Source organism: Belliella calami (assembly GCF_022549695.1).
GTDB lineage: Bacteria > Bacteroidota > Bacteroidia > Cytophagales > Cyclobacteriaceae > Belliella > Belliella calami.
Genome location: NZ_JAKZGS010000002.1, coordinates 496932 through 554602 on the forward strand (window position 1 = coordinate 496932; position 57671 = coordinate 554602).

General features: G+C 37.8%; 50 protein-coding genes (1 of these 50 only partly in view). 16 read left to right on the forward strand and 34 right to left on the reverse strand.

The features are described 5' to 3' along the window. A protein-coding gene (locus tag MM236_RS04420; RefSeq protein WP_241273719.1) for a RecQ family ATP-dependent DNA helicase crosses the window boundary here: on the forward strand, nucleotides 1-107 show its 3' portion. 1990 nt of this gene lie to the left of the window's left edge; only the last 107 of its 2097 coding nucleotides appear in the window; the start codon falls outside the window, past its left edge; the stop codon is at nucleotides 105-107. A 1-nt stretch (nucleotide 108) separates the two neighbouring features. Further along, on the forward strand, nucleotides 109-1368 hold the full coding sequence (locus MM236_RS04425) for a DNA-processing protein DprA (RefSeq protein WP_241273720.1): 1260 nt from the start codon (nucleotides 109-111) through the stop codon (nucleotides 1366-1368). A gap of 189 nt (nucleotides 1369-1557) precedes the next feature. Here the strand turns inward: MM236_RS04425 and MM236_RS04430 are convergent, their stop codons facing one another. From MM236_RS04430 to MM236_RS04440, 3 genes are all read right to left on the reverse strand, one after another. Continuing rightward, nucleotides 1558-2541 carry a GSCFA domain-containing protein gene (locus tag MM236_RS04430; protein ID WP_241273721.1) on the reverse strand — a complete coding sequence of 328 codons (984 nt, stop codon included), beginning with the start codon at nucleotides 2539-2541 and terminating at the stop codon, nucleotides 1558-1560. A 982-nt stretch (nucleotides 2542-3523) separates the two neighbouring features. After that, nucleotides 3524-7207: a phosphoribosylformylglycinamidine synthase gene (gene purL / locus MM236_RS04435; RefSeq protein WP_241273722.1), complete on the reverse strand. Its 3684-nt coding sequence runs from the start codon at nucleotides 7205-7207 to the stop codon at nucleotides 3524-3526. Between the two features lie 386 nt (nucleotides 7208-7593). Beyond that, nucleotides 7594-10011, reverse strand: coding sequence for an alpha-ketoacid dehydrogenase subunit alpha/beta (locus MM236_RS04440; protein WP_241273723.1), 2418 nt, complete (start codon nucleotides 10009-10011; stop codon nucleotides 7594-7596). Between the two features lie 441 nt (nucleotides 10012-10452). On the opposite strand from MM236_RS04440, the gene ald reads away from it, so the two are divergent. Then, nucleotides 10453-11571 carry an alanine dehydrogenase gene (gene ald, locus MM236_RS04445; protein WP_241273724.1) on the forward strand — a complete coding sequence of 373 codons (1119 nt, stop codon included), beginning with the start codon at nucleotides 10453-10455 and terminating at the stop codon, nucleotides 11569-11571. 524 nt (nucleotides 11572-12095) lie between these two features. On the opposite strand, the gene MM236_RS04450 is transcribed toward ald, so the two are convergent. From MM236_RS04450 to MM236_RS04460, 3 genes are read right to left on the reverse strand one after another with little or no spacing between them, the layout of a single operon-like run. Further along, nucleotides 12096-12704 (reverse strand): DUF6992 family protein, encoded by a 609-nt coding sequence (locus tag MM236_RS04450; protein ID WP_241273725.1) that lies wholly within the window; start codon nucleotides 12702-12704, stop codon nucleotides 12096-12098. Between the two features lie 44 nt (nucleotides 12705-12748). Further along, complete coding sequence (locus tag MM236_RS04455; RefSeq protein WP_241273726.1) at nucleotides 12749-13393, reverse strand: LysE family translocator; 645 nt, start codon at nucleotides 13391-13393, stop codon at nucleotides 12749-12751. Continuing rightward, the gene (locus MM236_RS04460) at nucleotides 13390-14940 is read right to left on the reverse strand and encodes a GH3 family acyl-acid amido synthetase (protein WP_241273727.1); all 1551 of its coding nucleotides are present in this window, start codon (nucleotides 14938-14940) and stop codon (nucleotides 13390-13392) included. Before MM236_RS04460 ends, MM236_RS04455 begins: the two co-directional genes overlap by 4 nt. A 103-nt stretch (nucleotides 14941-15043) precedes the next feature. On the opposite strand from MM236_RS04460, the gene MM236_RS04465 reads away from it, so the two are divergent. The 5 genes from MM236_RS04465 (at nucleotide 15044) to MM236_RS04485 (ending at nucleotide 19794) form a co-directional block, all read left to right on the forward strand. Continuing rightward, nucleotides 15044-15712, forward strand: a complete 669-nt coding sequence (locus tag MM236_RS04465) for a YggS family pyridoxal phosphate-dependent enzyme (protein WP_241273728.1) — start codon at nucleotides 15044-15046, stop codon at nucleotides 15710-15712. 568 nt (nucleotides 15713-16280) lie between these two features. Beyond that, nucleotides 16281-16664 carry a DUF423 domain-containing protein gene (locus MM236_RS04470; protein ID WP_241273729.1) on the forward strand — a complete coding sequence of 128 codons (384 nt, stop codon included), beginning with the start codon at nucleotides 16281-16283 and terminating at the stop codon, nucleotides 16662-16664. Between the two features lie 6 nt (nucleotides 16665-16670). Continuing rightward, the gene (locus MM236_RS04475; protein ID WP_241273730.1) at nucleotides 16671-17984 is read left to right on the forward strand and encodes a D-alanyl-D-alanine carboxypeptidase/D-alanyl-D-alanine-endopeptidase; all 1314 of its coding nucleotides are present in this window, start codon (nucleotides 16671-16673) and stop codon (nucleotides 17982-17984) included. A gap of 57 nt (nucleotides 17985-18041) precedes the next feature. Then, nucleotides 18042-19085, forward strand: a complete 1044-nt coding sequence (locus tag MM236_RS04480; protein ID WP_241273731.1) for a S66 peptidase family protein — start codon at nucleotides 18042-18044, stop codon at nucleotides 19083-19085. Between the two features lies 1 nt (nucleotide 19086). Continuing rightward, nucleotides 19087-19794 (forward strand): SGNH/GDSL hydrolase family protein, encoded by a 708-nt coding sequence (locus MM236_RS04485; RefSeq protein WP_241273732.1) that lies wholly within the window; start codon nucleotides 19087-19089, stop codon nucleotides 19792-19794. Between the two features lie 33 nt (nucleotides 19795-19827). On the opposite strand, the gene MM236_RS04490 is transcribed toward MM236_RS04485, so the two are convergent. From MM236_RS04490 to MM236_RS04510, 5 genes are all read right to left on the reverse strand, one after another. After that, nucleotides 19828-20340, reverse strand: a complete 513-nt coding sequence (locus MM236_RS04490) for a hypothetical protein (RefSeq protein ID WP_241273733.1) — start codon at nucleotides 20338-20340, stop codon at nucleotides 19828-19830. Between the two features lie 441 nt (nucleotides 20341-20781). After that, entirely contained in the window at nucleotides 20782-21204 is a 423-nt protein-coding gene (locus MM236_RS04495; protein WP_241273734.1) for a type II toxin-antitoxin system VapC family toxin, read from the reverse strand. After that, nucleotides 21204-21458 (reverse strand): DUF6364 family protein, encoded by a 255-nt coding sequence (locus tag MM236_RS04500; RefSeq protein ID WP_241273735.1) that lies wholly within the window; start codon nucleotides 21456-21458, stop codon nucleotides 21204-21206. The genes MM236_RS04495 and MM236_RS04500 overlap by 1 nt, the downstream gene beginning before the upstream one ends. 151 nt (nucleotides 21459-21609) lie before the next feature. After that, on the reverse strand, nucleotides 21610-22002 hold the full coding sequence (locus MM236_RS04505) for a DUF1573 domain-containing protein (protein WP_241273736.1): 393 nt from the start codon (nucleotides 22000-22002) through the stop codon (nucleotides 21610-21612). A gap of 169 nt (nucleotides 22003-22171) precedes the next feature. Then, nucleotides 22172-23620, reverse strand: coding sequence for an ATP-dependent DNA helicase (locus MM236_RS04510; RefSeq protein WP_241273737.1), 1449 nt, complete (start codon nucleotides 23618-23620; stop codon nucleotides 22172-22174). A 22-nt stretch (nucleotides 23621-23642) separates the two neighbouring features. On the opposite strand from MM236_RS04510, the gene MM236_RS04515 reads away from it, so the two are divergent. The 4 genes from MM236_RS04515 to coaD are packed head-to-tail and all read left to right on the forward strand — an operon-like array spanning nucleotide 23643 to nucleotide 26085. After that, nucleotides 23643-24146, forward strand: coding sequence for an NUDIX domain-containing protein (locus MM236_RS04515; RefSeq protein ID WP_241273738.1), 504 nt, complete (start codon nucleotides 23643-23645; stop codon nucleotides 24144-24146). A gap of 56 nt (nucleotides 24147-24202) precedes the next feature. Then, a complete protein-coding gene (locus MM236_RS04520; RefSeq protein ID WP_241273739.1) occupies nucleotides 24203-24784 on the forward strand; it encodes a hypothetical protein in 582 nt (193 codons plus the stop codon). A 2-nt stretch (nucleotides 24785-24786) separates the two neighbouring features. After that, on the forward strand, nucleotides 24787-25614 hold the full coding sequence (locus tag MM236_RS04525; protein ID WP_241273740.1) for a DUF3822 family protein: 828 nt from the start codon (nucleotides 24787-24789) through the stop codon (nucleotides 25612-25614). Between the two features lie 15 nt (nucleotides 25615-25629). Beyond that, a complete protein-coding gene (gene coaD / locus MM236_RS04530) occupies nucleotides 25630-26085 on the forward strand; it encodes a pantetheine-phosphate adenylyltransferase (RefSeq protein ID WP_241273741.1) in 456 nt (151 codons plus the stop codon). Here coaD and MM236_RS04535 read toward each other — a convergent pair. After that, nucleotides 26073-26759 (reverse strand): NUDIX hydrolase, encoded by a 687-nt coding sequence (locus tag MM236_RS04535; RefSeq protein WP_241273742.1) that lies wholly within the window; start codon nucleotides 26757-26759, stop codon nucleotides 26073-26075. The genes coaD and MM236_RS04535 overlap by 13 nt on opposite strands. Nucleotides 26760-26864: 105 nt before the next feature. Here MM236_RS04535 and pyrE point away from each other — a divergent pair, with 105 nt between their 5' ends. Further along, entirely contained in the window at nucleotides 26865-27512 is a 648-nt protein-coding gene (gene pyrE / locus MM236_RS04540; protein ID WP_241273743.1) for an orotate phosphoribosyltransferase, read from the forward strand. An 851-nt stretch (nucleotides 27513-28363) separates the two neighbouring features. On the opposite strand, the gene MM236_RS04545 is transcribed toward pyrE, so the two are convergent. The 12 genes from MM236_RS04545 to MM236_RS04600 all read right to left on the reverse strand — a co-directional run bounded on the left by MM236_RS04545 (nucleotide 28364) and on the right by MM236_RS04600 (nucleotide 46309). After that, complete coding sequence (locus tag MM236_RS04545) at nucleotides 28364-29161, reverse strand: endonuclease/exonuclease/phosphatase family protein (RefSeq protein ID WP_241273744.1); 798 nt, start codon at nucleotides 29159-29161, stop codon at nucleotides 28364-28366. Nucleotides 29162-29220: 59 nt separating this feature from the next. Beyond that, on the reverse strand, nucleotides 29221-30513 hold the full coding sequence (locus MM236_RS04550; RefSeq protein ID WP_241273745.1) for a glycoside hydrolase family 88 protein: 1293 nt from the start codon (nucleotides 30511-30513) through the stop codon (nucleotides 29221-29223). A 36-nt stretch (nucleotides 30514-30549) separates the two neighbouring features. After that, entirely contained in the window at nucleotides 30550-32517 is a 1968-nt protein-coding gene (locus MM236_RS04555) for a ligand-binding sensor domain-containing protein (protein ID WP_241273746.1), read from the reverse strand. 4 nt (nucleotides 32518-32521) lie between these two features. Next, entirely contained in the window at nucleotides 32522-33586 is a 1065-nt protein-coding gene (locus MM236_RS04560) for a dihydrodipicolinate synthase family protein (RefSeq protein WP_241273747.1), read from the reverse strand. Continuing rightward, a complete protein-coding gene (locus MM236_RS04565; protein WP_241273748.1) occupies nucleotides 33586-34602 on the reverse strand; it encodes an NAD-dependent epimerase/dehydratase family protein in 1017 nt (338 codons plus the stop codon). Before MM236_RS04565 ends, MM236_RS04560 begins: the two co-directional genes overlap by 1 nt. 35 nt (nucleotides 34603-34637) lie before the next feature. Next, on the reverse strand, nucleotides 34638-35849 hold the full coding sequence (locus tag MM236_RS04570; protein ID WP_241273749.1) for an Nramp family divalent metal transporter: 1212 nt from the start codon (nucleotides 35847-35849) through the stop codon (nucleotides 34638-34640). 2 nt (nucleotides 35850-35851) lie between these two features. Next, on the reverse strand, nucleotides 35852-37339 hold the full coding sequence (locus MM236_RS04575; protein ID WP_241273750.1) for a PQQ-dependent sugar dehydrogenase: 1488 nt from the start codon (nucleotides 37337-37339) through the stop codon (nucleotides 35852-35854). Between the two features lie 127 nt (nucleotides 37340-37466). Continuing rightward, nucleotides 37467-38936, reverse strand: a complete 1470-nt coding sequence (locus tag MM236_RS04580) for a BNR-4 repeat-containing protein (RefSeq protein WP_241273751.1) — start codon at nucleotides 38934-38936, stop codon at nucleotides 37467-37469. A 297-nt stretch (nucleotides 38937-39233) separates the two neighbouring features. Beyond that, nucleotides 39234-40697 carry a RagB/SusD family nutrient uptake outer membrane protein gene (locus tag MM236_RS04585; RefSeq protein WP_241273752.1) on the reverse strand — a complete coding sequence of 488 codons (1464 nt, stop codon included), beginning with the start codon at nucleotides 40695-40697 and terminating at the stop codon, nucleotides 39234-39236. Nucleotides 40698-40709: 12 nt separating this feature from the next. Continuing rightward, nucleotides 40710-44201 carry a SusC/RagA family TonB-linked outer membrane protein gene (locus MM236_RS04590; RefSeq protein ID WP_241273753.1) on the reverse strand — a complete coding sequence of 1164 codons (3492 nt, stop codon included), beginning with the start codon at nucleotides 44199-44201 and terminating at the stop codon, nucleotides 40710-40712. 152 nt (nucleotides 44202-44353) lie between these two features. Beyond that, nucleotides 44354-45373: a FecR family protein gene (locus tag MM236_RS04595; protein WP_241273754.1), complete on the reverse strand. Its 1020-nt coding sequence runs from the start codon at nucleotides 45371-45373 to the stop codon at nucleotides 44354-44356. Nucleotides 45374-45706: 333 nt separating this feature from the next. Continuing rightward, entirely contained in the window at nucleotides 45707-46309 is a 603-nt protein-coding gene (locus tag MM236_RS04600) for an RNA polymerase sigma factor (RefSeq protein WP_241273755.1), read from the reverse strand. A gap of 186 nt (nucleotides 46310-46495) precedes the next feature. On the opposite strand from MM236_RS04600, the gene MM236_RS04605 reads away from it, so the two are divergent. Next, nucleotides 46496-47695 carry a DUF6807 domain-containing protein gene (locus MM236_RS04605; RefSeq protein WP_241273756.1) on the forward strand — a complete coding sequence of 400 codons (1200 nt, stop codon included), beginning with the start codon at nucleotides 46496-46498 and terminating at the stop codon, nucleotides 47693-47695. 468 nt (nucleotides 47696-48163) lie between these two features. Here MM236_RS04605 and MM236_RS04610 read toward each other — a convergent pair whose 3' ends face one another. Beyond that, nucleotides 48164-48880 carry an SIMPL domain-containing protein gene (locus tag MM236_RS04610; RefSeq protein WP_241273757.1) on the reverse strand — a complete coding sequence of 239 codons (717 nt, stop codon included), beginning with the start codon at nucleotides 48878-48880 and terminating at the stop codon, nucleotides 48164-48166. A 355-nt stretch (nucleotides 48881-49235) separates the two neighbouring features. Here MM236_RS04610 and MM236_RS04615 point away from each other — a divergent pair, with 355 nt between their 5' ends. Together MM236_RS04615 and MM236_RS04620 are read left to right on the forward strand one after the other, a co-directional pair. After that, nucleotides 49236-49511, forward strand: a complete 276-nt coding sequence (locus MM236_RS04615) for a hypothetical protein (protein WP_241273758.1) — start codon at nucleotides 49236-49238, stop codon at nucleotides 49509-49511. 75 nt (nucleotides 49512-49586) lie between these two features. Beyond that, nucleotides 49587-49817: a hypothetical protein gene (locus tag MM236_RS04620; protein ID WP_241273759.1), complete on the forward strand. Its 231-nt coding sequence runs from the start codon at nucleotides 49587-49589 to the stop codon at nucleotides 49815-49817. A gap of 142 nt (nucleotides 49818-49959) precedes the next feature. On the opposite strand, the gene MM236_RS04625 is transcribed toward MM236_RS04620, so the two are convergent. The 9 genes from MM236_RS04625 to MM236_RS04665 all read right to left on the reverse strand — a co-directional run bounded on the left by MM236_RS04625 (nucleotide 49960) and on the right by MM236_RS04665 (nucleotide 57630). Beyond that, nucleotides 49960-50808 carry a prephenate dehydrogenase gene (locus MM236_RS04625; protein ID WP_241273760.1) on the reverse strand — a complete coding sequence of 283 codons (849 nt, stop codon included), beginning with the start codon at nucleotides 50806-50808 and terminating at the stop codon, nucleotides 49960-49962. A 10-nt stretch (nucleotides 50809-50818) separates the two neighbouring features. Continuing rightward, entirely contained in the window at nucleotides 50819-51964 is a 1146-nt protein-coding gene (locus tag MM236_RS04630; protein ID WP_241273761.1) for a pyridoxal phosphate-dependent aminotransferase, read from the reverse strand. Further along, nucleotides 51964-52791, reverse strand: a complete 828-nt coding sequence (locus MM236_RS04635; RefSeq protein WP_241273762.1) for a prephenate dehydratase — start codon at nucleotides 52789-52791, stop codon at nucleotides 51964-51966. Before MM236_RS04635 ends, MM236_RS04630 begins: the two co-directional genes overlap by 1 nt. Then, entirely contained in the window at nucleotides 52784-53188 is a 405-nt protein-coding gene (locus MM236_RS04640; protein WP_241273763.1) for a type II toxin-antitoxin system VapC family toxin, read from the reverse strand. Before MM236_RS04640 ends, MM236_RS04635 begins: the two co-directional genes overlap by 8 nt. After that, the gene (locus MM236_RS04645) at nucleotides 53173-53412 is read right to left on the reverse strand and encodes a hypothetical protein (RefSeq protein WP_241273764.1); all 240 of its coding nucleotides are present in this window, start codon (nucleotides 53410-53412) and stop codon (nucleotides 53173-53175) included. The genes MM236_RS04640 and MM236_RS04645 overlap by 16 nt, the downstream gene beginning before the upstream one ends. 17 nt (nucleotides 53413-53429) lie before the next feature. Further along, nucleotides 53430-53798, reverse strand: a complete 369-nt coding sequence (locus MM236_RS04650) for a DMT family protein (protein WP_241273765.1) — start codon at nucleotides 53796-53798, stop codon at nucleotides 53430-53432. A 251-nt stretch (nucleotides 53799-54049) separates the two neighbouring features. Next, nucleotides 54050-55264, reverse strand: coding sequence for a 3-phosphoshikimate 1-carboxyvinyltransferase (locus MM236_RS04655; protein ID WP_241273766.1), 1215 nt, complete (start codon nucleotides 55262-55264; stop codon nucleotides 54050-54052). 42 nt (nucleotides 55265-55306) lie between these two features. After that, nucleotides 55307-56344, reverse strand: coding sequence for a 3-dehydroquinate synthase (aroB, locus tag MM236_RS04660; RefSeq protein WP_241273767.1), 1038 nt, complete (start codon nucleotides 56342-56344; stop codon nucleotides 55307-55309). Between the two features lie 188 nt (nucleotides 56345-56532). Beyond that, a complete protein-coding gene (locus tag MM236_RS04665) occupies nucleotides 56533-57630 on the reverse strand; it encodes a chorismate mutase (protein WP_241273768.1) in 1098 nt (365 codons plus the stop codon). Nucleotides 57631-57671 lie beyond the last annotated feature (41 nt).

A 57671-nucleotide genomic window follows, 5' to 3' on the forward strand; every position in this document is an offset into this window, starting at 1 on the left:
CAGTAGATTCACGGTGGACTTTTACCATTGCTGCTGCTTTACTTAAAGAGAATGGGTCCGGACCAGTTTATCCAGTAGCACTCGCCTCCACATCAGTAAACGATTAAGATGATTTCCGAAAGAACAAAAGCCATATTACTACTCACCTCTTATCTATCAAAAGACCTAGATAAGGACACTAAACCTTTGACCATAACCGAATGGAATGAAGTGGTAAGGTGGTTAAGAAATGAGAAATTAGCACCAGAAGATTTACTTAGAGGAGATGTAGAGTCAGTTCTCAGTTCTTGGGTTGAGCATAAAGTTTCAAAACAGCGAATCGTAGATCTCTTGGACCGTAAAATGGCCTTGGCGCTAAAATTAGAAAAATGGACAAAAGCAGGAATATGGATAATCAATAGAGGTGATGCTGAATACCCTGAATCGATTAAAAACACTTTGAAAGATAAAATACCACCCATACTTTTTGGAATAGGCAATAAAGACTTGTTATCAAAAAATTATATAGGAATAGTTGGTTCTAGGAATATTGCAGATGAAGATATCCAGACTACAAAAACCATCGTCAGTCAACTGAATGAGCAAGGCTACGGGGTTATTTCTGGAGGAGCAAGAGGAATAGATGAACATTCCATGACAGGGATCCTCCAACTCAATGGATATGTTTTAGGAGTTCTCGCTGATAGTCTAATGAAAAAATCTTCTGACAACATATACAGAAAGTACATTATAGACAACAAACTGGTTTTATTGTCACCATACAATCCAGAAGCGGGCTTTAATGTTGGGAATGCTATGGGACGAAATAAATTGATATATATTCTTTCTAAAGCTACCATTGTAGTGAAATCTGAAACAAAGGGTGGCACATGGGAAGGAGCCAATGAAAACCTCAAGAACAAATGGGTACCATTATGGATTTCTGAGCCTGCTGATTTAAAAACTGTTAAAGGAAATTCAGAACTCGTAAAAAAAGGTGGGAGGTGGTTGCCAAAAAAATTCAACATTTCTACAATTATTCAAGCCCCAACAAGCTCCAGAGACAATCAAGGATCTTTATTTAGCAGTTATGAAAATAGCAAAAACCAAACTCACCATCAGGTAAACGAACCAAGTATTTCATTAGAAATGAGGAAAAAAAATAACTTATCTAATCAAAAAGAAAACCAAAATGAGTTATTTTTCAACTTTTTCATTGATCAAATTTCAAAAGTATTTGTTGATGAAGAGTTTCAAAAGGATGATATTTCTAAAGCTTTTGACTTAAATTCCAAGCAGTTAGATGAATGGTTAAAATTGGCAGTTGAGAGAGAATTGGTTGTTAAGAAATTGAAGCCGGTAAGATATAGGTTAAAGAATCAGTTTTAAACACTAAAATTTTTTGATACCTAAATTCACTCCAATTTCTCCATTGAATTTTTTTTGAAATTGTGTTTTTAACTTTCACTGAATTTGAAAGGAAGAATATTTTATTTACTGAAAATGCTGTACTTATATCGCCTGAATCAATTTAGGAAAAGTTAAATGCAAATTACAGCTCAATTTTTTAAGCCCCTCCTACTTCCTATGATCCACCTGTTTTCTTAACTGATCCATTTCTTTGGAAAAGTCGAAGGATCGGCTGAGGCGTTCGAGTTTCTTTTGGAGGTTTTCGAGGAACTTCATGTGGGCTGGGCTGTCGGGATTGAAAGGTCTGTGGGCGAGTTCCCTTCGGATGTTTTCTACTTCCACAATGGTCGGGTAGGTTTTGGAGTCTATCCATGAGTTCTTGAAACGCTCCCAGATATAATCCTCAGCCTGCTCTGTGGGGTGAATCATATCGGATTTGTAAAAACGATAATCTCGCAGTTCATCCATCATGATCTCGTAGCTCGGAAAATAATGTACAAAATCAAAAGATTCCGCTATGTCATTGCAAGCCAATCTCAAGAGGCTTTTGCTTAACTGATTTTCCGGAATACCATCTTTGGAATGGCGCACTGGACTGACTGTCAAGATGATGTTGACATTTGGATTAAACTCACGGTACATGTTGATGAAACCAATATACGTTTTGTGGATTTCGTCTAAGTTGAGGAGTCTTTTTTCAAACAGTCCCGAAGGTTGCTTATGGCAGTTGGCGACAATCTGACCGGAAGAACCATATTCATAAACCCAAGCTGTTCCAAAAGTGATGATCAAGTGACTGGCTTTTTCCAGTTGTGTTTTTGTCAGTTGCTGCTTTTTGTGGATCATTCTTTCGAGAGAGTCCTGACTATATCCCGAAATATCGGAGTGCATTCCAAAATGAAGGTACACGCCATCACGAACCAATACCATATCTGTATTGACCGGCATTTCGAGCAATGCATCTTCCAAAATCTGCGTGATGGAAATAGGATTGAAAATCGTCCCAAAAGGATTGTTTAGCACATTGAACTTTCTTTCATGGAGTTTTTCACCAATCATGGTAGAGAAACAAGAACCTACAGCAAACAACGAAGATTGGTGATCGATCTTCGGCTGGGCTTCGGGGATATCAAAAGTAGTAGTCCATTGCATGTCCTAAAATTAAGGAGAATCATTTGATATAGACAATTGTTGAGGAAAATTTATAGAGTAAGGTTGATTGAGGTTTGAAGTTGGAAGGTTTTGAAGTTGGAATGTTGAGGTTTATTTAGGGTTTGAACTTAATTGTACAAACACCGACCACAAAGTGGTCAAAATTCTAAATACTGTGGCCTTCGTGGTGAAGTCGAAGGTGAAACCTGTGGAAAATTATATTCCGAACTGGTGGTAAAAGATGATTAAACTCCTTTCGGAGTTGGTTGGGGCGACTCATTTGATTCTTTTTTCCCCGCATGGCAATGCGGGGCTAATCGAGGTTTAACTTCCCGTACCGATAGTCATCGACACGGGACAGGCTCTTCGGAGTTGACACTACACATGGGATTCTAAATTTTGATCTTCATATAGCAATATGGGGCTAATCAAGATTCATTTTACCGCAATCCTGCGGTAAAGGATCTTTCGAAAATGGTTTACTATCCTTCTTCTCAATATTGACAATCAACAATATAATACTTTACTTTCAACAGTTCCCGAACGGGAACAAATCTCGATTAGCCCCGAGTCGCCACTCGGGGTTAAAAAGATCAAATAACACACCCTAACAACTCCAGAAGGAGTTGAATTTAGACCATGATTAGCCAAGATTTGTACCCTTACATTATGCCTCCATAGACTGACCTTGGAAGTTGGGAGTAGAAAATAAAAGGTCTGTGAGGACACAAACCTAGGGAGTAGAGCAGGTCTGTGAGGACACAAACCTTGGATGTATAATCTAACCGTGGACTGTGTCCTCACAGTCCACACATTTAATGAAATACTTCAAGAAAAAAACAAAGGTCTGTGAGGACACAGACCTTGGGGATGAATTCTAATAACTATTTCACTTAATTTTCAATCAACTAATCAACCAATTAACTGATCACTTAATTCTCAATCAAACATCAACTGATCACTTAATCAACCAATTAACTAATCAACCATTCTCTTGCACCCAGTTAAATGCATTGACAAATGACTCTACCCATGGGGTGATTTCGTCGTCCATTCTTTCTGTAGCATAGTGTGGCCAGTTCCATGGCTTAAGGGAACGTTCGATATGTGGCATAATGGCTAAGTGCCTTCCGTCAGCAGATGCTATTCCTGCTACTGAATGGTCTGATCCGTTTGGATTTCCTGGATAAGCGTCATACGAATATTCCATACCAATATGATAAGCCGACTTTTCTTTCGGCAATGAGAATTTACCTTCTCCATGTGCTACCCAAACACCCAGTCTTTGGCCTGCCAAACTTTTGAACATCACCGTTTCGTTTTGCGGAATAGTCACATTCACGAATGACGACTCAAATTTATGGGATTCATTGTGAAGCATTTTTGGCTTGACATCATGCTCTGGCGTCACCAGACCCAACTCAACCATCAGCTGGCAACCGTTACAAACACCCAAACTCAATGTATCTTTTCTAGCATAGAATTTATCCAATGCCTGCTTTGCTTTTTCATTGTATAGGAATGCTCCTGCCCAACCTTTTGCAGAACCTAACACATCGGAGTTGGAGAATCCACCTACAAAGACAATCATCTGCACATCTTCCAAGGTCTCTCTTCCTGAGATCAAATCTGTCATGTGAACATCTTTGACATCAAAGCCTGCCAACCAAAGCGAATATGCCATTTCTCTGTCACCATTCACTCCTTTTTCACGAATGATTGCAGCTGTTTTTCCAGACTTTTCTTTTCTATATGGATTTAAGCTGAATGAGTCAAATGTCCCCTCCCATTCGGAATCAAATGTATAAGAAAGAGTCTGTGATTTATAATTTTCAAACCTCGCCAAAGCAAGCTTATCTCCTGACTGCTTTTTGTCCAACAAATAGGAAGACTTAAACCAGGTATCTCGCATTTCTGCAACATCCAACTCCATATCCAAGCCTGTCAATTCAACTTTTCCTGTCATATTCACAGAAGCCAAAGCCACGTAATCTATGCCATGATTCGCCAAGACTGCTCTTGCTCTCTCTGGATTCGCAACTTGAATCAGGACTCCAGGATTTTCTGCAAACAATGATTTCACAATATCATTTCCAGCCAACCTGTCGGTTTTCACCGTTAGCCCGACTTTTGAAGATGGGAAAGTCATTTCCAAAAGGGCAGTAATCAAACCGCCCGAAGAAATATCATGACCTGCTAAGACCTCCCCTTTTTCTATCAACTTCTGCAAAGTCATAAAGGCTTGACCAAAATAATGATTGTCAACGACATCAGGAGTTTCCGAACCTACTTTATTGAGGATTTGATGAAAACTGGAACCTCCAAGTTTTGGAGTATCTTTTGAAAAATCTATGTAAAACACCTTACTGCCATCGATTGGCTTCAAGTCTGGTGATACTGTTTTGTTGATATCAGAGCATTCTCCAATAGAAGAAATAATAACCGTCCCTGGAGAATAAACAACTTTCCCATCAGGGTATTTCTGTGTCATCGAAAGGGAATCTTTTCCTGTAGGAATATTCACTCCCAAATCTATCGCAAACTCACTGACAGCCTCCACTGCTCTGTAAAGTCTGTCATTTTCACCTTTGTTTTTGGCTGGCCACATCCAGTTGGCACTTAGGGAAATCCCCGCCAAACCATCTTCTATCGGCGCCCAAACCAAATTGGTCAATGCCTCAGCAATTGCCAATCTAGATCCTGCCTCTGGATTTGCCAAAGCAGCTACTGGTGCATGACCGATAGATGTTGCGATGCCTTTGTTGCCTGTGAAGTCAATTGCCATGACGGCGACATTGTTCAAAGGAACTTGAATCTCCCCTACTGTCTGCTGCTTGGCAACTCTACCTGTCACAGAGCGATCGACTTTATTTGTCAACCAATCTTTACAAGCCACAGCTTCGAGTTGAAGTACTTCGGAAATATATTGTTTTAGATTCTGAACTTCATATTCTGATTCAGCAAAAATTGCATTTCCTGAGTTGTCCTCTAATATTGTCTTCGGTGAGCTGCCAAACATGTATGAAAGATTCCAATCAACTGGCTTTTCTCCTGTATTTTGATTCTCGAATTTGAAGTGCATGTCTCCTGTAGTCTCACCTACTACATAAAACGGTGCTCTTTCTCTGGCGGAGATTTTCTGTAGCAGTTCCAGATTTTTCTCTCCTACGACCAATCCCATTCTTTCTTGGGATTCGTTACCTATGATTTCTTTGGAAGAAAGTGTTGGATCACCTACTGGCAATTGATCGATATGGATCGTACCACCAGTCGTCTCTACCAACTCGGAAAGACAATTCAAATGCCCTCCGGCTCCGTGGTCATGGATGGAAACGATTGGGTTTTCGTCAGATTCAGCCATGGCACGAATCACATTCATTACACGCTTCTGCATCTCAGGATTGGACCTTTGGATGGCGTTCAATTCGATGGCATTGGAAAACTCACCAGTCGCCACAGAAGAGACAGCACTTCCTCCCATCCCAATTCTATAATTATCACCACCCATGATGATGATTTTGTCTCCTTTTTCAGGATCATTTTTCTTACTATACTGACTTCTTGTGAATCCAACCCCACCAGCTAGCATGATCACTTTATCGAAACCATGCGCCTTACCATCTTCCTCATGCTCGAAGGTCAATACAGAACCAGAAATCAATGGCTGCCCAAATTTATTCCCAAAATCACTTGCTCCATTAGATGCTTTGATCAGGATGTCCATTGGGGTTTGGTAAAGCCATTTTCTTTCTGACAAATCCTTTTCCCAACTTCTTCCTTTCTCTGAGCGTGGATAAGAAGTCATATAAACTGCAGTTCCAGCCAATGGAATAGATGCAGTTCCTCCTGCCATCCTATCTCTAATTTCCCCTCCAGCACCTGTGGCAGCTCCATTGAATGGTTCAACTGTGGTTGGGAAATTATGAGTTTCAGCTTTGAGGGAAATGACTGTTTCTATGGTCTCAGGCTCAAAAAAATCAGGTTTATCCTGTGTTTTCGGCGCAAACTGCTGTGCTTTTGGACCTTTTACAAAGGCTACATTGTCTTTGTAAGCGGATACTATCCTATTTGGATGCCTTTTGGAAGTTTCTTTTATGAGTTGAAAAAGTGTTTTTTCTTTTTCTTCTCCATCAATGACAAAGGAGCCATTAAAGATTTTGTGTCTGCAATGCTCTGAGTTCACTTGGCTAAATCCAAAAACCTCAGAATCTGTCAAAGGTCTTTCCAACTGCTTGGAGACATTTTCTAGGTAATCCACCTCTTCTTGGCTCAATGCCAAACCTTCAGATAAATTATATGCTTTAATGTCTTTTACTTCTACGACTTTCTCCGGCTCTACATGAATATCAAAGATATCCTGATCCAAGCCATCATAAGCTGCCTGCAGCATTGGATCGATGCTATCATTGTCGGCAAGTGGAAAATACTCCTCTATTCGGACTATACCTTGTATCCCCATATTGATGGTGATTTCTACGGCATTTGTTGACCAAGGAGTGATCATCTCTTTGCGAGGTCCAGCAAATTTCCCTGAAACTTTATCTGACTTGATTTCTTCGGCTTCGCCAAAAAGCCAAATTAATTTTTCTATATCAGATTTTTGAATTGGATGTTTTGATTGTACTGCGTAAATAACCGCTTGTGGGGATTGGAAAAAGAGAATCATGTCCTGAGTTTTGGATGTCTTTTTTTAAGAAGTCTCAAAGGTACACAATTGAGGGAAAAGTATAAAGAAGAAATGAGGATTGGAAAATTGAAAGATTGTAAAATTTTTAGATTTTTGAGTAAGACTGACAGCCTATTGATTTAGGTTGATGCAATTGAATGTATTGCATCTGGATTTAATTTTAAAATTGGAAGAATAAAAATCTGTAGAGAAGAAGGTTTTAAAGTTAGGAGGTTTTAAAGTTTTAAGGTTGACTCAGGATTTTAGATAAGGGAATTAGGTAATTTTATATACGGAATGATAGCCGAAATTTGAGAAGAGAGTTTTCCTTGATCCAAAAAAGCCAGCAATAGTCAATTGCTGGCTTCACTAATTAAAATTTATCCTTAAATAATATTTGGATATTTTGATGGATTGACTTCATGCATCATTCCATATATTTTCTCTACAACATCATCGACAGATGGTTTGGAAAAATAATCTCCATCGGATGAATAAGCTGGTCGGTGAGCTTTGGCTGCAAGTGTAGCAGGTTCAGAATCTAAACTATAATATGCTTTTTGATCTTCTATAACTTGTTGCATCATAAATGCAGAAGCTCCTCCCGGTACATCTTCATCCGCAAAAAGAACCCTGTTTGTCTTTTCTATCGACTTTCCTATCACTCCTGTGGTATCGAATGGCAACAATGTCTGAACATCTATCACTTCGATACTTATTCCCATAGTCTCCAATTCCGAAGCAGCTTCCATAAGAATACGGCACATTGACCCATAAGTAACCACTGTCATATCAGTTCCTTCACGCAAGATCTCAGGAATACCTAAAGGCACCTTAAATTCTCCGATATTGTTTGGCATTCTTTCTTTCAATCTATAGCCATTCAGGCACTCAATCACCAAAGCAGGCTCATCAGCCTCCAAAAGGGTGTTATACATACCGGCTGCTTGTGTCATGTCTCTTGGAACACAAATCAAAATTCCCCTTAGTGAATGAAGCAACATTCCGATTGGTGAACCTGCATGCCATACACCTTCTAATCGATGACCTCTTGTCCTAACTATCAGTGGTGCTTTCTGACCACCTTTTGTCCTATACTGCAATGATGCGACATCATCCGCTAATGTCATCAATGCGTAATAGATATAATCCAAATATTGAATCTCAGCCATTGGACGCAAGCCACGAAGTGCTGCTCCAAGCCCTTGACCAATGATGGTGCATTCCCTAATACTCGTATCAGTTACTCTCAATTCGCCATACTTTGCCTGTAAGCCAGAAAAAGCCTGATTCACATCTCCAATTTTCCCTACATCTTCACCAAATGCAAAGAATCTTGGATCTCTCTCCAAAATAGAATCAAAGCAAGCCTGCAAAATCTCCCTTCCATCTACCAACGGAGCCTCTTCATCATAACTTGCTGATAACGCCTTTATATTTTCTACACTAAACTCGGACTGACTATACAAATGACTGTTGTAGCGATCCTCATTTAGCTTTTGTTGCTTTACGTACCATGATTTCAAGTCTGATTTAATTGATTCCGAATCCATCCTTGTAAGCCATAAAGCTCTCCTTACAGAGCTGATGACATCCTTTCTGATTGGGTTCAATGTTTTGCCCAATTCTTCAGCTACTTGAAGGATTGCAGTTTTATTTGAGGAATTTCCTGCTACTTCTTTTATCAAAGCAACCGCTTCTGTCAACTCGTTTTTTATACTCTCCGAGAAAGATTTCCAAGCTGCTTCTTTTTCGGACTTCACATATTGTTTCGCTTCTAGGTCAATCTTGTCGAGTATTTCTGGTGTTGCCACTCCACGCTCAATCAAGAACTCCCTATATTTCAATATACAATCATGGTTTTTTTCCCATTCTAGCCTTTCAGCTGATTTATATCTTTCGTGTGAACCAGAAGTCGAATGCCCCTGTGGCTGTGTCATTTCAATGACATGAATCATCACAGGCACATGCTCTTCACGTGCTATTCTTGCTGCATTTTCAAAAGCCCTATCCAACCCTTCATAATCCCAACCTTTTACCACAAATATTTCATAGCCTTTTTGATCATCGTTTCTCTGCAAGCCTTTTAAGATTTCAGAAATACTCCCTTTGGTGGTATGATATTCATTTGGAACAGAAATGCCATATCCATCATCCCATACAGATACTATCATCGGAACTTGAAGCACGCCAGCAGCATTGATGGTCTCGAAAAACATCCCTTCAGAGGTTGATGCATTTCCGATGGTTCCCCATGCCACTTCGTTTCCTTTACTAGAAAACTCCTTGAGTTCATGGAGATCTTTGTTTTCTTTAAATAGCTTAGAAGCATATGCCAAACCCAAAAGTTTTGGCATTTGTGCAGCTGTTGGGGAAATATCTGCAGATGAATTTTTCATCTCCGCAAGATTTTTCCATGTCCCGTTTTCATTCAAAGACCTGGTGGCAAAATGGCCATTCATCAACCTTCCGGCAGAAGCAGGATCTGCTTCCACGTCCGTATGGGCATAGAGCTGCGCAAAATACTCCTTGACAGTCAATTGATCGATGGCAAACATGAATGTCTGATCTCTGTAGTATCCCGATCGAAAATCTCCTTTCTTAAAATATCTTGCCATAGCAAGTTGAGCGAGTTCTTTTCCATCACCAAAGATCCCAAACTTTGCTTTTCCCATGAAAACCTCCTTTCTTCCCATTAGAGAAGCTTGACGGCTTTCTTGAATAATCCGATAATCGTTTAATAATTGCTCCTTATCAAGAGCTTTGGGGTTTCTATTTTTAGATAATGTTGCCACCTCTGTCATAATTTTGTAATCTTTAAAGCTATTTTGGGTCATTGCACTTGTCTTCCAAGCAATTCAAAAATAAATAATTTTGTTATCTATACAAACTCACAGACAGAATAATTTCCGAGAATTTCAATAATTTATTTTGATTATATTTATCAAAAATCTTTTAAAAAAAATAAAATTCTGAAAAATAAATATTTTCAAAATTAATCAAAGATGATAATGCCTATACACCAATGGAAATTACAGTCTTTAGAAATTGAATGAAAATATCAAAATTTTAAGTTTTTATTATCTAAATTTTAAAATTAAATTTAGAATTTCGTTTTATATAGAAATAAAATTTCAATTAAAGATCAATTTCTTATTCGGAACAAAATAAGTATGCTGATTTGAATGAGAATCCTATTCCATTATTATATTTGTCACAATTATTTCAACCCAAATTTACATGACATGATAATAGGTGTTCCTAAGGAGATTAAAAACAACGAAAACAGAGTGGCATTGACCCCTGCCGGTGCAAAAGAGCTTGTAAAAAGAGGTCATTCTGTGTTCGTTCAACATACTGCTGGAGAAGGCAGTGGATTTACTGATGATCAATATACTGAAGCTGGTGCAGCTATCCTTCCTACAATAGAGGAAGTATACTCAATAGCTGAGATGATCATGAAAGTCAAAGAACCAATCGAACCTGAATATAAACTGATCAAGGAAGATCAATTATTGTTTACATATTTTCACTTTGCCTCATACGAGCCTTTAACTAAGGCAATGATCGAAAACAAGTCTATATGTTTGGCATACGAGACTGTCGAGAAAGTTGACAGAAGCTTACCTCTATTGGTCCCAATGTCGGAAGTGGCCGGAAGAATGGCTATTCAAAAAGGTGCAAATTACCTTGAGAAGCCATTGGGAGGAAGAGGTATATTGCTTGGTGGTGTACCGGGTGTACTTCCTGCCAAAGTGATCATTTTGGGTGGTGGAATCGTGGGAACACAAGCTGCTTGGATGGCTGCAGGTCTTGGAGCAGATGTGACTATCATGGATGTCTCTTTGCAAAGAATGAGATACTTATCTGATGTCATGCCTGCCAATGTGAAGACGATGATGTCCAATGAATTCAACATCAGAGAAATGATCAAAGATGCAGATCTAATCGTTGGTGCAGTATTGATTCCTGGTGCTAAAGCTCCTCACTTGATCACTAGAGATATGTTGACAGATATGAAAAAAGGCGCTGTACTTGTAGATGTAGCTGTGGATCAAGGTGGTTGTATCGAAACATGTAAGCCCACTACGCACGAAAATCCAACTTATGTAATCGATGATGTAGTTCATTATTGCGTAGCAAACATGCCTGGAGCAGTACCTTACACTTCTACTTTGGCACTTACGAATGCTACACTTCCTTACGCAATCCAACTTGCTGATAAAGGATGGAAAAAAGCAGCTCAAGAAAACCCTGAGTTGGTTCTAGGGCTGAATGTAATCCATGGTGATATTGTATATAAAGCAGTAGCAGAAGCTTTTAACCTAGATTACGTACCAGTATCAAAATATTTGGCTGACTAATTAGCTGAAATAAAAAGTAATATGATTATCAGCAATCACACCAGTAGATGTATGATTATGCGAGTAAATTATCAACAGTCGATGGTCATCAGACCTCTGCTGGTAAAAATGAACTTCATACGTTGTTATAAATGGCTACTGGAGTAAAAGCCAAATTACTTAAAAAGTAAAAAAGCCACCTTGATGAAAATCAGGTGGCTTTTTTGATGCGAGAGACTGGAAGTATGTATCATGTAAAGAAAATAATTGACAATTTTTTCTTTCAAAAAAAGAAGTCTCACGTCCTGAAATTACTTGACACTTTTTTATACTTAACCTCTCGTTTTATAGGCAAGTCATTTCTACCAAAGGAGCCTGCCCCGTAGAATTACGGGGAGAAATCTCATACTGAATTTCACACTCCAATTTCAATTTTAACTTTCCAGTTTCAAATAGGGACGAGACCTCTCTCCCGAATGCTTTCGGGATCGAGGTGACTTAGCCTGTCGCATATCTCAATCTTGCGTCTCTTATCTCATCTTACCCTAAAAATTCATCACCAAACCAAAGCCATTGCCTGTAAATGCCAAATTTTCTACAATTTTAGGAAGCTCTTTGCCGTGGACATTGTGAAAAGCGTACTTGATTGCATCAAAACTCATCAGAAATGCCCCTTGCAAAATGACAGATTTACCGAATCCTGTCAGCTGCTCTTTTCCCAATCTTTTCCCTCTTTCAATCAGATAAAAACCTCCAGCTATGTACCCTATATCCAAAGCTGCATTCAGGAGTAAGATTTTTTCGATGCTGTATTGGGCACTCAGTGTCTCCCAAAACTCGGAACTTGGGGATTCTTTCATTGCAGCATAATAACCAAACCCTGCTATGGCTAAATTAACTGTGTTCCAATACATATTCATCTGATGAAAAGCCTTGGTTTCTCCGGATGTTCTTCCTGCCATCACCCCTCCCAAAACTATATTTCCAACCGCCCAAGATCCCAAGATCATCATCCCAGATTTGTTGTAATCTATCCTCACTTGATTGAATTCAGTCAATTGGGTCGGAATATCTTGCGCATCTGCAAAAGAGACAAAAACCATAAATACAAGGATCAATAAAATTGCTGGCTTAACATTCAATTCATTTTGCATAGTGTTTTTATTTTTAAAGTCTTTTGATAGAAAATTGTTTGAAATCAACCTCCCAACAGCACTTGCTTTTCGTAAGCAAACAAAATCAGTCTAGATCCGAAAATCACCAAAATCACAGCTACTACCCTATTCATATTGACCATGAATTTTTCAGTAACAAAAGGTTTAAGTTGCTTTGCAACAAAGGCTTTTAGCAGATCAATACCAAAAACTACGAATAAAATCCCGAAATAATATAAGAAGACATCAATATCTGTAAATGAATCCTTGAGGTTGACAACTCCAGCTATCGAAATCCAGAAAAGCAACACAAATGGGTTGATCCCATTGATACCAAACCCTTTCATAAAGGCAGTTCTTTTCTTGGGTCTTGTCAAAATTATCCCTCCAGTATTTGGCCTTTGTACTACTTTCTTGAAAAAAGTAACTATCCCAAACCCAATCAATACCGATGCTCCCGCATATCCCAATATTACTTCAAAGTATGGATTTTCGGCAAACAAACTTACACTGAAAAAAGTAGCCAAGACATAAACCAAATCACTGAGCAAAATCCCTGAGGCCAAAACAGCTGTATTTCTAAAACCATTCTGAATAGAATTCTGGATCAAGGTAAAAAACACCGGGCCTATCATCGCAGACAATAACAAGCCCATGCTGACACCTTCCAACAATGCATGAATACTCATCGATTGCTATTTTGTTCTTCCAAAAAATGTAACCAAGATGTCATCTTATCACCTTTGAGCACCCGTGGGAATTTGTTTTGTCCTCCTTCTTTTCCTTCGGACTTCAACCATGCATAGAATAATGAAGGAGAAATCAAATTTACATGAATCTCTTTCAAGGCATGCTTTCGCTCCACAGCATAATCGTCATTGAGCATACCGAGAACTTCATCCAACTTCACTTTCAAAAGCTCAAGATCGACCTTGTCTTCTGTTCCAAAAAACCAATGATGGGCAAACAAACTTCCATGCGGCTTCCCAAGAACTGTGAACTCCCTGATATCAATATCAAATTCATCTTCCAAAAGATTTATGGCTTTGTTCATATTATCTACTGACAAATGCTCACCACAAAGACTTAAAAAATGTTTGGTACGTCCAGTAATGATGATCTCGCTTTCCTCTTTGGATACAAATTTGATCACATCACCTATCAAATATCTCCAAGCTCCAGCACATGTACTGATCAGCAGTGCATATTCCTTTCCTTCTTCAATTTGATCTACATTCAATGTCTGGGCATTTTCTCTCACTTCTCCATTGGCATCAAAGTTTTGATCATTGAAAGGAATAAATTCGTGAAAAATCCCTGTATTTAATACTAAACGCATTGATTTTCTATCCGGCAAAGCCTGAAAAGCCATAAAACCTTCCGATGCTAAATAGGTCTCCATGTAAATCAATGGTTTGGCCAACAGCTTTTCAAACCCTTTTTGATAGGGTTGAAAAGAAACTCCGCCGTGAACAAAAATCTGCAAGTTTGGCCAAATATCATGAATGGTCTTTAGCTCATATTTTGTGATGATCTTTTCCATAAGGATTTGTAGCCAGGCAGGAACTCCCACAATGATCCCAATATCCCATTTTGGTGCATTCTGTACAATCTGATCCAGCTTTTGACCCCAATCCTTGTTTCTGGCAATCATTTTACCCGGCTTATAGAATCTTTGAAACCAAATAGGCAACCTCCCTGTGGTGATCCCACTCAAATCTCCAGCGAAGTAGGTACCATTAAACTCCAAATCTGTACTACCTCCAAGCATCAAGATACCTTTGGTATATAGATTGTCTGGAAGATCATATTTGGATAGTGTCAATATTTGTCTTACGCCAGTCTTTCTGATGGCTTTGACCATATCTTTTGAAATAGGTATAAATTTCGAGCTAGCCCCAGAAGTACCTGAGCTTAGAGCAAAATACCTGATAAAGCCTGGCCAGGTTACATTTTTCTCCCCGTTTTTTAGTTTATGCCACCATTCATTGTATATCTTTTCATAATCGTAAATCGGTACACTTTTGGAAAAACTTGAGTAGAACTCTTGGTTCTCCTTCTTGAAACTCTTCAAAATTTCCCCAAAACCATACTTTTTTCCAATTTCAGTTTTGGCTGATTTGATCAGAAGTTTTTGCAATGTTTGCTTTTGGAGGTCTATGGGGGTGCTCCCCTCTTGTTCAAGAGATTCCCTTAATCTGATCCCTTTTTTTAGTAATGTACCTAATATAGCCATATCTTTGTTTAGTGGTTAAAATTGGGTTATTGCATCAAAATTTCTCTTTCTAACGCTAAAACCAAATTTGGGTTAAAAGTAAATAATTGTCAAAATTAAAGTAATGAGTATAAAAGAAAACTTAATTGTAATAAAAAAAACATTTTCGAATACAGAATGCCTTCTCGTAGCAGTGAGTAAGACCAAACCGATCGAAGATCTGAAAGAAGCCTATGACGCTGGGGTTAGGGATTTTGGTGAGAACAAAGTTCAAGAATTGACTGATAAATATCCTCAAATGCCAGAAGATACACGATGGCATATGATTGGCCATTTGCAGCGCAACAAAGTCAAGTATATCGCACCTTTCGTACATTTGATTCATGGAGTGGACTCATTTAAGTTACTCAAAGAAATAAACAAGCAGGCAAAAAAAGCAGAAAGAACGATAGATTGCCTGATTCAAATCCATATTGCCAAAGAAGAAAGCAAATTTGGATTTGATGAAAAAGAGCTGGATGAAATGCTTTCAAGCGAAGAAATCAACACCCTTCAAAACATTAAAGTGATAGGTTTGATGGGTATGGCTACATTTACAGAAAAAGAAGAAATCATCAGAAATGAATTTAAAGGTCTAAAATCCCTTTTTGATAAGCTAAATACCAATAAATTGCCAGCAAATTTTGACTTGAAAGAAATCTCTATGGGAATGTCTGGTGACTACCTCATTGCTCAAGAAGAAGGTAGCACCATGGTGAGGATCGGTTCGGCGATCTTTGGTGGAAGAAGCTAGAAGTGAGAAGTGAGATATTAGACGCGAGAAGCGAGATTCAAGACTGGACTAAGTCACCTCGATCCCGAAAACATTCGGGAGAAGCTTGTCCCGCAGAATTGCGGAGAGGTCTCGTCCCTATTTGAAACTGGAAAGTTAAAATTGAAGTTGGGGTATGAAATTCAGTATGAGATTTCTCCACGTAATTCTACGGGGCAGGCTCTTTTAGTCGACCTGGTTTTAACAACCCTGAAGGGGTTGAACTTTAAATAACCCCGGGTCGCAACCCGGGGAATAAAGATGATCCAGGAGACAACAACCCCGAAGTGGGTTGAACTCCTCTAATTAAAACAAAAATGTGACAACTATTTTCAGAACGAGACAATGACTTGCCTATAAAACGAGAGGTTAAGTATAAAAAAAGCATAAATGAAACCAGAATGTGACAGATGTGAACTTCTTGGAACTTGGTACAACGTACTTTATACAGCCGAAAAAATCCAAAGATAAAAAAACTTGAACAACACAAAATCTCTTTCCATCCAACTTTGCAGCATTCAAATTTTCCAACATTACAACTTATTAAAAAATGAAAAACACAAAATACATACAACTTGCTGCAGTACTTGGCGCATTGGCAGTGGGAATTGGAGCTTTTGGAGCACACGGCTTGGAGGAAATCCTTACAAAAAATGGTCAAATAGATACTTTTGAAACTGGTGTAAAATATCATTTCTATCATACACTTGCTATAGCAATTGTAGGAGTACTAATCGTTAATTTTCCAAAAGCTAAACATTTAAGTTCCGCTGCATTCCTGTTTTTGGTAGGAATAATCATCTTCTCAGGATCATTGTACACCCTTTCGCTCACTGGAATTACTTGGCTAGGAGCTATTACTCCTTTGGGTGGTGTAGCATTTATATTAGGATGGATTTTCCTATTTTTGGGAGCCAGATCTTTAAATCAATAAATGTATATGTTTAGAATTTCTTTTTTAACCCTTCTTTTTCTCTACAGTTTCAATTTCGAATGCTCGGCACAATACGGGCATTTGGAAGATAGTTTAAGCAATCGCTACGAAAGGCTACATCAACTATTAGGTCCCAATTCATTTTTTGACAATCATCACAGTGGCTTCATGCTGTATGATTTGGACAGTCAATGGGTACATTATGAAAGAAACAGCCATATGAATTTCATTCCTGCTTCCACTACAAAGCTCTTTACATTCTATGCTTCGTTGATGGTGCTGAATAACAAGACAAATACATTTCGCTATGTCACCAATGGCAACGAAATTACAATTTGGGGTTCTGGCGATCCTTCTTGGAAATACGATATACTTCCACAGCCAAAAATCGAAGAATTCCTAAAACCTTACAGTAAAATTCTATTTTCAGATGCCAATTGGAAGGATACTCCATTTGGTTATGGTTGGGAATGGGATGATTATAATTATGCCTATTCTGCCGAAAGATCACCCTTTCCGGTCTATGGAAATGTTGTTACATTCAAGAATGTCAATAAATCTCCAATTGCCAATATTGCCGATTTTTCAAAATTGCTGACAAATGACAAATCCAGTTTCAATTCAGTTAGACGAGATTTTCATAGCAACACATTCTATTATAATCCAAAAACATTCACTCACCCAGCTCCTACGGTACCTTTTGTAACTTCCCCTGAAGTAAGTGTCTCTCTTTTGAGAAATATACTTCAGAAACCAGTAGAATTGGTTGCCACTCCCCTACCATCCAACAGCAAGGTATTCAATGGTGGATCTTTGAGGCCACTTCAAAAAGAAATGCTCCAAGAGAGTGATAATTTTATTGCTGAACAGATTCTTTTGATGGTATCAGATGAGCTTTTTGGAGAGCTCAACAATGAAAAAACGATAGATTACATTCAAAAAACATATCTTGCAGATCTTCCCGACCAACCCAAATGGGTAGATGGATCTGGGCTGTCTCGCCACAATCTTTTCACTCCAAGAAGCATGGTAAGGTTGATTGAAAAAATCGACAAAACAATGCCCCGAGATCAGTTGCTTAGTCTGCTTCCACAAGGGGGGATCAGCGGAACCTTGAAAAACAATTACAGAGCTTCAAAGCCTTATGTTTTTGCCAAAACAGGAACTTTGAGCAATAACCATGCTTTGGTCGGAATCATCAAATCAAAAACAAACAAATATTATGCTTTTGCCTTTTACAACAACAACTACCTGAACAAAGCCAGCGAAGTAAGGAGCGAAATGGAAAAAGTTTTGGTCTTTGTAAGGGATAATTATTAGTTTATTGTCAACAGTCAAAGGTTTAGGGAGTGGAAATAAGTTAAAAAAAACATTTTTATGAACAAGAGAAATTTTATCAAATCGTTGGGTCTTACACTTGGGGCTTTTCCTTTTCTTTCTTTGGACGAGAAAAAAACGAGTATATCAAATGAAAATTTACTTCTTCCTAAACCAATCAAGAAAGGTGATACTGTTGGCTTAATCAGCCCATCAGCTGCAACGGCTGAAAGGATACAATTTATGTTTGCACAGGAAGCTTTGGAAGCTCTTGGGCTAAAAGTAAAATTGGGTGAAAACCTTAAAAACAGAAGAGGTCACCTTGCTGGGACTGATGAAGAAAGAGCAGGAGATCTAAACAGCATGTTTGCAGATAAGGAGGTAAAAGCAATTATTTGTATCAGAGGTGGGTCTGGAGCTGCAAGAATTCTCCCAATGATCGATTACGAAATGATCAAACAAAACCCGAAACCACTTTTGGGATATTCGGATATTACAGCACTTCATCTTGCCATTCATGCCAAAACTGGACTGATCACGTTCCATGGGCCAAATGGCACTGGAAGCTGGAACAAGTTCAATGTTCAGCAATTTGAAAATGTTTTCTTCAAGCAAGAAAAAGTGACTTTTCAAAATGAAGTTGTCAAAGGAGACGATTTGGTGGTGAAAGCAAACAGAACAATTCCTATGATTTCTGGAAAAGTAGAAGGCAGAATTCTTGGTGGAAACTTGACCGTTTTGACTGCACTTTCGGGAACCCCTTACCTACCCGATTTCAAAGACAGTATTTTGTTTTTAGAAGATATCAGTGAAGATCCATACAAAATTGACCGCATGTTTAGCACCTTAAAGCTCAATGGCACCTTGGATCAAATCAAAGGTTTTGTATTTGGTCAATGCACAGATTGTACGCCGTCGGGTGGATATGGATCGCTTACTTTGGATGATGTTTTGGATGATTATATTCTTCCTTTGGGTGTTCCTGCATACAAAGGTGCCATGATTGGTCATATCCCAAAGCAATTTATAGTACCAGTAGGTGCAAAAGTATCACTCGATGCTGATCAAGGGACGATTTCGCTCTTAGAACCAATATTCGGATAAGATGAAAAATATTCCAAATTTCCTGATTATTACACTGATTCTCTTTCAATTTGGCTGTTCGGCAGTAAATACCCCAACAAAAAACTCTTCTATGGACAAGCAACTTACTTACCTAGCATTGGGTGATTCTTATACAATTGGTGAAGGTGTTGATGTAGCGGATCGCTATCCAAATCAAGCCATCAAGCTACTTGCTAATGACAAGCTTTTGTTTGAAAACCCCAAAATCATTGCAAAAACAGGTTGGACAACTGATGAATTGGCAAAGGGTATAAATGAAGCAGGTATTAAAGGTCAATCATTTGATTTGGTCACGCTTCTTATCGGAGTCAACAATCAATATAGAGGAAGGGCCATTGATAATTACAGAGAAGAATTTACAGACTTACTTCAAAAAGCGATTCAATTTGCAAAAGGAGATAAAAATCACGTGGTAGTTATTTCTATTCCAGATTGGGGTATTACACCATTTGCAAAAGAAAAAGAGGCTGATCAGGAAAAAGTAGCCCAAGAAATAGACCTTTACAACCAAGCAAAAAAAGCTATTTGTGATGAAATGGGAATTGCCTATATTGACATCACTGAGCACTATAGAATCCACGGAATGAAACCTGAGTCAGTAGTCTCAGACAATCTCCATCCAAGCGGAAAGATCTACAGGCATTGGGCAGAGGGGCTTGCGGAAGTGGTGAGAGGGATGGAGTTTTAGTATTCTTGTTAAAAAATATCTCCTCTCAAAAACCTAATTGACTCTATCTACTATAATTTTACTGAGTCCCTTAATATGTCTTCTGCCGGTTTTGAAATCAGATGGAGTTAGTATTAATATTCGCTCAGTCATTTCCATTAATTCTTTTCCATCTCTAGAAGTAATCAAATATAAATTGTCCCCAGTTGGTGAATTGAAAATTTCATTCCAAGAAAAAACTACTTTGTAACCATCAGAAGCTACAAAATTTAGAAAAAACTCACTGTACAATTTAGGGTTTTCTTCTTGGAGCTCCATCTTTGTTAGTAAATCCTTCACCAAAATTCCTTTCAACTGCTTAGCAGTTCCACGCATTTCGCCAATATGATTTTTAATTTCAACATCACTAATCTCGCGTGAATCAAATTTGGAAAAATCAGAATAATCGAATTTCAGTTCTTTTTTCACTAATCCTATCACGACAAATTCAGTAGAAGGCTGATCTCTTTTCTGCCCATAAACATTTAAAGAAAAGGATAATAACAATAAGAAAACTATTTTTTTCATTTTGGATAAAATAATTAATGATTACATCTTTTAAGACCAAAAATGGTCAATCAAATTTCTAAATAAAGTGGATTATTGTTTTAAAACCTTTTTGATAATTGATTCAATAAAAGATTAATATGATTATCCGCAATTACACCATAAGGTAAATAAAACAATTGGATCCAGCGGATAATCGTCGACGGATGACAGTCGACAGTCGACAGCAGCTGAATTCAAAGTTTGTACCTAATTAAATATGGGTACTGGTTTGAAAGCGGATATTCATAAAGATTAAATTAAAACACCTCATTTTGAATGCCTATCATTAAACAAAAAGCATATGAACAATAATTAAATTATCACACAAAACAAAATTATCATAAAATTTCAAATCGTGGATATAGGTTTTGATATTTTTCCGACTATTTACAATCCTGATTAAGAAAACAAAGATCAACCTTATTCTACACCTCTACCTTTTAGATACATCTCTGGAGACAAAACAGCAAGCTTGCTTTCCTTAAAATCCTTGATGTTTCTGGTGATAATTATATTAATCTCCCCATTTTCAATAGCTGAAAAATTCTGCAACGCATCTTCGAAGTCTTTGAAATCCGAGTTTAGTGCTCCAAAAACCACTTCCTTGTCCATTCTTACTATTTCAATTACATTTAAAAGTTGTTTAATTTTCTCAACTATTATCTCATGCTTGGCTGATTTTCTAAGCATATAATAGACATTGCAGATAATCACAGGTGTTGTGAATCCTATTACTTTATTTTCTTCACATAAATTGAGAATCTCAGCGGCAAATCCTGCGAATGGTTCACGGTCGAAAAAAAAATCCAATATTACATCGGTATCAATTAGAACTTTATCCATTAGCTGTATTTTTCATTTATTCTGTCTCTAAGCTCCTTTTTATAATCCATACCTTCTTTTGGCAATTTGAATGACCCCTTCAATGATTTTACGATTGGACTTAGCTTTTTATCCTTTTCTTGACTATCTACTTTGGTCAAAGTTTTCAGATAGTTTTCAATCACATCTGACAAACTACGGTTTTTTGCTTTTGCATATTCCTTAGCTCTCTTGATTACTTCCTCTTCTATTGTCAATGTCAGTTTGATATTCATCGCATCAGGTTATATTGTTCTATTTCAAATATAAGAATAATTCCAAAATACGTGTGTATTTAAAAACAAAAACACGTTTGCTCGAATTAATTTCAAACAAAAAAAACAGACCCAATTACGAGTCTGCTTTTTTAATGATTTTTCGGTTTGTTTATCTTCCTTTTGGAAGGACGTTTGAGATCAGGGATACCTTCTCGATTGGTTCTGCTGCGTTTGAGTAAACCCTTACTACAGAGTTTTGCTTGCCCATTTTTCCAGCAGAATTGAATACTACTTTCATCTCACCTTTTTCTCCTGGAGCTATTGGTGTTTTAGGCCAGTTAGGTGCTGTACATCCACAAGTTACGGCTACATTGGAAATGACTAAAGGTGCACTACCGGTATTTTCGAATACGAAGGTGTGTTCTACCTTGTCCCCCTGGGTGATATCCCCAAAGTCAATTGATTTTTCTTTGAAGATAATTTCCGCACCATCTTTTTTCTCTTGAGCTTGAACCGCTACCGCGAAAAAAGCCATCACCATAAACAATACTAACTTTTTCATTGATCTATTTTTTATTATTTTGTTAATTTTTCTAAAGATATCTAAATGTTGTTCTATAATTTTTATTCAACAAGTATCATAAGGTTAAAGTTTATAAGGTTAAAAGTTTAGTAAATCCTGACTTATTAACCGATCCACAATTCACCTAATCAACCAATCTCTAATTTAACTATTCAACTAATTCACTAGAATCTGAATTAAGATAAAATCTCGGGTGAAAGTTCACCATAAAGACTTCTTTTGTCGCTCGGGTCACTGCTGTGTAGAGCCATCTGATGTATTCATGATCAACTTGCTCTTCTGTGAGATAGCCTTGATCGACAAATACAGCAGCCCACTGCCCCCCTTGTGATTTGTGACATGTCAATGCATATGCAAACTTTATTTGCAAGGCTGAAAGATAAGGATCTTTTTTGATCAAATCCATCCTTTCTGTTTTATTGGCTACATCGGCATAGTCTTCTGATACCTGCTGGTAGAGACTTTTATATGCTTCCGGACTCAGAGAGGGCGTCGGACTGTGCAATGTATCCAATATGACTTTTGCTTCGAAATTAGGCTCCTCAGGATAATCTATCAACCTCAGCTCCAATGTCGCAAATCTCAAGCCATATAATTCTTCAAAAGAACGAATTTTTGCAACTTCTACAAAATCTCCATTGGCTAAAAAATTCACCTTATCAGAATCTGCCATATAGGTGTAATTATTTTTTACAATCATCAGCATATCTCCTGCAGAAATCTCTTCTTCATAGAAATGGATTGTCCTCCTGATATACTCGTTGTATTGCACTGCCATTTTATTTGAGCGGGTGATGATGATGGTATTTTCCACATCATATTTGCCATAAGCATACCGCAAGCCATCTTCCAATCTTTCCCCTGTCATTTTGAAAAAATCTTTAAACCCTTTGGTTGAAAAACCTATCACAGGCTTTTCTTTCAATACCTCTCCTCGAAGAAGTGTCGCATTATATAGAATACCAGAGTTCAACTGTTGCCGCATTACTTCCCTCAGTTCTGTATCTTCTACAGCCAGTCGAAAATTCCGAATCAAATAACTCTTGTCCAGAGCTGGACTTTGTGTACTACCAACTGGTGGAAGCTGTGCGGTATCGCCCACTAGTAAAAGTCGATTTGTCGATTCTTGAAAAACATACCGAACCAAATCCCTCAACAAGCTTCCTGCCCCATCATCTGCAAGCATGGAAGCTTCATCTATTATAAATACGGTATTTTTGTAATAATTTTTCATCAAATCAAACCCCATAGACAATTCTGGCGAATTGCCTTTTGGTCTATAGATGATTTTGTGGATAGTAAAACCTGATTTTCCTGAATAGTTGCTCATTACCTTTGCTGCACGACCGGTAGGTGCCAGTAGCAGGGATTTCATATTCAACCTAGGCAAAGATTTCACCAAAGCAGAGATGACAGAAGTCTTCCCTGTACCTGCATAACCGCGCAAGATGAAAGTTAGGCCTTCCTTATTTTCTTGATTTAAGAAATTATCCATTTTTTGAAAAAATGTATTTTGCCCCGAAGTAGGTTCATGCGGAAAATTTCTTTGGAGTAAAATAGAAGGCTTTGTTTGGACTTGCTTATCTTTATTGTTCATTTGTCACGAATCTAAGTCAATTATGACGAAATTGGAAAAAGAAATTGAGGAGAAATTTGGCGGAAGGCTTAGAACAAGAGTAAATGGTGTTTTGATCCAAAATGAAAAAATTTTGCTACTCAAACATAAAATGGGGGGAAACAAGTACTTTTGGAGTGTTCCCGGTGGTGGGATGAAGTATGGGAGTTCGGCTACTGAAAATCTGAAAAGAGAATTTTTGGAAGAAACAGGGTTAGAAATAGAAATTAAAAGGTTTATTTGTACTTCAGAACATTTAGCTCCTCCACTCCATGCCATAGAACTCTTTTTTGAGGTAGAAGTCACAGGCGGCGAATTCAAAATGGGAAAAGACCCAGAGCTCAGTGATGAGTTTCAATTGATCACAGAAATGAGGTTTTTTGACATTGAAAATATTGCGTTTATCAAAAAAGAAGAGAAACATCACTTATTTTGGGGAATAAAATCACTCAATGATGTGAGAATATGGAAAGGATATTTTAATTTTGAAAATAATTGTCTAAAATAGCACTTTGAAATTTATAGCACCATCAACCTTATTTAGCAGATTAAATCAATCCGAAAATGACATTAACTAGAATTTTATCGATTGTGTTCTTACTAGGGGCACTTTACCTAGGTTACAGACTTTACGACTCTGTGGACAGTGTAGTAGAAGAAGAAAAAAGAATAGCCCAAACGGAAGCTAGAATCATTGAAAAGCTGCAGATGCTTAGAGATGCCCAGCTTGCCTATGTGGCAACTAACAAGGAATATGCGGGGAATTGGAATGAATTGAAAAAATTCATCCAAGACGGTGAAATTTGGTTAGTTCAAAGAAAAGAAACTACGACTTTATTGGATTATGGTAAAGAGGAAACTACTGTTTCATTTGATACTTTGGGTTCAGTAAATGTTATGGATTCCCTTTTCAACACGAGGAAGTATCCTGATTTCAACCTTGAAGCATTGAATGTGGTTCCTGGTTCAGGAGGTAAGACTTTTGAATTCTTTGCTGACAAAGTAGAAAGAAACCAAAGAGAAATTCCTGTATTCGAAATCAGAGATCCAGAACCAGTAAATCCAAAAAGGCAAGCTAACAACAAAGAGAAAGCTTTGAGAGTGGGTTCAAGAACTGATTCGTCTACTGCTGGTAACTGGGAGTAATCTTGGCTGACTCTGTAGAAAATATTCAAGAAAACATTTACAGCGATAAATTTGACACTTCTTCGGTGTCAAGTTTATCGCTTTTCTTGTTTGATGAAAAATACATCCTGCTAGCCAAAGATGTAAATAATCAAGTTTCAGCTATTCATCAAAAATTCTTTTCTGATCTCAAATCATTGCAATTTGTATTGGAAAGGGATAAGCTTTTTGCAATAGCTGTACCTACCAAAATCTTCCTTTTTCATAAGTCATACGCACTAATTCCGGGTGTGATTTTTGAAGCTAACCACGTTGATTTATACTTGGATTTTTCTGACAAAAGTTCTCAGGAAATCAGCTTTTTGTATTCGAGCCTGGATAGCAACAATATATATGTAGTTTCCAAAATTGAAAACAACCTTAAAAGCACATTTGAAATAAACAAAACCAAAATCACCTATCATCATGGATCCTGTTCTTTTCTTTCCTATGCTTTGGCAAATAAGAACAGTTATCTAAATCAAGAAGTATTGATCTCTGTTTTTGGTCAGAATTTTTATATTGCAGCATTCAAAAATCAGGAATTGGCATCTTTCAATGTTTTTGAAACAGAAAACAAAGAAGGCTTGATGAAGTATCTGTTTGGAGTTACTCATCAACTCGATTTTGATAGGAAATATTGCAGAATATCACTCATGGGCGAATACTCACAAATGGGCATTGATCAGGAATTTGGCAATACCTATTACAAGAATTTTGTTCTTACCCAACCCACTCCAAACCAACAATACTTAGAAGGTGCGGAAATCTTTAAAAACTCAAACTTCTTTGAAGGATTTTGGGAGTTTTAACATCCAATTTCAATTATGAAAAAAACAGCCATTTTCCCAGGTTCATTCGATCCTTTCACCAATGGGCATCATGATATTGTATTAAGAGCTCTTAATATTTTTGACAAAGTAATAATTGGTATTGGATATAATTCATCCAAAAAGAATAGATACTTTGACATCGATATGATGGTCGAGAAAATCAAAAGTGTCTATCGAGAAAATCCAAGGGTAGAAGTTATTGTCTATAACGAGCTTACTGCTACACTGGCAAAAAAGCATAAGGCCGGTTTTTTGGTAAGAGGGCTAAGAAATACGACAGACTTTGAGTATGAAAATACGATCAGTCACATGAATAGAAATCTCAACCCCGACCTAGAGACTGTTTTTTTGATCACCTCGCCTGATTATGCAGCTATCAGCTCCACCATCATTAGAGAAGTCCACAGGTTTGATGCTGATATCAACAAATACTTACCTTACGAAGTCTGAACCTTCGGCATCATCTTCAAAAATCTTTTGTACAGATAACGCATAGATGGATAAGAGTTAACCAGAGCTATTTTTGCTTCGTGGTGCAAAAGCCATCTTATATCCTCTATACCTTCCTCACGCTGAGGCTTCATTTCTTTATCGTTGGTATTCTCCATCGCAAACCAATAGGTTTTCTTCAGAATGCTTTTCCTATTGTGGGTATATGTGTGCCAGGTTTTGCAGACTTCCTTTCCGATCTTTACCTGAATAGCACATTCTTCTTCTACCTCTCTAACAGCGCACTCCTCTGGACTTTCACCTTTTTCAAACTTCCCTTTTGGTAGGTCCCATTTTCCTAGGCGGTGAATAAACAAAACCTTATCTCCTTTCGTCACAACCCCTCCAGCAGCTTTGATGATCGTAAATCTACTTTTGATAAATTTCTTTGTAGCTTCCTTGTCTTTTGTCACCAAAACCACAGAGTCGAGATTTTTTAGTTTTCTAGTCCTCATCAAATAGAGCAATTTGATAATGATGTCTTTAGAAGGATTTGTGATCAATACATCATCGTGAAAATCTATCGTAGAAGGCAGATCAGCTGGGTTCTCATAGATGCACTCAAATGTCCTATCATCTGATAATTCTTGCGGACTAAGAATGTCCAAAGGCTTGTCATTAATAAAAATCTTCATGGTGTGGGATATTTTTACCAATAGCGTTTACATACAAATCCAAAAATGCAGAAAAAAAATCAGCATCCACAATCCCGCTTGATATTTATCTACTATTTTTGAGATATGAAATTATTTGACAAAACCGTAGCTGCAGAAGTTGCATCAAAACTTCTTGAGATTAAAGCCATCAGACTTCAACCAGAGAAACCCTTTACTTGGGCTTCCGGTTGGAAATCACCAATTTATTGCGATAATAGGCTTTCATTATCTTTCCCTAAAGTGAGGGATTTAATAAAAGAAAATTTGATAAAAGCCATTCAACATCACTTTGCTGGTGTAGAAGCTATAGCTGGTGTAGCGACAGCAGGAATACCACAGGGAGCCTTGCTTGCTGATGCTTTGGGAATACCATTTGTTTATGTCCGTTCCAAACCAAAAGGCCATGGAATGGAAAATATGATAGAAGGTAAAATTACCCCAGGCCAGAAAGTAGTTGTCGTTGAAGATTTGGTTTCTACTGGAGGAAGTTCTCTCAAAGCTGTTCTTGACTTAAAAGATGCAGGATTTGAGGTCTTGGGGATGGTAGCCATTTTTACTTATGGATTTGACATTGCAACAGAAAATTTCAAAAATGCAGGAGTAGAATTGGTTTGTTTGAGTGATTATGCAGCCATGCTTCCACAAGCCCTAGCCAAAGATTATATAGATGATGATGAAACACTCGCCTCTCTAGTAGAATGGAGAAAAGACCCAAGTATCTGGGGGAAATAATGTAAAGTCAATTAGTCAATTAAGTTGATTTGTTAAATTAGTCATTGACTCTTCTAGTTTAACCACGGAGAACACAAAGAATGCACGGAGATCACAAGGGAATTGAAATTCAGAATAATTCTCTTGTACACTTTGTGACCCTTGTGAAAACCTTAGTGTTCCTTGTGGTTAATTTTTGGTATATATTTCAGACCTTTTGTTCTATTCCAACATTCTCAGATAACAGGGCTACGCCCCTAAAATCATCTGGATCCATACTTTTCTACGAAGAACTGTGGGCTCTGCCCCCCAAAATAATTTTCAAAGATGATTTTACTTAATAAATTAGAAACTGGGGCGTTAGCCCTACGATCTTCGTAGAAAAAAAGATTCTAACAAAGCCCTGAGGGGCGTAGCCCTGATTTCTTCTGATACAGATAGTTATTAAGTTAATTTAGGGATTAGTCAATTAAGTTGATTTGTTAAATTAGTCATTGACTCTTCTAGTTTAACCTCGGAAAACACAAAGAATACACGGAGATCACAAGGGAATTGATTTTCATAATAATTCCCTTGTACACTTTGTGACCCTTGTGAAAACCTTAGTGTTCCTTGTGGTTAATTTTTGGTATATATTTCAGACCTTTTGTTCTATTCCAACATTCTCAGATAACAGGGCTCCGCCCCTAAAATCATCTGGATCCATACTTTTCTACGAAGAACTGTGGGCTCTGCCCCCCAAAATAATTTTCAAAGATGATTTCACTTAATAAATTAGAAACTGGGGCGTTAGCCCTACGATCTTCGTAGAAAAAAAATTCTATCAAAGCCCTGAGGGGCGTAGCCCTGATTTCTTTTCTGGTTTTTTTGTGCTAATCCTTCAATTTGACTTTGATGACAACAGGTAAATGGTCTGAATAGGCGACTTCAAAGACCTCCACTGAAACAATCTCCCAGTGAGAATCTTTGTCCAACCAAAAATAATCTAGCCTTTTATTCAAGTCTTTGGATGAATATGTGAGTTGGGGATCACCGAAATCCAATGCTGCATCTGTAAAATGATCAGAAATAACATTGTAGGTAGCCTCTTCCGAAGTGAAATTAAAATCACCCGTCAAAATAGCTGGGGAATCAGACTCCATCAGTATTCGAATGCTTTCCTTTGCCTGTGCCATTCTATTTTCTTCAAATTCATGGCAGAAATGAGTCCCTGCAAACAGTAGTTTATTCTTTTCTAATTCCACTTCAGCAACAGCTATACTTCTCCCCTCACCTCCATGTGGAGTTGGTAATGAAAAACTTTTGAATGATACCGGTAAACTGCTCAGCAGACCTTCTCCATATCCACCCTCAGAGTAATCAATGGCTTTGGCAAAAAAAGATTGCATTCCAGTCATTTCCCCTAACTCCTTCATCACATCCAGCTTTTTGCCGTCATTAAACCCCTGAGTTCTGACTGTCATGCTATCAATTTCTTGGAAAGCCACCAAATCAGGCTTTATTTCTAGAATCAAATCAGCAATTTCTCTAAGGTTACTTTTACCCAAGTTGTAAGGATCTTCACCATGATAAATATTGTAAGTCATCAAAGTGAGTTCAGTTGCCTTTTGGGCTTGACTACAAAAAGAAAATAAAAGAAATAGATTAAGAAAGAAGAGTCTGTAGTACATCGTTTTATAATTTGGGTTAGAAACTACCAAACTAACAAATTTTCGAATTCGAAAGAATATTAATCTAAATTATCTTTCATTTTCTTATACCTCAACAATGCTTCCAAGAAATAATAATCTGCATAAATCAAAGGCACATCCACTTCATTGCCACTTGGGAGATTTCCTGTGCTATGTTTGAGTAGAAAATATGGGTTAGCATCGCCCGAATTCAAATAGGCCTCAGAGCTTAATGATTTCAGCATTTTCTCTGCAGCATCGAAGTACTTTTTCTTTTGCTCATCATCTACATAAGTCGATAATTCCAACAAGGCCGAAGCAGTAATTGCAGCAGCAGAAGCATCTCTTGGCTGCTCCTCGAATTTTGTAGGATCAAAATCCCAATCAGGATGATATCCATCTTCTCCAACATTGAAATCCCAAATAGGAATCATGTCTTCAGGAAGCTTCGGATGTTCTAGGAAAAAATCAGCCAATCCAACAGCTGTTTCCAAAAACTGATTATCTTGAGTAGCCCTGTACATGGTCGTAAATCCATAAATCCCCCATGCTTGTCCCCTAGCCCATGTGGAATTATCTGAAAACCCCTGCAATGTTTGTTGATGAAGAACATCTCCATTTTTGGGATCATAATTGACCACATGGTAGGTACTGAAATCATCTCTGATGTGGTTTTTCATCGTCTGTGTAGCATGTTGGATTGCCACTTCGTAAAACGAGGAATCTCCAGTGATCTCAGTGGCATAGAAAAGCAGCTCCAGATTCATCATATTGTCCATGATGACAGGGTATTCCCAGGTATTGATATCTCCTTTTGATTTTCTTTTGTTCCAAGATTGAATACTTCCAACCACAGGAGAGTATCTTTTCACCAAAGATTTTGCAGACTCAATCAAAATCTGATCATATTCATATTTTTTCTCAAATCTCAAAGCATTCCCGTAGCTGCAAAACATCATAAAACCTATGTCATGATGACTTGTATTGAATTGATTGGGTTCTAGTGAATGTGTCCACTCCAAAGCCGCTTGCTTCCATTGATCATCTTCAGTGTATTCATACATATACCAAAGTATCCCAGGCCAAAATCCACCAGTCCATTCATCTATTTGTAAGTATTTAATAGTGCCGTCAGGATTGATTGCATGGGGATAGTCGGTGAAGTTACCGCTCGTTGTTTTGAGTAAATTGCTGTATAAAGGCTTTGCAGCCTGAAAACTTTGATCAACGAAATCAACGTTGGATTCCTCCATTTGAATTTCTTCTTTTTCCTTTTTCGAGCATCCAAAACTTAAATGGAATACCAAGCCCAAAAGAAAGAAACAAGAGATTTTATTATTAAGAATCTTCATAATTATGTCAATTTTTCATTGTAAATAGCTGTTTGATTAATCCACCTTTGGCTTATAAGACCAAAGTTCGGTGGCTTTTCTAAAGAACAATGTCCCTTCATTATCCATCACCAACAAACCTGTATCTTCTGCAATTTTTGTAAATTCTTTGGTAAGAGGATCTATTTTGAAGAGCATTTTATTGTCAGTTCCATAGATATTACCATCAGTATGCAGGACCAAAAAAGCACTTCTCCAAATATGGCTTTTGAATTCTGGGAAGTCATAAAGTTTGTGATTGGAAACAATATTATTGTTCTCAACATCAAAGATAAATAGCGTTCCATCTGCCATTCCCCAAACATTGCCATCAGGCCCTTCTATCAAACCTGTGATTGCAGAGGCTCCAGCTACAGGTGTCAGTTCTGATTTCACTTCCGCCTTTTCTATGTCCCAAACGAATAGTTTTGCTACTTTCGTTTCTGGCATTTTTCCCAAACCTCCTGATATAGTTGTACCCCCAACCAGAAGTCCTTTGTTGTAAATCAAACCTGAAATCCCCTGCTTTGGAATCGGTTGATCGAAAGTCTGCAATTCTTCTGAATCGATATCATAAATCACCAAAGCACCTCCAAGTTTCCCATACTCAGGAATCATCCCAAATGCCATCTTTTTCACGTCAGGAATAGCTGTAAGAGCAAAGGATCTACTTTGACCTTCTATCTGTCCTAGAAACTTAGGGTTTTGATCAAGTACATCCCATCCCTTTTCGGTATCTAAAACATAAAATTTCCCTTTAGGATAAATCCCGATATAAATTTCGTTTCCGAAAACTGCCATTCCCTCAGTTTGATCCAATCCTTTGAATTCTTGGTGAATCCCAGTGGAAGGATCAAAAGAAGCATGACCTCCTGCCAAATACCCACCAGTCCAGATTTTCCCATCGGGACCATAAGTGATAGCATTGATAGGTATAGGTTGTCCTGGAATTTCTAATTTTGTCTTTTCTGAGGTTTTGGTTTTGACATTATACTTTATAAGGTTAGCTCCTGAGCTAAGCATCAAAAGCTCACCATTTTCTCTGTATAAGAAAGCATTGGCACTGCCTGATCCATCCAGAAGCACCTTGTTTTTTTTGTATGGTTTTTTAGGGTTGAATGCTACAAGGTTTGAATTGAAAGTATGAAAAACGTGTTTACCAGCCTTATCAGAAGTGATTGCTTTCATATCCATACCTTTTATTTCCTGCTCGAATTTTTTCGTCTTGAGATTGTAAACCAATGTTTCGTGTCCAGCGGTCAATAATGCAAACAGCCTGTCTTCACCATTTTTCCCGGGAATAATTTCCAGCGAATAGACAAATTCCTTTTCTTGATATTTTTCGGGCAACAAACTATTCTTGTTCCCAGATTTTGGATCAATTTCTATCAGGTGCGCATGCGAACCAACTCCAGCATATAGCAGCCCTGTCCTGTGATGGAATGCCAAGCTTCTCACATAGTTTTCTCCTTCTACGATTGGCCCATTTCCCACATCTGAAAATCCCTGATCTGGATGGTATCTAAAAATCCTGCACCCTGGATAGGTTGCACCAAAGACTTCTCCATCAAATCCTGCCGTCAGATTCCAAAGGTAAGTTTCTCCTTCCAGTACAATACCTAAGTCTTCAATCTCTTGTGTTCCCGGAGAGTGCTTAAACAAACTTCCATTCGCTCCCGGAATGTACAGACTTCCATCGCTAGCTTGTGCCAAATCCCAAACACCATCCGCTTTTGGCAATGGAATATCCAACAACAACTTCTTGGAATCCACATCAAATCCCAACAAATGGGCAGGTTCTCCCCTCACAACTGTATATATCAAAGTCCTACCTGAATTGTCTTCCACAAACAAACTCCCTTGAATCATAGATGCAGTCAATTGAACACCATGATTTGTAAATTGAGCAGACTCATCCTGTGCTTGGACCGCTATGGAAAGAGAAAGTAGAAATGTCAGAACCGAAAGCAATCTTAATTTTTTCATAAGCTTAGGTTTTATCATTCAACAAAAATGAACTTACAAAAGCATCGTCGTTCAGTTCAGAGTAACTGGAATAGACTCTGTCAATTTCCTCATTTTGACCTGATGATAATTTTTCTTCAGGATTCAAACACCATGTCCCCGCTAATAAACCTTGTCTTCTCAAAATCTCATGGATTCCGGGAATACATCCGTGGAAGCTATTTGCAGGATCAAACATTGCCGCATTTACATCTGTAATGGCGATGCCTTTTGTCAGTAATTTTTGGTAGCTTTTTTCATCCTGATTCATTTTGCAAGATTTGATTTCAGCCATTAGTTCTACAGCTTTTTGCGTCCAAACAGCCCAATGGCCAAGCAACCCACCTACGAATTCCTTTTCATGAACCACTCCATTGATTTTGAAACTGTACTTGGTCAGTAGATCCGCTACAATATTATCATCATTGCCAGTGTACATGGCGATTTCATCTTTTCTACTGCTTCCAGCTACAGCTCGCATCACGTCCAATGTTTGATATCTATTGAAAGAAGCGCATTTGATTGCTTCCACATTGGGGATTTCGGCGAATTTCGACCAAAAATCAAAGCTGAAAATTCTACCTCCAACCGAAGGCTGAAGGTAGAAACCAAAAACAGGGATGATTTCGGCAACTTTCACTACTCTTTCTAGAATCTGGGCTTCCGTCCAACCTTGTAGCCCTCCCATGCTCAACAAACCCATATCATATCCATACTTCAAAGCCAATTTTGCTTCAGCCACGGCTTGTTCAGTAGAACCACAGATTCCGGCTATCTTCAAAAATGGCCGATTTAGCTTTTGCTTTTCAACCTCTTCGGCAGCCATCTTTAGGACTGTTTCAAAAAGATTGATTTCTGGATCTCTGATTTCAAATTGTGTAGAATGAACGCCGACAGCAACTCCACCAGCGCCAGAAGCAATGTAGTAGCGTGTCAATTGCCTTTGCCTTGCTTCATCCAAACTTCTGTCAGCATTCAGCGCCAAAGGATGTGCTGGAATGACTGTCCCAAGTTGCAAATGTGTCTTTAAAATATTGCTTAATTGTGTCATTAGAATTTCCCTCCTCTTTCTTGAAAATGTGTTGATTTGCCAAACTCTTCGCCACCCTGCAAAATCCAGGCAGCGGTGATGTCGATTATCTCCCTAATAGAAACTTTAGGATATCCGAAAATGCGATGGCATTCGGAAGCATTGTTGAGTAGGGCTGTCCCAGTTGGTTCATGGATGAATTGTGGAGCTTTGTCAAACAACTCCCCAAACCGCTCTGCCACCCATTGAATGGATAGAATTTCCGGACCTGTGACATTCAGGATTTTTGCTGGTGACTCGCAATGCAGCAAAGATCTCAGCGCAATCTCATTGGCATCATTTTGCCAAATGACATTGACATTGCTTGTTCTAAGATCAATTGGATTTCCTGACATCACAGATTTTGCGATTTCCATCAATACCCCATATCTGAAATCCACAGCATAATTCAGTCTGTAAATCAAGGTTTTGGTTTGGTTTTTCTTTGCGAAATATTCAAAAACCCTTTCCCTACCCAAACAAGATTGGGCATATTCCCCTATCGGGTCAGGGGCAGTTTCTTCGGAAGCACCACCGGAAGTCACGGGGACAAAAGGAAGTACATTGCCAGAGGAAAAAACCACAATATTTGAGTTCTTGAATTTCTCTGCCACCCTTCCTGGAAGATAGGCATTCATTGCCCAAGTGAACCCTTCATTTCCCGTTGTACCAAATTTATTCCCAGCCAAATAGATGACATTTTTCACATCAGGCAGACTTTGTAACTTTTCATCATCAAGAAGATCACATACGATCGTCTCTATCCCATCTTCTTCAAGTGCTTTTTTTGCTTTTTGGTCAGAAAACCTTGATGCACCAATAATTCTTTTCTCTATACCTGCTGCTTTGCATGCTTGTACAGCGAGTTTGCCCATACTAGGCCCCATTTTCCCACCAATACCAAGAAGTAGAATATCACCTTCGATTTTGGCAATATCCCGAATCAATGCCTCAGAAGGCACCAACATCTCTTGTTCTAAAGTTTTTAAATCTTTCATACTTTATCTTTCCGTTACTGCTTTATGAAAAGCATTTATTTTATGAATAATTGATAGAAATTCCATCCTGCGAGCCCCAAAAGCAAGAGCAAGCCAAGAGCTCCTATGGATTTTGCAAAACCATTGTTTACATTTTTCTTCATGATACTTCCGTCATTCGCAATCGCATACATTGCCATACCAATAAATGGCACGAGAAAAATGGTAACACTTTGGGCGAAAATGATAAGTTCGAGTGGAAGCTTGCCGAAGATCAGGGAAATACTCGCGCCACAAACCATCACCAAAGCGATAAAGCTTTTGACAATTTTGTCATTCAAACTTTTTCCAAAACCAAGTGAATCAGCCAACAAACTCCCACCTACAGTCGCATTGCCAACCAAGGAAGAAAATGATGCCCCAAACAAACCTGCCAAAAACAAATGGGAAGCATAAGAACCAAAGAGCGGTTGCAAGGCAATGGACATTTCCGAGGCACTGTTCACTTGGATTCCCTGTGGGTGCAAAACTGCCGCTCCGCAAATGATCACCACGGCACTCATCACACCCAATATTAAGATTCCTGTAGCACTTTTATTTTCTCCCACCTGACCAGGTTTTCTATTTTCCTGTACCAAATACGACTGGTAAAACGCCCCGACAATCGAGAAACAAGAAGCCATAAATGCGATCAGTAAACCTTCGGAACCACTCGGGACAGAAGGAATAAATCCACTTACAATTCCAGAAAAAGATGGCTTTGCCAAAAATACTGTCGTCAGAAATGAAATAAGCATAATCCCAACCAATGTAATCATCAGCCTTTCCAAAGTCTTGTAGAAACTTCTGAAAAATAGCAAGGCAATTCCAAGTGCATTGAAAACCAAAACCCAAATCCAGGGCTTGGTACCACTTGCCTCGGCTACAGCTATTCCTACTCCGATCGAATTTCCAGCCTGAAAGGAAGTCGAAACAAGAAAAACACCCAATCCGATCGTAATACCAGCAAATTTTCCCCACTTGGTCCTGATCAGTGTAAGCAAACTTTCTGTGCTACTTATACCGATTCTCGCTCCCATTCCTGTGAAAATCAACATAAAGAAAATAGCGACCACCACAACCCAAAGCATGTCATAAGCATACTCAGCACCCAATCTGGATGTAATGGTCATCTTACTTGGCCCAAAAACCAAGGCAGCAGTGATAATGCCTGGTCCAAGTGCCATAAGTTTCAAGATTATTTTATTGCTATTATTCTGGTTGGACATGGCTATCTCTTTTCTTTGATTGTGTTTGGGCTGATTGCGGAAGAAGTATTTCCCCACTCCTGTCTGATAAATGTCAAAATCGCAGCAAGCTCTTCATCCTTCATAAATGAAAATGATGGCATCATCTGCCCAGTTTCTTTGTTTTCAATCCCATTTAGCATAATTTGGATCAATTGCTCTTGATTTCCCAATACTGTCTGATTATCGATTAAGGATGGGAAAACTTCCTTTACTCCAGTTCCATCCTCTTTGTGACACGATGCACAGTAGTTGCTATAAAGTTGCTTCCCATCAAGTTCGATTTCTGTTTTTGGAGAAGTTCCTTTCAAAGGCTCTTGGGATGCTGATTTGGTCAAGCTGATTTTGAGTATTTTATCATCACCATCCAACGGAAATCCTGGCTGAGGATTCCAGTCATGATTGCTTGTTGCGATGTAAATAGCTCCTGATGCGGATACAGCCACATCCCGCAATCTTCCGTAGTGATTTTCAAAAAATACAGTTTCATCTATAATTAATTTACCATCCTCACTCAACTTCAAAACACGCAAACTCTTTCCTTTCAAAGTGGTCAATAACAGCGTGTTTTTCCATTCTTCGATAGGTAAATCACCATAAAAATCAAGCCCTGCCGGTGCGACTACAGGTGTCCAAGAATATACAGGTTCAATGGTATTATTCTTTTTTGCAAATTCCTTTTCTTCTTCCAAATCATGAAAACCCTCAATAGCAGGCCATCCAAAATTTCCTCTTTTCTCTATCAAATTGATTTCATCTTCTATCGCATCTCCATGCTCTGAAGTGAATATTCTGCCTTCGGTATTCAAAGTCAAACCCTGTATATTTCTAAAGCCCTTTGCCCATACATAACTTTCTGGATTGGGATTGTCCTTTGGAATGCTGCCATCCAAATTGATTCGCAGGATTTTTCCATTCAGGCTAGTATCACTTTGAGCATTGTCAAATCCGTAAGCATCTCCAGTAGCCCAAAGTATTTTTCCATCATTGGCAAATTTGATCCTTGAACCATTGTGTGCTGTATTCCCGGGAATTTCCAACAACACTTGAGGTGAAATCAGCGCTTCATTTTCAAAAGTATATCTTACCAATTTATTGGAAATCACACTGTCCATCATGACCGTGTAGTTCACAAGAATATATGGATTATTCACAAAATCAGAAGGAACAGCCAAGCCCAATAGGCCTGCAGTTCTTTTTCTCCAAACTTCATCGATGGTCAAAAGCTCCTGAATCTCTCCAGTTTCCAAATTAATTCTAGAAATTTTCCCACCTTGCTCGTTGAACCATAGAAACCCATCGTCAGCATACTCCAAATCCCAAGGAACATCCAAATTTTCCGCCAAAACCTCCACTTTCAATATGCTTTTTTCAAGCGCAATATTATCAAGAAGCGGAAGTTCCAGTTCAGTTTTGGACGAACAGGAAAAAAGAAAAGAAATAGCTAAAAGTGCTGTAATCTGAATTTTCATTGAATTAGTTTAAGTATTTAAGCTTCATTGGCAGTTATGATATTAAACCTCTGTAGTACCAATTGAAAGTGTTGCAATCAACCATCCTACAGCTTCTGTTGACCGATGACAGTCGAAAGTTGACTCCTCATTTCTCAGAAATTTTCAATCGTATTGGCTTTTCAAAATCATTTTTCATGTTTTCCGGAAGCTGATAAACCTTTCCTTTTTTGTCGGAGAAATAAAGTTTCGAGATATCGTGTTTCCGTCCATGTCCATCTGCCCAAAAGGCAAAGAAATCATTGTGGACATTGACTGGTCTTCTGGCGTAGGAATGATTGCGTTCACTATTGCTTGTCATCGCTTTGCTTTTCCAATTTTCTCCTTGGTCAGAACTCGTCCAAAGGACCATTTCTCCCCCGGTATTATAAGCTTGTGGGCCAGGAGTCGTTGGGCCTACTACATTCCAATTTCCTTTGGAATCAACATAAAGTGAACCCATATCGTAGTTGTTGTCAGAGTCTGCTAGGTGCTTGATTTCCCAATCTGAACCTGTAAATCTAGCTGTAAACCAAGACCTAGGGCCATTTACAGGGCCTGACTGATAGCCTTTGCTGGTGACGTACAATATGATCGGCTTGCCATTTTTATCATAAGTCAAATCATTGATATAGACATTTTCGCCAAGTATCTGATAGTCTTTTACCAAAGCTGAATTTTCTATTTCTGTCAACGGAATGTTAACTTCCTCACCATAGACGTTTTGCCAAGTTTTCCCAAAATCGGGAGTTTGTAAATAGTATAAATTTGTCCTATAGTTCAGTCCATTTTCTCCCTCTCTATAAGGGTGGAAATTGAAAGTCGTTCCAATCGTATTTTCAAACTGTCCACTTGTCTGATAATGTCCCTCTTCGATGATAGCCAAATCCTTCCATTCAGAATATTCGACTCCATCTTCGCTAGTCATAAAACCAATAGTTCTCCGAGGTTTGGTGGCTTGATTTGGAATTACATTTCGGTCATAATGTGTGAACAAATTCAGAAATCCATTTTCCTTTTGATACCAAGTCTGTAGGTAAGAAAAATTGTCCATTGGGACATTTTCTCCTTCAACCTCTTTGGTGGCAAAAATTTGCTCAAATTCTGAAATATCATAAGGCTTGATGCTCTTATGGATGTAGGCGGGTGTGTTGGTTCCATGTGCTGTGGAAAAAATCCAAATGTAACCTTCCTCATCAATGTTCATGACAGGATTGTCATGGGCATTGTTTGTTTTCTTATCCAAAACGATCGTAGGTTTTGGCACTTTTTTACTTTTATGATCAAAAAATGAAACTGCATGAAGTAAAGTCTTACCTTCTTTATCTGAGCCTCCATAGCAGAAAAATGTCTTGTTAACTTCTTTTATATAAATTGAAAAAGGATAATGATTGGCAGGATAGGTACCCAATCCACCGCTATACTTGTAAACATACTCGTCATTGGAAGGCTGATCGCTATACCAAATCCCTCGATATCCGTCATCCTTGATGTTCAAGGTCAATACATTTTGGGCTGAGACTTCTGAAATTTGAAAAATCAACAAAGCCAAAGTGGATAAAAGAAAGGTGTATTTCATATGAATTTAGATTCAAATTAGTCAATAGGATTCCAGTCCTCTGAATCAATCAAGGATTTTGAGGATGGAAATGTGATCATTCCTACCGCTCCACCGAAATGGAGCAGCAGGGACAATCGTGTTCTATGTGGGATTTTATTTAGTTATATGAATATCCGCTTTTACACAAGTGACCATTTAAAATAAAGCTAAGAGGTCTTCTCACGATTCTGTTGACTATTGTCTGTCGACTGTTGACAATCTCCGCCTATTTTAACTGTTTAAATTACCCACTCGCATCTTTGCGGATGATCTCATTTAGTAATTCGGATTCTGGGAAATTTTCGTAGGATTGATGTCGATCTGACTTTGTGGAATAGGGAAAATTGACATGTGTGGCTGCATCCCTTTTGCACTTAACAAATCCATAGCCCTATCTGTCCTGATCAAATCAAACCATCTGTGACCTTCAAATGCCAATTCAACTCTTCTTTCCTGTTCTACAGCAAGTCTGAATGCTGCTTGGTTTGGAACACTCAAGTTTGGGTCAGCATTTGTGCTGGTTTTGCTTGGAAGTCCTGCCCTATTTCTGATTTGGTTCAAATAATCAAAAGCTGGACCGTCAGCTACATATCCTTGTTCGTTGAGCGCTTCTGCATACATCAGAAGTACGTCAGCATATCTCAACACGATCCAATTGTTATCACTGTCTAGGTTTGCTGCAGGAGTACCTGAGTATTTGATTACATAATTGTGGTTTACAGTATTTCCATTGAGCACATAGCTTGTTCGCATTGAAACGTCTTTTCTCAAATCATTCTCTTCGTAAGCATTGCTCATATCTGCAGTCGGGATATTTTGACCCAATGGGTTTCCTACAGCGACTACCGCACCACCAGATCCGATTGGTGCAAATTGATTTGTGAATGGGCTTCCTTCTCCACTAGAGCTGCTTTTGAATTGTACTTCGAAAATTGTCTCTGCATTATTTTGATTTGCAGCTCCGAAGACTGAAGCATATTGGGGCAAAATCTGATAATTCGTTTGACCCGAAGCATCAATCAGTTCTTTCAACTTTTGAGCAGCTTCTGGATAATTCTTCATGGTAAGGTGAACCTTCCCCAAAAGTGCCATTGCTGCACCTTTCGTAGCTCTTCCAATATCAGCAGCACCATAAGTAAATGGCAGCGATTCTTCCGCCTCTGTCAAATCAGCAATAATTTGACTATAAACATTTGCTGTCGACTCTCTCCCATAATCATAACCTTGCTGAGGATTATTGATCACAGTGACTACCAATGGCACATCTCCAAAAATCCTGACCATATTGAAATACATCAAAGCCCTCAGGAATTTTGCCTCTCCAACAAATCTTGTCTTTAGGCTTTGATCCATATTCACAGCTTGGATCCTTTCAATCACAATATTTGCTGCTTGGATACCCTGATAGTTTGCATTCCAAGTGTTGTTACCAATTGAGTTGACAGCCACATTAGTGAAATTATCCACAGCTTGCAAATCAGCACCTGCATTAGGATTCGTAATCTCTGTGTTATCCGAGCGCATATCTCCGATTGCGTGAATGGAAGAGTAATACTGACCACCATACTGAAGTGAACCATAAACAGCTGTCAAAGCATTTTTCATATCTTCAGCAGTTCGATAGAAATTATTGCTGTTTTGCTGTGAAATCGGTGCCCTATCCAAGAAATCCTCACTGCAACTTGTCACTGTCAATAAACCAGCTAATCCAATTATCAATAAATTTTTAATATTTTTCATCGCTATATCTATTTAGAAGCCAAAGTTTAAACCAAACATAAATGAACGTGCAAGTGGATAACCACCGGCATCTACCCCAGGAACCAAAGGACTGCCTCCTTGAGCACTTACTTCAGGATTGAAACCTTCGTATTTGGTGAATGTAAATGCGTTTTGAACTGTGAAATTCAGCCTTGCATTCGCTACTTTGAGCCTATTCAATAAGGATGAAGGCAAGGTATAACCCAATGTGATATTTCTAATTCTTAAGAATGAACCATCTTCTACAAACAATGAAGTGATGTTGTTCACGACATTGCTTCCTGCATAGGCATTGAAGTTTCTGTCGATCATTGGCGAAACACCATCTCCCTGATCAGTTTCTGATTTCCATCCATTAGAAGCACTACTCAACACATTGTAAGAACCAGCATAATTACCGTAATATCTTCTCGCTGCATTCAGCACTTCGAATCCTTGAACTCCCTGAAGTGTAAATGAAAAATCTAAGTTTTTGTAGGCAAATGTATTCGTCATTCCATAAGTAAAATCAGGAAATGGACTACCAAGGACTGTTCTATCAGCAGCATTGATTACCCCATCACCATTGACATCTTCAAACCTCAACTGACCTGGTCTTGACTGAACTGTACCATTTCCATTCATGATTACAGGACTGTTATCAATTTCCTGCTGATTTTGATAAACGCCAATTACATTGTAACCAAAGAAGCTTCCAGGTGCAGCGCCAATCTGTGTAATATGCGTCGGTGCGGATGCAGATGTAGCTTGTCTTGATATTATCGGAGAACCATCAATTCCCAATGCCAAAACTTTAATATCGTTTGTGGAAAAGTTGAAATCGGTAGTCCATCTGAAGGCTTTGACCATGTTTCTGCTTGTTAGTGTAAATTCAAAACCTTTGTTTTGAATTTCACCAATATTCTGAAGTGCAGTAGTGTATCCTGTCAAAGTAGGTACTGGAACATTCAGCAATAAATCAGAAGTTCTTTTGTTATAATAATCAACTGAGATATAGAATCTATCATCAAGTAATCCAAATTCTAGCCCGAGATCCAATTGCTTATTTCTCTCCCATCCCAAAGTACTATTTGGGATATTAGTCAATCTGATACCATTATTTACAGTTCCTGAACCTGATCCAAAAGGATAATTCTCAGGGCCAGTCAAACCAATAGAACCATAATTAGTGATAAAGTTGTTACCGGTCAATCCATAACTTGATCTCAATCTCAACTCAGAAATCCAGCTAACATCTTTCATGAAATTCTCTTCTGAAAGTCTCCAGCCCAAAGAAACTGATGGAAAAACGCCCCATCTATTGTCTTCTCCAAACCTAGAAGAGCCATCTCTCCTCACCGTAGCCGTCAGCAAGTATCTGTTGTCAAAGTTGTAATTTATCCTAGCTAAGTATGAAATCAATGACCATTCTTCTTTCGTAGACAAAGCATTGGTTATCAAACCTGCTGCATTCATGGTTTTGATTTCGTCATTAGGGAAATTTGTACCATTTATTCTATTGAAATCAAACTGCTCTTGCTGAATCGTGTAGCCTGCTACTGCATCAAATGAATGTTTATCTATAGTTTTTGCATAGCTAAGCGTAAACTCAGAAAGCCAGTTTCTTGTCTCGGAAGTTGTATTAGTTCCTGTTGCTGGCTTGGTTGGGTTGACACTGTTTGGATTGATGATGGAAGAGCTAAAGATGTCTTCTCTAAAACTTCTCATATCTGCACCTACAAGCGTTTTGAAATTAAGGTTGTCGATGATGTTTATCTCTGCGAAAGCAGTTCCTAGAAGTCTCAAATTACTTTGTTGGTGAAAATATTCATTGGCAATTTTCACAGGATTGTCCACTTCACTTGTTCCTATTCCTAAACCAGTAATTTTGGTATAGTTTCCATTCTCATCATAAGGAGTCAAGTGTGGCCCTGCTGTGATTGCGGATTGGATGATACCTCCACCTTGCCAGTTTCCTTCAGCCAAAGACTGATTGGAGAAGGTATAGGAAGGTGTAATATTAGCACCAACTCTGATTCTCTCATTTACTTTGGAATCGACATTGACCCTGAAGGAATAACGCTTCAAGTCTGAATTGATGATAATTCCCTTTTGATCCAAATAGCCACCAGAAATGAAATATTTGGTTTTATCATTTCCTCCGGAGAAATTCAACTGATAATTACTCATCATGGCAGTTCTGAAAATAGCATCTTGCCAATCAGTACCTTCACCCAAAGATTCTGGATCGCTAAATTGCTCAGGGAGCAAATACATGACGTTATTCAATCTAGCAGAATTTGGATCAGATGCTGATCTTCCCGGTCCTGAGTTTACCCATGCATTGTTTCTTGCTTCATTGATATATCTGGCAAATTCAGTAGCATTCAACACATCTAGTTGCTTCTCCACTTGCTGAATCCCAGTACTTACACTGAAATCAACTTTTGAAACACCTGATTTACCTGATTTGGTGGTAATCAACACTACTCCATTTGAACCTCTCGAACCATATATTGCTGTTGCAGAAGCATCTTTAAGTACCTGAATATCTGCGATGTCATTTGGGTTGATGGTATTTAGCGGGTTGTTTCTTTGATCAAAATCATTGGTCACCGGAAATCCATCAACTACATACAGGGGTTCATTTCCAGCAGTCAATGATCCTGCACCTCTAATTCTCACAGAGGCACCTCCACCTGGAGCTCCTGTAGCTTGTGTCACTTGTACACCAGCCATTTGAGCTATCATTGCTTGATCCAAGCTGATGATTGGCTGATCTTCAATTTGTCTTGCACCCATAGAACTTACAGATCCAGTAATATCTTTCTTTTGTTGTGTCCCATAACCTACCACGACAAATTCTTCCAGATCACTTTCATCCTTTCTTAAGGTCAAATCTATAGTACTCACAGTTCCAACCACCCTCTTTTCCCTTTGAAAACCCAAAAATGAATAGACTAAAGTCTGGCCTTCATTGGCTTCAATGGTATAGACTCCGTCAATATCTGTTACTGTACCGATAGAGGTACCTTCTACCATAACAGTCACACCTGGCAAAGGGTCTCCTAAATCATCCTTTATCACACCTCTTATGGTTATTGGAATGATTTCCAAAGCTTTGACTCTTGCTTTTTGTTTATCGGTATTTACAATTACACTGATCGTATTGTTGACCTGCTTGAAACTCAAATCAGTTTGCTTCGCTACCTGCAAAAGGTAGTCCTCAACACTGCCTGAATTTGAAATCAGCACAACATTTTCACTTGTTTTTATAGCTTGGTCTGTATAAAAAAATTTGAAATCAGTTTTATTTTCTGTCTCTCTAAAAAATTGAGCAAGCGTATAATTGCTTTTTTCTAATTTCAAGAATACCTCGTCGATACTCTTTACCTGCGCTTTCGATGTGTTTGCCATTAAGGGGCCCAATGTCAAGCAGAGTAAAGCTACTCCTTTCAATAATAACTTGATTGACATAATTACCGCTAGTAATATTTTTTTCATATTTTTGGGAATAGTAAAATGAAACATTGATTTAGTCTATGAAAAGCAGCTACCAAACGTTTTTTCATAGGTTCTTAAAGATTTGATGTTGGCAGGAGCGTATTCGCAGTACGTTCCTGTTTTTTTATGCTTTTTTTATACTCATAAGCCTTTTATTTGAATTCGATTAGCACTTCTTTTTCTTTTAGGGTATAATCAAAACCAATTGAAGCGCTCAATACTTGAAGGACGTTTTTGAGTGTTTCATTATTCTCAAATGTTCCAGATGCTACAAACTTGCCTTGATTTCCCCTAACTTTGATATCAACACCATACCATCTCTCGAGTACGGCGACCATTTCATCCATTGAAGTATCTTCAAATCTTAATACTCCTTCCATCCATAGCATTTTTTGACCTACATCCACCATCTTTTTATCCATCAAGCTTTCTTCTTTGGACAAAACTGATTCTTCTCCCGGATTGAGTATTAAGAATTCCTTACCTCCTTTTTGATTGAGTTTTACTTTTCCAGTCACCAAAGTGACCACAACTTTTTCAGCTTTGTTGAATGTGGAAATATTAAATGACGTTCCAAGGGCAGTTGTAGTGATTCCATTTGATTCTACAGTAAATGGATTTTTTTCATCTTTTGCTACATTAAAAAATGCTTCTCCCTCTAAAGATATGTGGCGATTGGTGATAAAGTCTTCATTGTAAGTAATCCTACTTTTTGAATTGAGATAAACAGTAGAGCCATCTGGTAAATGGATTTTTGTTTTTTGACCTGGAGGATTGAATTTCTCAATCATGTTCACCGAAAATATTTCAGTCTTTGGATCTGAATTTTTGGGATTCATAACCGAAAAAATAACCATTGAAGAAGCCACCAAAATCAAAAGAGATGCAGCCACTTTCAACCAATTAGGCAAAACACTTTTCTTTGCAACTTTTTCCTTGAGCAACTGTGGAGAAGGGTAACCTTCCTTATTCTTATTGATTTTTTCCCACAGAGATTTGGAATCCCATTCTTTGTAATTGGTGTCTTTTGATTTTTCAGACCAAAGTTGAAGAACTTCAGCTGACATAAACTCCTCTCCTTCGGCAGAATCTAACCACGCAAGTAAATCCCTTGCCTGTTCCTCAGTCAATTCCCCTTTGAAAAAATCTTCTATTTGCTTTCTACGATCCATTTTTCTTTTTCTTGTTACATATAGCCACATCTACATAGATTTACTCACATGACTTTGAAAAAAAATGAAAAATTAAATTGTCAATAGTCCACAATCATCCGACCAAAACTGATTGAAATGAACTTCATGCAATATTATAACTGGTTACAGGTAAGAAAGCGGATATGCAGATTTTTCAAACTGCATTTTAAAATGAAGAACATATTTTCATTACAAGATTTAAAAAAAACAGTTTTTGGTTTAAATTTGAAGGCGCAGCTTAATCTCCACACTGAAATTCCAGTAATTTTTCATTCTCCACAACATATCTTGGGTTGCAGGTCTAAATCAATATCAAGAAAAAATAGATTCTATCATCAGCAGAAAAATACTGGCTGAAATTATTTTAAGCTTTTGAAGCTTTTCTTTAATGCCCTTTGATGCTCGGAAAATCTGGTTTTCAACAGTTCTTTTAGAAAGATTTAATTTCTCAGCAATTTCATCAGTACTAAGATTTTCAAAATTTCTCAAAATAAAAATCTGCTTCTGTCCAGGAGGAAGTTGCTCAATCAAGTCTGAGGAAATATGATGGAAATCAGAATATATCAATTCAAGTTCTGGATCACTAGAAGCTTCAAAAGAAATCAATGGTATTTTGTACTTCTGATATGCAAAAAAACGAGCTTCTTTTTTTGATTTTTTTATGACCAAAGAGCGCACGATTGCAATCATGTAAGCATTGATGGAAAGTTCTGGGTCAAGGTTGGATCTTTTTTTCCAAATCTTCAGAAAAACTTCCTGAACAATCCCCTCGGCATCTTCATGGCTAAGGTTCATTTTTCTGGCAATGTGATAAACTTTCTCCCCAAATAGCTGATAAAGCTGTCCAAAGGCTTTTTCATCACCTTTAGAAAGTCTCTCTACCAATTGTTGAAGCGCATGTTCTTTCATTTCCATAGCCATGATTTGACAGTACTATCTATTGAGTACTTCCCAAAGAAACTAATTAAATTTCATCAATCAAAAAAAATTCCATGCATGGTAAAAATTGATTGCTACCTTTTTCACTTTTAGAGGATAGAATAAATTTTCTTTTTGATTCTATAACTTCCATGATTAAGTTTGGCGAATCACTCTAGAAAAATGAAAAACTCAACACTCATTATTTTACTTGCAATATGGCTTCAAAGCTGTGGAAAGCCCGATATTTTAATTACTATTGACCCTGGAAATTTCGAAAGAACAGCTGTTCCGGTAAGCATTGAGCTCAAGGAATCTTTAGACGAAACCGGTAATTATGAACTTGTGGAAATCGAATCCGGTAAAAAAATTCTGGTTGAAGTTTTAGATAAAAAAAATGTTTTGGTCTTTTTGGAAAACTTAGAACCTGAAAAGTCTCTTACTTTCAAATTGGTAAAAAGTACCGAGAAAGAAACAAAAACCAAAGCCTTGGAAATCATTGAAAATCAAGATGGAATTCAGGTAAAAGTAAACGGAAAAGAGTTGTTTTTTTATCAGAAAGAAATGGTCTTTCCTCCAAATGGAGAAAGTCAATTGTATGCAAAAAATGGCTTTATCCATCCTCTCAAAAGTCCAAATGGAGCAATTGTAACAGATGATTTTCCTGCAGGCCATATGCATCAGCATGCGCTTTACAATGCCTGGACAAATACTAAATTTAAGGGAAAAAAAGTTGATTTTTGGAATCAAAGAGACAGCTTGGGCACAGTCGTTCATAAGGATGTACTGGCCGTAAAAGAAGGGAATGCAGTTGGCCAGATCATAAGTACACAAAGTCATATCAGCATGGAAAACGGTGAGGTTTTGGAAGAAAAATGGGATATTCGCATTTATCCAGTATCTGATTTTTTCTTGTTTGACATTTACTCAGAGCAAACCAATACAAGCAATGACACTTTATTTTTGGAAAAATACATTTATGGCGGAATGGCATTGAGGGGAAGCAGAGAATGGAATCCTGATGACAGTGTGTACTTTGACAAACCTTGGAAAGTGTTGAGTGACCAAGGTTTTACGTTGGAAAATGTAAACCACACAAAAGCAAAATGGATTAGCGTGAGTGGAGAAATTTCAGGTGAATTTGCAGGGGTTACAGTTTTTGGTTTTCCTGACAATTTCCGTTATCCGCAGTATGTCAGAGTTCATCCAAGCATGCCTTATTGGGTTTTTACTCCGGTATTTGAAGAAGGATTTGTGATCGCTCCAGGAGAGACCTACAAAAGCAAGTATAGGTATTTTGTACATGATGGAAAAGCAGATTTAAAAATGATTGAAAGTATACAGAGAAATCTGGAAAACCCGGTGACAGTTATGGTAAATTAAGATTGTAAGTCACATGGTTTTCAGTGAATATGACTTTTGAGTCAATTAGTTATCAGTTGATTGGGTGATTAGTGTCCTATGTGGTTAAAATAAAACGAAAATCAGAAAAATAGGAAATCAGGGCAACGCGCCTCAGGGATTTGATGGATTCTTTTTTCTACGAAGCTAGTTTTATAGCGTTATCATCAAAGAAACCTGCAAGACTTAGAAGTTTTGCAGGTTTCGTTTTATATATAGGAATTATAGGAAGGTTTATTTTTGGTTTATTATTTAAACCTCTTGGTCTATTCCAAAGATCTCAGATAACAGGGCTACGCCCCTACAATCCAACTGGCTCCATACTTTTCTACGAAGAACAGTGGGCTCTGCCCCCAAGTTGATTCAAAGACAAGGTTGGTAAATAAGAAAAAGGGGCGCTAGCCATGCTAGCTATAGAATCGATTTTTTGTTGTTATCCTTTACTTAAAATTAAGATTCATGTAGAAACGCAAATGATACAGAAACTCTATCAGACAATTTCTGTGCTTCTGGAGAGAAACTAGGCTCTACTCTTGCATCTGCAGACTTCATCATCATGGTTTCCATTCTTGGTTCGTATGGTTGGAAACTAACTCCTGAGCTGTAATTTACTTTGAAAATTCTGATATTTTTTATTCCCATAGTTTTCGCAATAACATCAGCTTTTCTCCGAGCATCTTCCAGTGCCAATTCAAGCAACTTTTCCTGATGTACTTTTCGTTGAGCTTCCGAAATACCAAAGTTCATATTGTAACTCAAGTCAAAATCTTTGCTGCTGATAGACTCAAGTACTTTTACCAAATCTTTATCGATATTTTTCACTCTCACTTTTACATTTTGCGAAGCTACATATCCGCTATCCTTTGAAGAGCCTTTTGTATAGATTCTATTGATATTTACATAATAATTATCAACTACAAAATCATAATCAGCTACACCTGTTTTCTTGATTGCATCTTGGATTGCTTTCGTTTTTTTATTGAGTGCATTGGTCACATCAGACACTTTCATACCCAATTCCCTTAGGCTTATTTGGATGGTGGCTTCATCAGGCATTACTTCTATTTCGCTCGCACCATCTACTTCGATCGTAGGGATTTGATTCTGCTGCGCAAAACTTAGAAAAGGCAGCATTAAAACAGGCAACATAAAGAATAACTTTTTCATATTTTTCATTTTATAATTTGTTTACATATTTCAAAACTTAAGCCACAAAATCTTAAGAATTATTAATTAAGAGTTGGATTTCATTTTATTGATGAATAATGTTAAAATTAATGCATTCACCCATGTAATCCTTCAACATGACGACTATCAATGTTGATTTGTCTCAATACCATATTATAAAATCCAATGAAAAAACTTATCTCACTGATCATTATCTCTTTAATTTTTTCTAACAGTAATTTATTTGCCCAAAGTTCGGGAACTGTAAATTTTGAAACCAAAAACGCTTCAATACAGAATTAACACCTCCAAGATTCCCTTGAGAATATTGACCATCTTCTCAAAAAAGCAATAGATGAAAAATGCGAAGAAAAATATGATCGGAGATGTATGTGTTGGCAAAGATCATTTTGCTTATGGGTATCAGATTGCTGCGGTAGATGGAGATCTTAGATTTGGAAGAAAACCTGGAAAAATCTCTTGGGGAGGTGCTTTCCAGACTACATTTTGGATGGATCTAACCCGAGGGGTGGTCGCTGTCCTACTTATACAAGTCTATCCTTCCATACATTCCCAAAAACTCTATGGACCTTTTGAACAAACCGTGAATGGGGCTGTATTGGAGGATTGAATGGACTAACAAAAATTAGAATAATTCATGAAATATTTTTAAATTGAATAGGAATAAAAAATCAGACTAAAGAAAATGAATATTGAAAAAGATAAACTGGAAATAATCAAATGGGTTACTACAATCAAAGATGAAACGTCAATTGAAAAGCTTAGGATGTTAATGAATAGTACTACTGAGATTGATTGGTTGGAACAGATTTCTGATGAAGAATTAAATTCAATTGAAAAAGGATTAGAAGACATTAAAGCGGGAAGAGTTAAACCCCACAAAGATGTGAAAAAGCTGTATGAAAAATGGTTATGAAATAGTCTTTAGCAAGCATGAAAATCAACCACTATGTACACAAAGATTGCACAAAGGACACAAAGTGAGATATGGTAATTACCTTGTGTTCTTTATGAAAACCTTCGTGTTCATAGTGATTTTTTATTTTCTTATCATCAACTTACTTCCCCAAATCCAAAATATCTCCAATCTTATTGATTTTTTGCATTTCTGAAGACAATCCTTCATAGTCATCTGCAATGATTTTGTCTCTGAATTTGGAAAGGTTTGAAATATATAAACTCAATGCTTCAAGCATATTTTTCTTGTTTTCTTCCATAATTGGCGCCCACATAGCTGGAGAGGATTTTGCCAATCTTACAGTAGATGCAAATCCTGAACCTGCCATATCAAAGATATTTTTCTCATCTTCCATCTTATCCAAAACTGTTTTGCCAAGCATAAAAGAGGAAACATGGGATAGGTGTGACACAAAAGCCAAGTGACGGTCATGCTCTTCTGCTTCCATGAACCTCAATTTCATATTGAGTGCTTCCAAAATATCATAAGCCATTCCCTTGAGATGAACATCTGTCAGTTCCATTTCGCAAATGATGAATACTTTTTTATCCAACAAGTCAGCTTTTGCAGCTTTTGGTCCAGAGAATTCTGTGCCTGCAATCGGGTGACCTGCCAAGTATTGTGCTCTTTTTGGATGGTTTGCTACTGCCTTGCAAAGATTCTCTTTCGTAGAACCAAAATCAATGACCAAAGTTTTTGGACCTATTTGATCTAAAGTACTGAGCAACAAATCTCCAAGGGAGTTTGCAGGGGTAGCCAATACGACTACATCAATATCTTCCTCTAATTCTGATGTCGCTTCATCAATAATCCCCAATGCCAATGCATCTTCAAGATTCTTGGGATCTGAATCGAAACCTGTAAACTTAATCTCAGGCTTTGCTTTCTTCAATGCCAACCCAAATGAACCGCCCAAAAGTCCCAGTCCGATGATATGTATCTTTTTCATTCTATAATGTTTATTTTATTCTATCTATTGCTTCTTGAATTATTTCTGTGGAAACACAAAGGGAAAACCTTACAAAACCTTTTCCTCTACTTCCAAAAATCCTTCCTGGAGTGATGAAAATTGATTTCTCATACAAAAGCTTATCCACTAATTCTAAATCATTCATACTCTCGGGAAGTTTCGCCCAAACAAACATCCCAACAGCATCTGAGTCATAACTCAAGCCTAATTTTTCAGCCAATTGCCAAACCAATTCTCTCCTTTTTCTATACTCAAAATTCAATTTTGAATACCAATCCTTTTCCAAACGCAATGCGGCGATAGCTCCTTCCTGAATTCCCAAAAACATCCCAGAATCCATATTGCTTTTCACTTTGGTGATCGCTTGAATCCACTCTTTCTTCCCCCCTATCATTCCAACTCTCCACCCTGCCATATTTGCCGTTTTACTCAATGAATTCAACTCCAAAGCCACTTCCATGGCACCATTGATTTTCAAAATACTCAATGGATTGTTTTCTAATATAAAACTGTATGGATTGTCATGAACGATTACAATTTCATGCTCTCTGCCAAATGCAATCAACTTTTCAAACAAAACCTTGCTTGCCTTGGCTCCTGTAGGCATATTGGGATAATTGACCCACATGAGTTTGACTTTGCTCAGATCCGTTTTTGACAAAGACTCAAAATCTGGCTCCCAATTTTGGCTTTCCAACAAATCAAAATATACTGGTTCTACGTGCAACAACTTGCAAACCGAACTGTATGTCGGGTATCCTGGGTTGGGAATCAATACCTGATCACCTGCATCCAAAAATGCCATTGAGACATGCATAATCCCCTCTTTGGAGCCCAATAAAGGCAAGATTTCTCCATCAGGATCTAATTGGACACTATAATGCTCTTTATAAAAATCGGAAAAAGCTTCTCTTAATTGTGGAATTCCTTGATAACCTTGATAACCATGGCCTGTAGGGTTAATTGCAGCTTGACAAATTGCTTTGACCACTTTGGGATGTGGTGGTAAATCAGGACTTCCGATTCCCATGTTCAAGATTGGTTTCCCCGAAGATTTCAGGCTATTTACCTCTTTGAGTTTTTGGGAAAAATAGTACTCCTGAACTTCATTTAGTCGTTTTGAAAATCCCTTCATCACTTTCTATTTTGATATTCTCCAAAGATTTTCACTGACCCAAAGCTAGAGTTGATCTCAGTAACAGCAGTTTTGAAAGCATCGTAATCCTCAAATTCTGTGTCAATAAAAAATGAATACTCCCAAGGTTTTTCAATCACCGGAATAGATTGAATCTTGCTCAAATCCAAGCCAGATCCACTCATGTGTGATAGCAACTTTGCCAAAATCCCTTTTTCATTATTGACCGTCACTTTAATAGAGGCTTTATTCGGCTTGACCAATCCCAAATCCAAAGTTGGTTTTTGCAAAATTATAAACCGTGTGAAGTTATTCTTGACCGTTTGTATATCAGAAGCCAAAACCTCCAAATTATAGATCTGGGCTGCTGTCATGCTTGCTATGGCACCGATTCCTTTGATTTTTTCTTCACGGATTCTTTTGGCAACAGATGCAGTATCTACATCATCCACAAGTTTGATTTGGGGATAGTTTTCAAAAAATTTCTTACACTGAAGCAATGCCATTGGATGGGATCTTACTTCTGCCAAGTCCTCGATTTTTTGTCCTTTCAGACACATTAGATTATGTGAAATAGGAAGGTAATATTCATCTTTGATCGTCAGGTTATACCGATCTATCAATTCATAGTTCGGTAAAATTGCGCCAGCGATTGAATTTTCAATCGCCAAAACTCCATAATCGCAAGTACCTTTCGCTACACATTTGGCTACTTCTTCAAAAATCCTATATCCTACAATCTCAACTTCCGTCCCAAAACAATTGATAGCTACCTGATGATGAAATGAACCCGGAATTCCTTGTATTGCTATGATTACTTTATTCATTGTTTTCAGGAATTAATAATTCAAGTCTTTTAACTCTCTCGAAATGCTTCTTATTAAAAGAAGCCAAAGGCCTTTTGTATCTAAGAGCGGTAGCTGCAATAAATAGATCTGGAATATCGATTTGCTTATTGATCTTTTTTAATTCTTGATGAATTTTTACAGCAATAGTAGCGGATTCACTATCAAATGGTAATATTGTCAGTTTCGAAAATATTTCTTCCCAAAAACCAGATTGTTTCTCATTAATACCATACTTAATTTCAAATTCTGTAATGGAGGTGATTTCAATTCCATCATATTGATTGAACAACCGACTCAAAAAAGTTTTCTCCTTATTTTTTTTTCTAAAAAAATCCAAGAGAACAGAAGTGTCCAAACAAATTACTCTTTTCTCCATAACATTATTTTTGATCTAGCTTCCTCAATTTTCTGAATCTCTTTTTCAGTAAGTACGGGTGCATTTTTCAGAACCTCCAACAATCTATTTTTATCAGACCTTGTCTGCTGATTCTTTGGAGAATTAGTATTGACATACCTCTTCACTTGCTCAAACTGTTGAGGTGTCAACTTATCTAAAAGATCTATAAGTTGATCAAACTTGATATCTATTGATATTTCCATAACTAAATATACGAAATCTACCTCTTAAAGATAAAATAAACTGCCAAAATCAAAAATCCGAAGCCAATGATATGATTCATTTTGATGCTTTCATTTTTGAAAAAAAGAAAGGTGAAAAGCATAAACACCACCAAAGTGATTACTTCTTGTAGCACCTTCAATTCTACCAAAGAAAATGGTCCTCCATTTTCATTGAAACCAATTCTATTTGCAGGAACTTGAAACATATATTCAAATAATGCTATTCCCCAAGAAATTAAAACTATTGAAATAAGTCCCAAATTTTCAAACCATTTCAATTCCTTAAATTTCAAATGCCCATACCAAGCAAATGTCATAAAGGTATTGGACAATACAAGTAGCAAGATTGTGTAGATACTTTTCATATTCTAGAAAGGGGAAATTAGATTTTTGAACTTATATTTTAGGATTTACTTAGCATATAGAATATTTCAATTAGTTTTTAATCATTCAGGACTGTTTTTTTAGAACTGAAGTAAATATCAAGTAACCATTAACCTACTCACACAATCCCCCAATAACTTAATTAACCAATCTCTATTAAGAAACCAATCCTCTCAACTTTCCAACATTTAAACTTCTTAATAACCTTCAATCTTCCAAATCTTTAAATTCATCAATTTTCAAGCTCTACCAGCTCCACATGCTTCCAAAAGCTTGGGTAAGACTTATTGACTACTTCGGGGTCTTCGATGATCACATTGGTTTTGGTCATGAGCGGCATAAATGCCATCGCCATCCTATGGTCATCATAGGTATGGATCTGAACTTCATTTGGAATCTCTACAGATGGTATCAAGGTAAACACTTCATTCTCTCCTTCTAGCAACTGGGCATTGAATTTGGCTAATTCTTGTTGCAAGGCATAAATCCTATCCGTTTCTTTGATCCGCAAACTTTCAAGACCTGAAAAATCTACTTTTTGCCCCAAAACAGCACATGTCACCGCTACTGTCTGTGCCAAATCTGGACAATGGGTAAAGTCCCAAGATTTCAAGCCTTTCACCTTTTGTTTGGTAAGCTGGATTCCTCCTTCCACAAACTCACTTTTCACCCCAAGATGATCCATGATTTCGACAATTTTCGAATCTCCCTGCAAACTATCTTTCTTTAGTCCTTTCAAAAACAAAGAACCACTCTCTGCACATGCCAACAAACTAAACCAATAACTTGCACCTGACCAATCAGACTCGACCGCAAAAGCTGTAGAATGGTACTTTTGGGATCCTACCTTGATTATATTTTCTTCCCAAGTATAGGCAACTCCGAATTGCTTCATCAATTCCAAAGTCATCTCAATATATGTCACAGACCCAACTTTTCCTGTAAGTTCGAGAGACAAGCCATTTGGCAAGAGTGGTGCAATCATCAAAAGTGCCGAAATATATTGACTACTGACATCTCCCCTGATGCTGATTTGATCTACCAACTGACCCTTGAATCCGTGAATGGCCAAAGGTGGATATCCTTCCTTGTTCATATAATGAATGTCAGCACCAAGTTCACGCAAAGCATCTACCAAAATACCAATAGGTCGTTCACACATCCTTGCGGTTCCTGTCATCACTTTGTTTTGGTTGGTGACAGCAGCAAATGCAGTCAAAAAACGCATGGTAGTCCCAGCATCCAAGACATCAAATACCGGCGGGTTAGTTTTGAGAAGCCTAATCATTGTTTGGGTATCTCTCGCTTCTGCAAGATTTGATATTTCATTTTCCCCATCTGTCAATGCATCAATGATCAAAACCCTATTGCTTTCACTTTTGGAAGAAGGCAAAGGGATTTCTGTTGATGGGAAACTGGGGATTTGTTTGAGGTAAATCGTATTCATTCGGTTTGAGTGGCTTTATTCACATTACTAGGTAATGTTTGGTTAGTTTTTCAGGGAGATATAATAAGCAATCGCTTCTTCGATTTCAGTTAGGTTGATATGAATATTGTATTCACAAAAGCCTGTTTTTTTCAAGAGTGAAAAGTTGATCACATCGCCTTCATTCTTCTTGTCTTGGGCACAAAGTGCTATTATCTGTGAGATATCTTCATTTGGAAAATCAAAATACCCATAGATTTTCAATACCATTTCAGTGATTTTATCCAAGTCATCTTGTGGCAAACCCATTCTTCTGTAAGAAAGATATGCTTCTGTGACCATACCTATCGCGATGGCTTCACCATGCAAAAGGTGTCTTTCAGAATCTAAGTAAAAAGACTCGAAAGCATGTCCTATGGTATGTCCAAAATTGAGGATTTTTCTGAGACCTGCTTCCTTTGGATCTTTTTCAACTACAGATTTTTTGATACTGACCGACTTCTCAATGATCGTTTTCCAATCCTGATTTTCCCAATCGGTAGATTTAAGCGTGGAAAAGTAATCTGCGTTCTGAATCAATCCATGTTTGATGACTTCAGCATATCCTGATCTCAGCTCGTTATGTGGAAGGGATGGTAGAAATTCATCCGAAATCAAGACAGCCAAAGGTTCGGTAAAAACACCTATATGGTTTTTGAATCCGTTGAAATCAATTCCAAGCTTTCCTCCAACACTGGCATCTACTTGGGAAAGTAGCGTGGTGGGAATATTGATAAACCTGACGCCTCTTTTGTAAGTGCTGGCGCAAAATCCGCCCATATCTCCACATACTCCTCCACCCAAATTGATAATCAAGGCTTTTCTGTCAAATCCACAATCTGTCATCCACTGCCAAATAGCAGAACATGTAGATAGGTTTTTATTCACCTCGCCTGCTTCAAAAGCAAATTGTTGATGATGGGGGATCTTGTTGCTGATAAGAGGATAGCAATGAACCTGTGTGTTGCTATCCATGATCAATCCTAATTGAGAAAAATCCTGCCGGCTGATATAACCGGCAAGATCTTCTGCTATTGCACTTGAAAATATGATTGACTCCAATTTTTCTAAGTTATTATTTGACTCGAAATTACGAAAAGGATGAAAAAGGTTAAAAGGTTTAAAAGTTGAAAGGTTTAAAAGTTATTGGAAAAGTTGATTTCTATTAAAAACCAAACTTTCCAACTTTATAACCTTTTAACATTACAACAATTTTAACCTTGTAACTTTATAACCTTACAACTTCCAATTTATTTCTTCACAGGATCCGCTTCTCTCAATTGTTTTTCTTGTCTTTTTACTGATTCTTCATGGATGCAATAAAGCAATTCTTTCATGAATTTTTCGCTCAGATTTTTCTTTACGCCTTTTTCTGTACGTGATTCCATTACAAACTTCCATCTGTCTGATTGAAATACTGTCAGGTTTTGCTCTCTTTTATAAGCACCTATTTGGTCTATTAGTGAGAATCTTTCCTGAAGGATATCCAACAATTGATCATCCAAATGATCAATAGCAGTTCTCAAGTCATGTAAGCGTTCTCCAGGATTTTCTTTTCCTCCAGTTTGCTTGAAGTCTATTTGGGACAAAATCTGCTTCAATCCGGCAGGTGTAACTTGCTGCTTTGCATCAGACCATGCATTGTCAGGATCATGGTGTGTTTCGATCATCAAGCCATCCAATCCGAAATTGATTGCTCTCTGTGCAGTTTCCAAAATCCCTGCCCTGTTGCCAACAATATGACTAGGGTCATTGATCACTTCCATCCCTTTCCACTCTCTTTTCAAATGGATTGGCATAGACCAGTTTGGCTTGTTTCTGAATCTCTTATCATATGAGTCAGAGAATCCTCTATGGATAGCCGCAAGCTTGTTGATTCCTACTGCTTGCAACCTTTCCAAAGCTCCCAACCATAACTGTAGGTCTGGGTTCATTGGGTTTTTGACCATTACTGGGATATCTACCCCTCTTAATGCGTCAGCAATTTCTTGAACTGCAAATGGATTTACGGTAGTTCTTGCACCGATCCAAAGTACATCTACTTTGTGTTTCAAGGCCAATTCCACGTGTGCTGCATTTCCTACTTCAGTAGTGATTGGGATGTTTAGGTGATTTCTCACGATTTCCATCCACTTCAATCCATCTTCACCAATCCCTTCAAAACTTCCTGGTCTGGTTCTTGGTTTCCAAATCCCTGCACGGAAAATGTGAGGCACCATGTTTTCTTTTTTCATATCCAAACAGACTTTTTCTATCTGTTCGGGTGTTTCTGCGCTACAAGGTCCTGCGATGATCACGTGGCCATTTAGTCCTAGTCCCCAGTCTTTTGTTTGTAAGTGATTTTCCATGAGTTTGATTGGTTTGAATAAAAAAAGCCCGATTCTTTCGA

What these genes read in the sequence shown, in the direction of transcription:
- MM236_RS04650 (WP_241273765.1), bottom strand. Translation starts at nt 53,798, where the DNA reads ATGAAAAGTATCTACACAATCTTGCTACTTGTATTGTCCAATACCTTT.
- MM236_RS04480 (WP_241273731.1), top strand. Translation starts at nt 18,042, where the DNA reads ATGAACAAGAGAAATTTTATCAAATCGTTGGGTCTTACACTTGGGGCT.
- MM236_RS04645 (WP_241273764.1), bottom strand. Translation starts at nt 53,412, where the DNA reads ATGGAAATATCAATAGATATCAAGTTTGATCAACTTATAGATCTTTTA.
- coaD (WP_241273741.1), top strand. Translation starts at nt 25,630, where the DNA reads ATGAAAAAAACAGCCATTTTCCCAGGTTCATTCGATCCTTTCACCAAT.
- MM236_RS04560 (WP_241273747.1), bottom strand. Translation starts at nt 33,586, where the DNA reads ATGACACAATTAAGCAATATTTTAAAGACACATTTGCAACTTGGGACA.
- MM236_RS04625 (WP_241273760.1), bottom strand. Translation starts at nt 50,808, where the DNA reads ATGAAAAAGATACATATCATCGGACTGGGACTTTTGGGCGGTTCATTT.
- MM236_RS04590 (WP_241273753.1), bottom strand. Translation starts at nt 44,201, where the DNA reads ATGAAAAAAATATTACTAGCGGTAATTATGTCAATCAAGTTATTATTG.
- MM236_RS04495 (WP_241273734.1), bottom strand. Translation starts at nt 21,204, where the DNA reads ATGGATAAAGTTCTAATTGATACCGATGTAATATTGGATTTTTTTTTC.
- MM236_RS04535 (WP_241273742.1), bottom strand. Translation starts at nt 26,759, where the DNA reads ATGAAGATTTTTATTAATGACAAGCCTTTGGACATTCTTAGTCCGCAA.
- MM236_RS04655 (WP_241273766.1), bottom strand. Translation starts at nt 55,264, where the DNA reads ATGAATACGATTTACCTCAAACAAATCCCCAGTTTCCCATCAACAGAA.
- MM236_RS04455 (WP_241273726.1), bottom strand. Translation starts at nt 13,393, where the DNA reads ATGAGTATTCATGCATTGTTGGAAGGTGTCAGCATGGGCTTGTTATTG.
- MM236_RS04570 (WP_241273749.1), bottom strand. Translation starts at nt 35,849, where the DNA reads ATGTCCAACCAGAATAATAGCAATAAAATAATCTTGAAACTTATGGCA.
- MM236_RS04665 (WP_241273768.1), bottom strand. Translation starts at nt 57,630, where the DNA reads ATGGAAAATCACTTACAAACAAAAGACTGGGGACTAGGACTAAATGGC.
- MM236_RS04615 (WP_241273758.1), top strand. Translation starts at nt 49,236, where the DNA reads ATGAAAAATGCGAAGAAAAATATGATCGGAGATGTATGTGTTGGCAAA.
- MM236_RS04600 (WP_241273755.1), bottom strand. Translation starts at nt 46,309, where the DNA reads ATGGAAATGAAAGAACATGCGCTTCAACAATTGGTAGAGAGACTTTCT.
- MM236_RS04485 (WP_241273732.1), top strand. Translation starts at nt 19,087, where the DNA reads ATGAAAAATATTCCAAATTTCCTGATTATTACACTGATTCTCTTTCAA.
- MM236_RS04500 (WP_241273735.1), bottom strand. Translation starts at nt 21,458, where the DNA reads ATGAATATCAAACTGACATTGACAATAGAAGAGGAAGTAATCAAGAGA.
- MM236_RS04620 (WP_241273759.1), top strand. Translation starts at nt 49,587, where the DNA reads ATGAATATTGAAAAAGATAAACTGGAAATAATCAAATGGGTTACTACA.
- MM236_RS04630 (WP_241273761.1), bottom strand. Translation starts at nt 51,964, where the DNA reads ATGAAGGGATTTTCAAAACGACTAAATGAAGTTCAGGAGTACTATTTT.
- MM236_RS04555 (WP_241273746.1), bottom strand. Translation starts at nt 32,517, where the DNA reads ATGAAAAAATTAAGATTGCTTTCGGTTCTGACATTTCTACTTTCTCTT.
- MM236_RS04640 (WP_241273763.1), bottom strand. Translation starts at nt 53,188, where the DNA reads ATGGAGAAAAGAGTAATTTGTTTGGACACTTCTGTTCTCTTGGATTTT.
- MM236_RS04580 (WP_241273751.1), bottom strand. Translation starts at nt 38,936, where the DNA reads ATGAAATACACCTTTCTTTTATCCACTTTGGCTTTGTTGATTTTTCAA.
- pyrE (WP_241273743.1), top strand. Translation starts at nt 26,865, where the DNA reads ATGAAATTATTTGACAAAACCGTAGCTGCAGAAGTTGCATCAAAACTT.
- MM236_RS04470 (WP_241273729.1), top strand. Translation starts at nt 16,281, where the DNA reads ATGAAAAACACAAAATACATACAACTTGCTGCAGTACTTGGCGCATTG.
- MM236_RS04545 (WP_241273744.1), bottom strand. Translation starts at nt 29,161, where the DNA reads ATGTACTACAGACTCTTCTTTCTTAATCTATTTCTTTTATTTTCTTTT.
- MM236_RS04610 (WP_241273757.1), bottom strand. Translation starts at nt 48,880, where the DNA reads ATGAAAAAGTTATTCTTTATGTTGCCTGTTTTAATGCTGCCTTTTCTA.
- MM236_RS04505 (WP_241273736.1), bottom strand. Translation starts at nt 22,002, where the DNA reads ATGAAAAAGTTAGTATTGTTTATGGTGATGGCTTTTTTCGCGGTAGCG.
- MM236_RS04440 (WP_241273723.1), bottom strand. Translation starts at nt 10,011, where the DNA reads ATGACAGAGGTGGCAACATTATCTAAAAATAGAAACCCCAAAGCTCTT.
- MM236_RS04515 (WP_241273738.1), top strand. Translation starts at nt 23,643, where the DNA reads ATGACGAAATTGGAAAAAGAAATTGAGGAGAAATTTGGCGGAAGGCTT.
- MM236_RS04635 (WP_241273762.1), bottom strand. Translation starts at nt 52,791, where the DNA reads ATGAATAAAGTAATCATAGCAATACAAGGAATTCCGGGTTCATTTCAT.
- MM236_RS04475 (WP_241273730.1), top strand. Translation starts at nt 16,671, where the DNA reads ATGTTTAGAATTTCTTTTTTAACCCTTCTTTTTCTCTACAGTTTCAAT.
- MM236_RS04595 (WP_241273754.1), bottom strand. Translation starts at nt 45,373, where the DNA reads ATGGATCGTAGAAAGCAAATAGAAGATTTTTTCAAAGGGGAATTGACT.
- MM236_RS04550 (WP_241273745.1), bottom strand. Translation starts at nt 30,513, where the DNA reads ATGAAGATTCTTAATAATAAAATCTCTTGTTTCTTTCTTTTGGGCTTG.
- purL (WP_241273722.1), bottom strand. Translation starts at nt 7,207, where the DNA reads ATGATTCTCTTTTTCCAATCCCCACAAGCGGTTATTTACGCAGTACAA.
- MM236_RS04565 (WP_241273748.1), bottom strand. Translation starts at nt 34,602, where the DNA reads ATGAAAGATTTAAAAACTTTAGAACAAGAGATGTTGGTGCCTTCTGAG.
- ald (WP_241273724.1), top strand. Translation starts at nt 10,453, where the DNA reads ATGATAATAGGTGTTCCTAAGGAGATTAAAAACAACGAAAACAGAGTG.
- MM236_RS04465 (WP_241273728.1), top strand. Translation starts at nt 15,044, where the DNA reads ATGAGTATAAAAGAAAACTTAATTGTAATAAAAAAAACATTTTCGAAT.
- MM236_RS04490 (WP_241273733.1), bottom strand. Translation starts at nt 20,340, where the DNA reads ATGAAAAAAATAGTTTTCTTATTGTTATTATCCTTTTCTTTAAATGTT.
- MM236_RS04425 (WP_241273720.1), top strand. Translation starts at nt 109, where the DNA reads ATGATTTCCGAAAGAACAAAAGCCATATTACTACTCACCTCTTATCTA.
- MM236_RS04520 (WP_241273739.1), top strand. Translation starts at nt 24,203, where the DNA reads ATGACATTAACTAGAATTTTATCGATTGTGTTCTTACTAGGGGCACTT.
- MM236_RS04460 (WP_241273727.1), bottom strand. Translation starts at nt 14,940, where the DNA reads ATGGCTATATTAGGTACATTACTAAAAAAAGGGATCAGATTAAGGGAA.
- MM236_RS04605 (WP_241273756.1), top strand. Translation starts at nt 46,496, where the DNA reads ATGAAAAACTCAACACTCATTATTTTACTTGCAATATGGCTTCAAAGC.
- MM236_RS04585 (WP_241273752.1), bottom strand. Translation starts at nt 40,697, where the DNA reads ATGAAAAATATTAAAAATTTATTGATAATTGGATTAGCTGGTTTATTG.
- MM236_RS04575 (WP_241273750.1), bottom strand. Translation starts at nt 37,339, where the DNA reads ATGAAAATTCAGATTACAGCACTTTTAGCTATTTCTTTTCTTTTTTCC.
- MM236_RS04430 (WP_241273721.1), bottom strand. Translation starts at nt 2,541, where the DNA reads ATGCAATGGACTACTACTTTTGATATCCCCGAAGCCCAGCCGAAGATC.
- MM236_RS04510 (WP_241273737.1), bottom strand. Translation starts at nt 23,620, where the DNA reads ATGAACAATAAAGATAAGCAAGTCCAAACAAAGCCTTCTATTTTACTC.
- MM236_RS04450 (WP_241273725.1), bottom strand. Translation starts at nt 12,704, where the DNA reads ATGCAAAATGAATTGAATGTTAAGCCAGCAATTTTATTGATCCTTGTA.